This is a genomic window from Arenibacter troitsensis, from assembly GCF_900177645.1.
Classification (GTDB): Bacteria; Bacteroidota; Bacteroidia; order Flavobacteriales; family Flavobacteriaceae; genus Arenibacter; species Arenibacter troitsensis.
This window is the reverse complement of sequence record NZ_FXAO01000005.1, coordinates 375,889-433,559: the sequence shown is the minus strand read 5'-3', so window position 1 is coordinate 433,559 and position 57,671 is coordinate 375,889. Positions and strand designations below refer to the sequence as shown.

Below are 57,671 nucleotides of genomic sequence, written 5' to 3'. Positions count from 1 at the left end.
CTATATTGTCCAATTGTTTTGCGAAAATTTCCAATTCGGCAAATTCCCTTTCAGCGGCCGGTTTTGCTTTTTCCAGCAATTCTTGAAGAAATTGGTGGACTTTTTCAGGTGTTTCGGCCATGCGTTCCTCCAACACATAGTGCGCATGTGTTTTATAGCCTAACAGATTGGCCCTTTCGTGTCGTAGGTTGGCAATGTTTATTATATTTTTCTGATTGTCCAATTCGTCGTTATGAAAGCCTTTGCTGCCAAATGCAATGGAAAGCTCCTTGCGTAATTTTCTATTACTGGCATATTTCATAAAAGGAATATAGCTAGGGTAATCCAGGGTAATTAACCAACCGTCTTTGTCCTTTGATTTTGCCAATTGCGCAGCTGCCTCTTTTTCCCCTTCAGGAAGTCCGTCCAAATCTTCCTCATTGGTAAGGTGCATTTCATATTTGTTGGTCTCGGCCAAAACATTTTCCCCGAATTGAAGCTTAAGTTTGGACAGTTCGGCATCAATTTCACGTAGGCGCTTCTTTTTATCCAGGGGCAAATTGGCGCCGTTCCTACTAAAACTTTTGTATTTTTTGTCGAGAAGTGTCTGTTCCTCGGTGGTCAGTTCCAGATCATTCCTTTGGTCGTATACCGTTTTAACCCGCTTAAACAATTCCTCGTTCAAGGTAATGTCATTACTGAATTCCGACAGAAGGGGAGATACTTCCTGAGCTATTTTCTGAATTTCCGGATTGGTCTCTGCAGAATTCAAATTAAAAAACACACTGGATACCCTATCCAATTGTTGCCCGGCAAAATCCAATGCGGCTACGGTATTTTCAAAAGTAGGAGCCTCTTTGGAGTTTGCAATGGCATCGATTTCTAACCTGGCATCCTCAATGGCCTGCAAAAATGCAGGTTTAAAATGTTCATTTTTTATTTTGGAGAATGGTGCTGTATCAAATGGAGTCAATAATGGATTCATATTGGGGTATTGCGTTTTTTAATGGGTATTCGGTTTCAAAATGGATGGTAAAAAATGAAATCTATTTAAGATTTTCCTTTTTTCATTTCCTCGGCTCCTTCAATGACCTTTTGCTTTAAGCCTTCTTTGTATAGGATAATTTTGTCCAAGACACATTTGTCCGAGCTTCCTATAATCTGGGCTGCCAGTATTCCGGCATTTTTTGCACCATTAAGTGCTACTGTTGCCACGGGAACCCCGCCGGGCATTTGGAGAATGGATAGCACGGAATCCCAGCCGTCTATGGAATTGCTGCTTTTTACGGGAACCCCAATAACAGGTAAAGGGGACATGGACGCCACCATTCCCGGCAAATGTGCTGCCCCACCTGCACCGGCAATGATTACGGAGTAGCCATTTTTATGGGCATTCTTGCTAAAATCGAACAATTTTTCAGGGGTACGGTGTGCAGAGACAATATCTACATCTACCTCAATGTCAAAACCTTTTAAGATATCAATGGCTTCTTGCATAACAGGGAGGTCGCTGGTGCTTCCCATAACTACGGCTACTTTACTCATATCATTGAAAATTTTTATTCGCTAATTACTTTTATGGTATTCTTAACTTGTTCGGCTATTCTCCTGGCCTCTTTAATGTCGTTGTTCACAATGGTGACATGCCCCATTTTTCTGAAAGGCCTGGTCTGTTTTTTACCGTATATATGTGGTGTAACGCCATCCATGCTCAATATGTCTTCAATATTTTTATAGACCACGTTGCCGGTATGGCCTTCTGCACCTACCAAATTCACCATAATGCCAGCTACTTTACTGGCGGTGTTTCCCAACGGAAGGTCTAGAATGGCACGTATGTGTTGTTCAAATTGGTTGGTATAACTTGCTTCAATACTGTAATGTCCACTGTTATGTGGTCTTGGGGCCACCTCGTTTACCAGAATTCTATCGTCCTGGGTCTGGAACATTTCCACGGCCAAAAGTCCAACATGCTTAATTTTATTGGAGAGTTGTAATGCTATTTCCTGGGCTTTTTCCGCTATTTTGGCGTCTATGCGTGCAGGACAAATAACATATTCCACCTGATTGGCCTCAGGGTGGAACTCCATTTCCACTACGGGATAGGTTTTTACTTCCCCACTGGCACTCCGTGCTACGATCACCGCCAGTTCATTTTTGAAATTTATCATTTCTTCGGTAATACATTCGCCAGCGGGCAGACCGTTCAGATCTTCCAGTTTGCGGACTACCTTGACCCCTTGGCCGTCATATCCGAATTGTGTGGCTTTCCAAATAAAAGGGAATTTTAATCCGCCATTGGCAACACTGTCTTCAATCTCACTTTTATAAGCGAAACGCTGAAAATCTGCAGTGGGTATATTATTGTCCACATAAAACAATTTTTGTTTTGCCTTGTTCTGAATAATGCGCAATGCTCTAGTGGGTGGAAATACCTTCAATCCTTCGTCCTCTAATTTTTCCAAGGCATCAAGGTTTACGTTCTCGATTTCTATGGTAAGCACGTCTACTTTTTTACCGAACGCATAGACCGCATCAAAATTCATTAAATCGCCCTTAAAAAATTCATTGCAGGCTATTCTGGAAGGAGCTTCGTCCGCAGGGTCCAATACCTTGGTATGGATATCGAATTTTCTTGTTTCGTACAAAAGCATTTTACCTAATTGACCGCCGCCTAGTATTCCTAATTTAAATTCAGAAGAAAAATAGTTCATTGGAAATGATTCGCTTGTATTAAAGTAGATTGTATATTAGGAACAAAAATACAGCTAAATCTTAGAAACTAGGCCTGGACCTTTAAAAAAGAGAAATCAAAGTGCTATATTTGGCATCTTGAATTTATTATAAAAACATTAGTCTTGATTAAGCTACACGACAAATATTTTAAGCCTTTTATAAGTGAAGGCGAGATTATGGCCGCGATAAAAAAGATTGCGGACCAGGTCGCTGTGGATTACAAGAAGGAAACCCCCATTTTTGTGGGTGTCCTTAACGGCGCATTTATGTTCGTTTCCGATTTTCTAAAAGCCTATCCACACCCCTGTGAGGTTTCCTTTGTTCGATTAAGCTCCTATCAAGGGCTTACTTCTACGGGAATTGTGGAATCGTTATTGGATGTTCCGGAAAATATTGAGGGCAGAAGTGTGATTATCCTAGAAGATATTATTGATACAGGTAGGACCGTTAAAAAACTAATAGACCTATTTTCCAATACCAAGGTAAAGGAATTTAAAATCGCCACCTTGTTCTACAAATCCGAAGTGTATAATGGAGAGTATGATATAGACTATTTCGGCATGAAAATCGAGGATAAGTTTATAGTGGGTTATGGATTGGATTATAATGAATTGGGACGAAATTTAAGAGCAGTATATCAACTAAACCAAAAGCACATGATAAACCTAGTTTTGTTTGGAAAACCTGGTGCAGGAAAGGGCACGCAGGCTTCATTTTTAAAGGAAAGATATAATTTAAAACATATTTCCACGGGGGATGTCTTTCGTTATAATATTAAGAATGGTACCGAACTGGGAACACTGGCTAAGTCGTATATAGACAAAGGTGAATTGGTGCCGGATGAGGTTACCATTAAAATGTTACAGGATGAGGTAGAGAAAAACCCCGATGCCAGTGGATTTATCTTTGATGGTTTCCCCAGAACAACGGCACAGGCCAAAGCATTGGATGATTTTCTGGTAAGTAAGGAAATGAGAATCGATGCTACCATTGCCTTGGAAGCCAATGATGAAGTATTGATACAAAGATTATTGGAACGAGGTAAGGTTAGTGGCAGAAGTGACGACCAGGACGAAAAAATGATCCGTAACCGTTTTGATGAATACAATGAAAAAACAGCTCCCTTAAAGGATTACTATGATGATCAGGGGAAATTTCACAGTGTCAATGGAATTGGTTCCATAGAAGATATTACAAGCCGCTTGGCAAAGGTAATAGAGGAGTTGCAGGCAGTCTAAGATCTGGGTGCATTGTAGATGCTCATGGTTAAGAGGAACTGGCTTTAAATGCTCCTCAGTGGTCCTTAGGATTGGCCACTCATAATTTCTAGGTTTAAAGTGGGACTATAAAAATTTGTGGTCCTGCTTATTGGGATCTGGAACAATAAACTAAAACAATGACGGAAGGAAATTTTGTGGATTATGTAAAAGTGCACTTGGAATCCGGTAACGGAGGAAAAGGTTCCGTGCATTTGCATAGGGAAAAGTTTATTACCAAAGGTGGACCAGATGGTGGTGATGGAGGTCGTGGCGGACACGTAATTGTCCGTGGCAATAAGAATTTATGGACCCTTTTGGGCTTTAAGTTTACCAGAACCTTTAGGGCCGGTCACGGAGAGCATGGCAGTAAGAACCGCAGTAGTGGGGCAGACGGACAGGATGTTTATCTGGAGGTGCCCTTAGGGACCGTTATCAAAGACGCTGAGACCCTAGAAGTTCTAATGGAGATTACCGAGGATCAGGAAGAAAAAATACTTTTGGAAGGAGGCATGGGAGGTCGCGGTAACTGGCATTTTAGAACGGCTACCAACCAAACGCCAAGATACGCCCAGCCCGGTAAAAGTGGTCAGGAATTAGACCTTATTTTGGAGTTGAAAGTATTGGCGGATGTAGGCCTGGTTGGTTTCCCAAACGCTGGTAAATCTACCCTTTTATCCGTTCTAACCTCTGCACAACCCAAGATTGCGGATTACGAATTTACGACCCTAAAACCTAATTTGGGGATTGTGGAGTACAGGGATTTTAAAAGTTTTGTTATTGCGGATATTCCCGGTATCATAGAAGGGGCGGCCGAAGGAAAGGGTCTTGGACATTATTTTTTAAGGCATATTGAGCGTAATTCCACCTTGTTGTTCTTGATTCCCGCAGACAGCAAGGACATTTCCAAGGAATATGAAATTCTGTTGGACGAGCTTCGCAGATATAATCCGGAGCTTTTGGACAAGGACCGCTTGATCGCTATCTCCAAAGCAGATATGTTGGACGAGGAGCTGATGGCAGAAATGCGAATTGAATTGGATAAAGACTTTAAGGATGTGCCTTATATGTTTATCTCCTCCGTAGCACAGATTGGGCTTGTTGAACTTAAGGACAGACTGTGGGTCATGTTGAATAAATAAGTCCATTTTTTAACGAATATGAACATCCAAATTTTTAATACTCCTAATGCCCTGCGTTTTAACGAATACTTGCCCTCATAAAAAACGACAATAATAATTTTCACTATTTTAGAGTCTATTTAGGAAGTTATGATCACTATTTCTTAAGCAGGCTCTTCTAAAAATTGGAATAATGAAAAGTATAATCCCGTTATTGCTCTTGCTCTTTTTAGCTTCGTGTAGTGCCATTCGCGTAAATTATGACTATGATAGGGACACTGATTATTCCAAATATACCACCTATAACTACTATTCGGGCATGGATACCGGTTTAAGTGAATTGGATACCAAACGATTACTTAGGGCCATAGATTCCACTATGTGGGCTAAGGGTTTTTTGTTGTCCGAAGAGCCTGAGTTTTTAATTAATATTTTGAGCAGCTCCTTTCAAGCGCCTAGAAACAATACCGTAGGGGTAGGGATAGGAGGTACGGGGAGAAATGTTGGTGGTGGAATGTCCATTGGCATTCCTGTGGGGGCAGCCAATGTGGAACGGGAGATTCAATTCGATTTTATAGACAGTCAAAAGGACGAACTTTTTTGGCAGGCAATAGCAGTAAGTAGTATAAGGGAAAACAGTTCTCCAAGTGAAAGGGAGGATAAAATACAGGCATTGGTAATTAAAACTCTTGAAAAATACCCACCAAAAAGTAGAAAGTAAGCCAAATATTTTAGTTGGCATATAACTAAAATGTTATAATAAGAATCGGGACCCATTTTGGGTCCCGATTCTTATTTATAGGATATATTTACTATGGTTTATGGTCTAAGTATATCCTTATATCTTTCTTTGTAAGCGTACAGCATTACTATATTGAGAATAAGCAATACCAAAGTCAGGCCAATGGATCCTGGTTCCAAAAATGCATTGAACAATAACGCATTCACAGAGACGGTCATCAGTATAATCATCATTAACGCACCAAATTTATTGATCAATAAGGAAAGTCCGGAAAGAATTTCCACTATGGCCACTACATATAGGGTATTGGTACTCATTAAGGCTGAAAAATAGTTCATTGCGGCTTCGGACATTTGCCCTGCCGGCATAAAATGCAAAAATTTATTCGCCCCGAAGACGATCAGAAAAATTCCAAAAACAAAGCGCAAGGCGATAAAAAAGGTAGAGTTCATAATTCTTTGATTTTATGTTAGTTATTTATGAATTTATGAAAAAAAGCAATACCTTTTTAACAATATTATATTTTTTTGTTATTCAATAATAATTCTCACTCCTTCGCTATGACTACTGAATTCGGGGGCGTACATACTCTGAATGGTGGTAATTCCGTTGCTGAAATCCCCAGCATTGTTGACCCTTAAGTCATATTCAAACACATATACACCTTTGGATAAGTAGTCGAAAAAGAAATTGGTACTGGCATCTTTGGTGCTTTCATAATACCCCAGGCCATCTTGCCATTTATAGGTAGACAGGACATTGATGGGTTCCATCCCGGCGGCCCGCATATCTTTCATATGAACAAATTCCATGGGTCTATCTACCCTTAATTCAATTCTTATACGAACTAGATCGCCCACATGTAAAGGTGTGTTGTCATTTATTTCTGACAATACCTCTCCGGTATTCGTGTTCTTTTTTAAGAAGACTTTCTTTTTTAATTTTAAAGGCGTATTGGCAGGGGTTATTTTGTCCAAATCTTCAAAGTATTGCCAGTACATAGCTCCCCAGGCAATACCATCCCCTTTATTGCTAAGCTGTACCTCTGCCATTTTTGGGCTTATTTCGTTTTTGTTCCAAGAGGTTTTGTAATATCCGGTTCCCGCTTCCACTTGTACATTTTCGAGTTTGGCGGGTTCAATTTTGTCACCTCCAATCAATACTTCTACGGCTTGGGTTACAGACAACCATTCACTTCCCCTTAAAAGAAGGGCGTAAACTGCATCTGTAGTGGCTTTGGTAGTTTTCCATTGGTTGGTCTGTTTGTTCTTCAGCAACCAAATTTTGAGATTGTCTACTGTTCTGATATCATCCTTAATTTCGGAAAAGGCTTCTATTAGTAGGGATTGTGTCTCAATTGGAGCTTGGTACCAATGCCAGGAACTATTATTTTCCTTCCAGTACATTCCCAATTCATCACTCAAAATACTATTTTCCTCCAAGGACTTTATTATCTTATTGGCGGTAGCCGTGCTTCCATTTCTATAAAGAATTAAGGAAAGCAGACCTTTTGAATAGAGATCTTTTTTTACCCAATATTTTTGTGCTTGGCGGGTGTAGTAATCCATGATTTCGGTAACTTTTTTGGAGACCTTTATTTCTGGATAATAACTGCGCATGTATAGATAATGTATTTGGGTATGGCTCAAATGGTCATCGTTAAGGTCGGTGGCGTATTTTTTCATTTGCTCGTATTCTTTCACAAATTCATCGTCCAAATAGTCAACCGCATTTTTTATTACTTGTTGTTCTTGGAGCTTGTTGTTCCTTCCAGCCCTGTAGTCTTCCTCACTTCTTGTTGTAGCGGTTAATTTATTAAGGTGCCCTAGGCCAGTTACAATATGTTGGGTAATAAATCGGTTTTCGGGGCCTCCCTTAAACCAGGCCCAAGCCCCGGACGACATTTGGTTTAGTGCAAGTTTATTAAAAGCATTCTCTTGATCATTTTTTAATTTGTTAAGATCGAAGAGCAGTGCTATGCGTTTCTTTTGTTCGGTTTCGGATTGGGCATCCCGCAACCAAGGCGTTTCCTGAATTAAAATCGATTTTAATTCTTCATTTTTCTCAAGATTGCTCAATAAGGCATCAGAATTTGCCCATTGGTCAAATACCTGTTGTATTCTTGGGTTGGAATTGGCAATATACCCTCCCAAAGTATTGGCGTAATATCTAGAAAATATTTGCTCGTTACAGTCATAAGGATATTCCATAAGGTAAGGCAGGGCCTGAACGGCATACCATGCCGGGTTGGAAGTTATCTCCAGGCTAAGTTGATGATGTTTTAGGGTAGGGGAAGTGGTATTCTTCAACTTGTCCAAGCCAAAGGTCTTGGTTTCATTGCTCCGTACCCACATTGGTAGGGTTTCGGTAACCAGCATTCGGTTAGAGAGTACGGGAAGTACATTTTGTTCGCCATCGCTAAAATTACCCGCCTTGGCCATTACCTTGTACTGTACAGCTCCTAATCCTTCAGGAATTTTCAGGTTCCATGATACTTGGGTATTTCCCTTGGCATCTACCGTAAAAGCATTTTCGCCCAAAACAGATTTGGAATCCAGGCCGGTGATCAATAATTCTTGGGTTATATCCCTTCCACTAAAGGCGTCTAGCAATTCCAACTTGGCATTCCCACTGAGCAATTTATTGGTTAGATTCGCTATTTTGGTGCTAATCGTAATTTTATCTCCCTCCCGCAAGAAACGGGGTGCATTTGGGGTAACCATCAATTCCTTTTGAGTAACGGTTTCCAAAGTGGAGGTGGCGCTTTCCATAGTTTTGGTATGAGCCAGTAACTGTAGCTTCCATTTGGTCAAGGCCTCTGGGGTAGTGAAAGTAAAGGAAACATTTCCGTCCTTATCGGTTAGGAGCTGCGGGAAGAAAAAGGCAGTTTCTTGAAGGTTTTTCCTGATTTGGATGTCGTCAAAGCCACTTTTACCATCATTCCCTTTAGGGGCAACTGTGTTGTTATTCCCATTGTTTTCTGGGGCCGGTACAGCACTGCCAGTAATAACTGTTTCCGCCAAGGATTCATTATCGGCAAATTCTGCCCTATCTTCACCAAGTGCGCTGCTCTTCATCAACATTCTGTTGCGTAGGGCATAGCCATACCCAAAATGGAAACCGAACCAATCAAAGGAATCATAATATTGGGCGTCATAGGTAACCCTGTCACCAAAGTTTAAATAGGTATTAAAGGAGGTGATACCATAACTTTTGTATGCATTGAGTTGTCTGTTGGAGTAGTAATGACCTTTGAAGTTAGAGGAGAAATTCCAGTGATGTCCCTTAAAGGCATCCAACGAGGCATCGTACATACTTGCCAGCAGTTCGGCAGTAATCTTATCACCTGTGGGACCTTTAATATTAAAGGACCAGGTTTCTTCTTTTCCGGGCTGTAACTTATCCCGAAAGGTAATAGTTTCAATTTTTAACTTGGAACTCGGGTAGGGGACAGCTATGGAAAGGCTGCCCGATTGAAAGGCATTATATGCAGAGAAGCTGTAATTTATGGCAAATCCTCCCAAATCATCAGCGGTAACCGGAATTTCAATGGTCTTTGAGTCATGGTGCAATGCAATTAGGTGGGTTGCTATAATTGTATGATCCTTTTCAACGAATAGTGAAACGGTAATATCTTCCATGGCGGAGCTCAAAATAAGTTTCACTTTGTCCCCAATGTCATAGGAGTTTTTATCGGTCTTTATTTGAAAAAGCTGATTATCCGCCGGTTTCTTGTCCTTGTCACTGTAAAGAGTAGTTTGCGTAATGTCCTTTACTAGTTGACCAAATTTGTCCTTTGTTTCCAATTCAATGACATATTTGCCGGACAACCATTTTTTTACGTTGCCCAAGTCGACTTCTTTGGATTTTCCAGTGTCAAAGCTGGATTCCCATACCAGCTCCCCTTTATCCCAAAAGGCCGGGTTGTCTTCCTTGCCAAAGGCATCATGGGGGAAAAGTTCCTTAAACTTGGTTTTTCCAAAGCCATCATAATCCGGAGCTGCCCAGGGTCTTGGTCTAAGGACATTGTTTGGTGCCTTTAGTTTATACATTTTTAGACTTCCTTGCGCTGCAACAAACTCACCGTTCAGGTTGTAGGTGGAGATGGTTATCCTAGGGTTTTTGTCTTCCTTGTTCAAAGGATCATCAATTTGAATATCGGCCGTTAATGCATGATAACCTACGTTGACCATGGTTGTTGCACTATGGGTTTCGCCATTGAGGTCCGTAACATCTGCCGTAACCTCATAATTGAAAGTGGGCATATTCTCCTCGGCAATACTTAGATCTGGTATGGCTTTGAAGTTAATCTCGTAGTTGCCATTGGCATCGGTAATCGTTTCGCCATGGGCAATTTCCTGTGGGACCCCATTAAAATAGGGCAGGTGCCAATAATACCATTTAGGGTAGTACACCACTCGCCTCACCGTATAGCTTACCTTGGCGTCTGTAATAAGGCTTCCGGCATAGGCTATGGCCTTTCCCTTAACGGAAATGGTATCGTTGACCCTATACGTCTCGGTAATGGATTCCAATGAGGTTTCAAATTTGGGACGCTTGTATTCTTCTACGGAAAAATAACTGTTGCCGCTAATTTCAACTTCTTCAGAATCCAATTTCAAATAATAATTACCTGTAAGCCCATTATTGGGTAAAATGAAGGTGCCAGAAATGGAGCCATAATCGTTAGTTTTAAATTCCTGTTGGGAAACTTCTTGATGATTGACATCCATTAGACTTACTGTTATTTTAGTTTTGGAAAGTACGGTGGATTTATCGTCTTTTTGTACCATCGCCAACCCTTTAAAATATAGGGGTTGCCCCGGCCTGTAGATGCTGCGATCCGTAAATAAAAAACAGGAATAGAGGTTGTCCTCCTCCCCTTGGTCATATTTGGCATTAACATAAAAATCTTCAAAATGGGCAACTTCATCTTTAGTGTTGACCTCGATATCTACATTGCTCCATCTTTCGCTGCTTAAGGGAAGTGTTGCAATCCCATTCCTGTCGGAAATCAAGGTCTTGGTCAGGATGGGTCTTTCGTAGTTCTGTTGATAGGAGAATTTTAGGGTAGCTCCGGTCATGGGTTTTCCATTGTTGCGATCAATTACCTGAAAGTTATGTTCCTTGCTGGAATCCCCCTCTACCAATGCCAAATTGGTGACTTGGATGGGGCTATAGGCGAAGGTGTTGTCGGAATCGGTGCTTGGGGAGGCCAAAATAATGTAGGACCCGTTACTTAATTCTGGCAATAGAATTTCAATTTTGTGGGATTGGTAATCATTCTCATTGATAAGTTTAGCGTCCCAATTCTTTACTACTGTGAGTTTTTTAATAAAAGCCAATATTTTTTCCTCGGGATAAATGCCGTTCAGCTGCTTTATCTCTTTTTGGGAAATCTTACGGGCCGATAATTGAAGTGAATGTAGATTTCTATATTTTACGAGTAATCGGGTGGGAAGGTTAATTGGAATATGCCTTTCCCCCGTTAATTGTAGTTCTTTGGATAAAATCTCGGATTTTAGTACCTTACATTTTTCGGCGCCCCTACTATTGGGAAACTTATCTATTACAGATTCACATACGGCCATGGCCTCTTTCTGTTGCCATCTGTGTTCCTCCTTGATGTTTGGTTGGTAGCTGTTGCCCCATTCCCGATACAACATGGCAATTTCGTACTGGTACAAAGCCCAACTTTTATTATGTTTGATAGATTCGGCGGTATTTTGCAAAACCTCCAGGTATTGTTGGTCCTTGTTGGCAAATACTGCATTTTCCTTAATATATTTTAGACGTTCAATATCAACTTCCACATAGGCTTCATCCGTAGGGTCCTGAAAATGAAAATCCAAGAGTTGCTGATAAAGTATTATTGCCTTAAAATGTAAGGAAGTATTGTCTTTGGTGCTGATTTGCTGTTCCACAAATTGTTTTCCCTCACATAATATTTCCGGGTTGTCCAGTTCAAATTTATCTGCCGGACGTGTAATGCTATTCTCACTGGTTTTATAAAAATCCAATGCGGAATGGGCTAAAAGATCAAATAGGGAGGGGCGGTATAATTCGGAACCTTTTTGTTCATTGAGGATTCCTTTGTAGGCATCTACCTTTAACTGTTGTAGCTCCAAAGGCTTTTGTAATGAAGCATCAAAATGAACGCTTATTTCATGAAAAATAGTGCTAAGGTCCCAGGTTCTAAAATCAATGCTATCCACTTTTTCCGCAGTTGTAGTCCGGTCGTAGAATCGATATCTATTTTGTTGAAAATATTGCCAGTACATATTTGCCAAATAGCCCTGCAAGATATTTTTGGTAGGGAACTTACTTTGGTCTATTTCTTGTTTAAAATCGCGGACAATTTTTAATTGGGCATCCTCCTCCAATTTAAGTGCGTATTTGGAGGTGTATATAAGTGATTTTATTATCTGAACTGAATTCTGCTCTTTTTTGGCTTTTTTTGATATCAAGGCTACTATATCCAATGCAGATTTGGTCATGGCCTCGTTCTCCAATTTTTCTACCCTTTGCCATAAAATGGAATAGGAATCGTTGGTAGACTGGGATTGTGCCATTTGGGAGAATAGGATTAAGGTAAATATTGTTGCTATCTTTTTCATTTGTATTGATATATTTAACAAAGTTGGCGTTTATTTCATGAGATTACAATCCATAATGAGTGAAACGCACTTCTAAGTGAGTGACCATACCATAATGTGACTAGATGCAAAAAGAGTACCAACGTTGCTTTATTAGTGCAGGCTTTTTTTGTACCCTAGGGAGCCTTGGCCTCTTTTGGCCGCTCTTTGCCCTGTTTGTCAGTTGCTTAAAGCGACTTTAGTAAACCACCATCAATAGGAATATTGGTGCCTGTTATAAAAGAGGCGTACTCAGAGGCCAAAAAAGTAACCAAATGCCCATATTCCGTTGGGTCTCCAAATCGTCCCACAGGTACATTGGAGAGCATTTGATTTTCAACTTCTGTAAGGGGGATACCCAAGGATTTGGCCTTGGCACCATTAAGTTGCTTTAGTCTTTCCGTGTTAAAATAACCCGTTAGGGTGCAGTTTGCAGTGATATTGTATTTGCCTACATCGGAAGCCAGTGTTTTTGACCAGGTAACAACAGCGGCGCGTATGCTATTGGATAGGGCCAAATAGGACAGTGGCTCCTTTACGGAAACCGAGGCAACATTGATAATACGACCGTATTTCTTGGATATCATACTTGTAAGCGCCTGTTCTGTGGTGAATACCACAGTCTTAAAAAGAAGGTCAAAAGCTTCCTGATAATCATCTATCTTTTTGTCCAAGGCACCTCCTGCCGAAGGTCCTTGGGTATTGTTTACCAAAATATCTACCGTGTTGGTTTTAAAGAAGGTGGCTATACTGTTCTTATAAGCATCAAAATTGGAATAATCTACCACCAAATACTGGTGTTGCTGTCCGCTGTCCGTGGGCAAATTGGCTATCAGGGATTTTAATTGTTCCTCGCTACGGGCCATAACGGTCACGCTAGCACCATTGGCAGCTAATTGTTGGGCAATGGCCCTGCCAATTCCACGGCTACTACCGCCGACCAAAGCTTTTTTGTTTTTGAGTGATATCTTCATCCTACCAATATGTTTTAACACTATCCCATTGGGATAATAATAGGTTTATTTATATTCTTCCCTTGTGGGACTAAAAACATCCATTAATTTACAGGGGGTTAGTGCTAAGCCACTATGCGAAACATGGGGTGGAATTATTACCAGATCCCCTGGTTCAAAGGTTTTGGTATCGCCGCCTAGGGTAAATTCAAATTTTCCTTCCAATACCTGCGTTACCTGCTCATTCATATGTGCGTGTTCGGGGACTTTGGCACCAGCTTCCACCTCCCAAAAAGCTAGGCTCATATTTTGGGTGTGTATAAGTTTGCCTTGGTAGCCAGGCATAATTTCCTTGGGAACAATTTCGGCAAGTTTTATTTTCATGGATAGGTTCTTTGGTACTAAATTAAAAAATATTGAGGGTTCGGATATAGTTTTTTATAGTAATCCAATCTTTATTCTTGATATCCTAATTTTATTAGCTGCAGGTTTATTCAAAAGTGAAAGTAGAACCAATCAATGTTTTTGGCAGGGAATCCGGTTAATTGTTCTGGCCCCGGTATCTGTTCCTTATTGGGGGTGTACTTGTGCTGGGATTTGGTCAATTATTTTCCTTAAAGCATAAAACCCCAGCTTAACTTTTTTTGATAGCCTTGAACAATGATTATCTTTACTCCCTTAAACCGATCTTTTCATGCACATTCATTTTATTGCCATCGGGGGCAGTGCCATGCACAATTTGGCTTTGGCATTACATCATAAGGGTTATATTGTTTCTGGGAGTGATGACGTAATTTTTGAACCTTCCAGAACCAGGTTGGCAACCAAAGGGCTTTTGCCGGAACAATTCGGCTGGTTTCCAGAGAAATTGAACTCCAATTTGGATGCAGTTATTTTGGGGATGCACGCCAAGGCAGACAATCCTGAGCTACTTAAGGCCCAGGAATTGGGATTGAAAATTTTTTCCTATCCGGAGTTTCTGTACGAACAGTCCAAAAATAAGACCCGAGTGGTCATAGGAGGGAGCCATGGTAAGACTACCATTACTTCTATGGTATTACATGTGTTAAGTTATCATGACATAGCCGTAGATTTTATGGTAGGGGCCCAATTGGAAGGGTTTGACCGTATGGTACATCTTACCGAGGAGAACGATTTTATAGTGCTGGAGGGTGATGAATATTTGTCTTCCCCCATAGATAGGCGGCCTAAATTTCATCTATACAAACCCAATATTGCTCTTTTGAGCGGAATAGCCTGGGATCACATTAATGTATTTCCTACTTATGACAATTATGTAGAGCAATTCCGGATTTTTGTGGATAGTATTGTAAAGGGAGGTAGTATAACTTATAATGAGGAAGACCCTGAGGTGGATAGGGTGGTAAAAGCCTCGGAGAATGCTATACGCAAACTCCCTTATAACACTCCGGACTATGCTGTTGAAAATGGACAAACCATTTTGGAAACCCCGGAAGGCCCTATGCCCATCGAAGTTTTTGGAAAGCATAACCTGAGCAATTTGGCCGGGGCAAAATGGATATGTCAAAATATGGGCGTGGACGAGGACGATTTCTATGAGGCCATAGCATCCTTTAAAGGGGCTTCCAAAAGATTGGAAAAAATTGCTGAGGGAAGGACCTGCGTTGCTTATAAGGATTTTGCACATTCACCCAGCAAAGTAATGGCCACAACCAAAGCAGTTAAAGAGCAGTTTCCGGACAGAAAATTAATTGCATGTCTGGAATTGCACACCTATAGTAGTTTTAATCCGGAATTTTTAAGGGAATATAAAGGTGCCTTGGAGGCTGCGGATGTAGCGGCGGTTTTTTATTTGCCGGAATCGGTTAGGATAAAGAAACTTAAGGAGGTTACTCCTTCACAAATATCGGAGGCCTTTGTTCGCGATGACTTACAGATTTTTACCGATGCCGACGATTTCAAAAACTTTGTTTTTGGCCAGGAATATGATAATTCCGTGCTACTTTTAATGAGCTCTGGAAATTATGGCGGGTTGAATTTGGAGGAGGTAAAGGTGTTGGTTGAAAAGTATTAGGCAGTAGGCCTTTCTGTGGTGTTGGACGAAGTGAAAAAAATAAAATGAGGAGATGCTGGCGTTTTATTTCCATAAAGGAACTACTCCAAGAAGCAATATTAATGTAACTTTATGGCTGTTTAATCTTTTTGTTTTAGATGAATAAAGGACCCATAGGTATTTTTGATTCCGGCATTGGCGGCACCTCTATATGGCGGGAAATCAACAAGGTTCTTCCCTGTGAATCCACTATTTATCTGGCAGATAGTAGGAATGCGCCCTATGGAGAAAAATCAAAGGAAGAAATACTTCAACTTAGTATTAAAAACGTTGAACTTCTGATTAAAAAGGGATGTAAACTTATTGTAGTTGCCTGTAACACCGCTACCACTAACGCCATAAAGGAACTTAGGGCCAGTTATAGTATCCCCTTTATCGGTATTGAGCCGGCAATTAAGCCTGCTGCCCTTAATTCCAAAACCAAAACAGTAGGTGTTTTGGCAACCAAGGGAACTTTATCCAGTGCTTTATTCAATAATACTTCGGAAATGCATGCCAGTGGTATAAAGGTACTCGACCAGGTTGGTACTGGGCTGGTAGAGCAGATCGAAAAAGGTGAGGTCAATACCTCCAAAACTAGGCAGTTATTGCGGAATTACCTGGATCCCATGTTGAGTCAAGGTATGGATCAATTGGTATTGGGTTGTACACATTATCCCTATTTGCTTCCAATGATAAAGGAAATTTTACCTGAAAATATTAAGATTATCGATTCGGGAGAAGGAGTGGCCAGGCATACCAAAAATGTCTTGCAACTAAATGATTTATTGTCGGGATCGGATGGTGAAAGTAGTTCGCACCAGTTTTTTACCAATGGGGATGTTGAGGTATTAAAGTTCTTTTTAAGGGATGTGAGTGTGACTTATAGTGCACAATTTCTAAATTTTTAGCTTTTATACAAGTACGGTTGCTCTTGGAAATACAATCCATATTTTCCTTCCGATGCCTTTTTGGCCTGACTTTGGTGATAGACAGATTTGCCCTATGGTAACCACTTTATTCCTTTTGTTTTTTGGTATAGGTTAAATAGGTAAAATCGTATTCATGTCGGTCATCCTTGGGGTGGTATTCTTCTTTTGTCAGCTGCCATTTGTCCTTGTCGAATTCTGGAAAAAAGGTATCCGCATCAAAGGTTCCGTGTACCCTTGTCAGTTCCATTTGATTGGCGTATTCCAGACCCAGTTGGTATATTTCACCACCGCCTATTATAAAGGATAAGGGATCGTCTTTTACAAGATTCAAGGCTTCTTGCAAGGCATGTACCACTATACAATCTTCGTTCTCTACTTTATAGTTTTTATCTCTAGTTATAATGATATGGGTTCTGTTGGGCAAGGGTTTTGGGAAGCTCTCGAAAGTTTTGCGTCCCATGATTATTTTATGCCCTGAAGTAAGGCTTTTAAACCGTTTAAAATCATCGGGTAAATGCCACAACAGGTCGTTGTCTTTTCCCAAAGCGTTGTTCTCCGCAGCAGCGGCTATAATGCATAGAATGTTCACTCTTCTTTTTTTTTATTGATGTTGGATGATGGAAATTCCGTTTCAATCTCTTTCTGTAATTCGGCTATTTTTTGTTTCTGCTTCAAGACCAGTTTTTCCCTTTGAGACCTTTCCCATTCCAAGCCCATAAATTTGGTGGTTACAAATACGTTAAAAATATGGATTGCAAACAAAAATGCCCAGAAGGTAATGGCCCAAATAAACCAGTTGTACTCCACGCCATACTTCAATATTTTATTGATGATGATCATGAATACACTGCCGATCAAAAACACAACAAAATGATTATAAAGTCGCTTTTTTTGCTTTATTCTCATTTGGGCATGTTCCAATAGTTCATGCTGTTCCAATTCTATAAGTGATTTTTTTTTATTCTTGGAGAACATCCTAATTCCTATCTTTAGGCAAAGATACCATAAATACAAAATTTACCTGTTTGGATATGCAAAAGATTATCAAGCAATTCCCCGTTTTAAGTCAATACACCTATGTCAATACTGCCTCATCCGGCCTTCTTTATGACGGTCTTCTAGATTGGCGGCAGGAACATGACCTTGATTTTTTAATAGGAGGAAGCAAAATGAAGATGAAAGGTCATCTGCTCATTTCGGAAACTAGAAATTCTATTGGGAAATTCTTTGGATGCAGTGCCCATAATGTGGCATTGGTCCCTAATTTTTCCATCGGACTTAATTTATTGTTGGAAGGAATGGAAGCAAACAGGAACGTATTGCTGTTGGATGGGGATTTTCCTTCCGTTAGCTGGCCATTTGAAACTAGGGAGTGCGCTACCTATTATTTAAAGGTGACGGATTCTTTGGAGGAGAATATCTATGATAGGATAAAAAAGGACCACATAAATGTTTTGGCATTAAGTTTGGTTCAGTGGCTAAATGGGATCAAGGTAGATCTTGAGTTCCTGAGAAATTTAAAAAAAGATTTTCCAGAGCTATTGATCATTGCTGATGGTACGCAATTTTTGGGCACTGAGATTTTTAACTTTGAGGCTTCCGGAATAGATGTGCTGGGTGCCAGTTCCTACAAATGGTTGCTTGGGGGCTATGGCAACGGGTTTATGTTATTTGCAGATGACGCTCATTCCAAATTCAAGTGCAGGTCTACAGGTTTTAATGCTGCGGACGGGGATATGGAAGCTATGGGGAAGGTATCCTTCGCCAAACAGTTTGAGCCTGGACATTTGGACACCTTCAATTTTGGCAGTCTAAACTTTTCCCTGGGGTTTCTATCGGATATTGGGATGGATACTATATCCGAACAGATTAAAAAGCTCTCTTTAAAGGCAAAGGGCGAATTGGAAAATTTAGGTATGTTGGAAGCGTCCGTGGTCAAAAGAAAAGAACATAGTTCAATATTTAATATCCCCGGGGATAAGGAATTATATGCCAAGTTATTGGAGCGCGATGTGGTTTGTGCTCAACGTGGAGATGGCATTCGTTTAAGTTTTCATTTCTACAATACAGAAAATGAGATAGATAAGATTATGGGAATCTTAAAAGGAACTTAAACATTGTTGTTTACTTGGGAATTTTATCTGTTAAAATTATCAAAGAAGGCCAATTGTTAAACTTATTTTAAGAAAATGATAAAAATGATATTGGTCATTGGTAATGAGGCATTTAATGATGTAATTTTGCGCTTTAATCTAAAATATAGAGGTTATGGGAATTACAAAACAATATTTAAAGAGTAAGCCAATATGCAAGGTAACTTTTTCTGTGCCTGCTGAGGATGCAAAGAAGGTGGCTGTAGTTGGGGATTTTAATAATTGGAGCCCAAAAGGAAGTGCATTGAAGAAACTAAAAAACGGAACCTTCAAAGGAACTTTCGATTTGCCTAAGGAAGGTACTTATGAATTCAAATATATAGTGGACGGTAATTATGTGAACGAAGCTGAGGCTGATCGTTACCAGTGGAACGAATTTGCCGGAGCTGAGAATTCCGTATTGGAACTTTAACGAAATTGCATCCGATACCATTGGGATCATTGTTTCAATGGTGTCGGTTTTATTAAATTGTGTCTCCTGCTTAATACGGATTTTAAAAGTTAAGGTAGGTGTACAACCATGTTTCAGGCCTATTTTTGTGGTCGCCTTTTCGATGTGCAACCATAAATTATGAATTGTTTTCTTCCCCCTAAAGGGCCTGCCATAATTTGCTAAACTGCTACGATTCCTTTTATGTGTGGGTGTGGATCATAATCCAACAAACTAAAATCTTCAAAAGTAAAGTCGAATATATCCTTTACTTCGGGATTCAGGACCATTTTTGGCAAGGGTCTGGGTTGTCTGCTTAACTGGAGTTCCACTTGTTCAAAATGGTTGTTATAGATATGTGCGTCACCAAAGGTGTGGATAAATTCGCCGGGTTGAAGTCCGCAAACTTGTGCCATCATAAGGGTGAATAAGGCATAGGACGCTATATTGAAAGGGACTCCCAAAAATATATCGGCGCTTCTTTGGTATAATTGACAGGACAATTTTCCATCGGCAACATAAAATTGAAAAAAGGCATGGCAAGGAGGCAATGCCGCTTTTCCGTTGGCTACATTTTCCGAAAAAGATACTGAGGTATCTGGAAGTACACTGGGGTTCCATGCGGAAACCAACATGCGGCGACTGTTGGGGTTCGTTTTGAGTGCGTTTACTACTTCTTTTATTTGATCTATCTCGTCACCGTTCCAATTACGCCATTGATATCCATATACAGGGCCCAAATCCCCATTCTCATCGGCCCATTCGTTCCAAATACGAACACCGTTTTCTTGCAAATAGCCAATATTGGTATCGCCTTTTAGAAACCAAAGCAATTCATGGACAATGGATTTTAAATGTAATTTTTTTGTAGTTACCATGGGGAATCCCTCGGCAAGGTCAAAACGCATTTGATATCCAAATACACTTTTGGTGCCCGTACCGGTCCTATCGCCCTTTTGGGTTCCATTTTCCAATACATGTTTTAGTAAATCGTGGTACTGTTTCATAATCTTTAGCCTTTACGCACTTCAAAATGTAGCGAACTCGATTTGGATTTAAATCCAAAACATATGTGTAGCGAAATTATGCAAAACTATAGTGAGTAGGATGGGTAACCGTTTTAAGTTATTAAAATTTATTAACTGGGATTTGGGTGAATGCTTCTTTAGGGTGCCCTTATTTCGAGATTTATGGGAGGCGGTTACCCAAGAATCATACCGGCAATAGTCGCTGAAAGTAAGGAAGCGATAGATCCGCCCAAAACAGCTTTCATTCCAAATTCCGACAATGTCTTTCTTTGGCCGGGCGCCAAGGAGCCTATACCCCCGATCTGAATGCCAATAGAGGCAAAATTAGCGAATCCACATAACATATAGGTAGCCATTATCACTGATTTGTTATAGGTGAAATGGGTGCTGCTGGCAATATTTTTTAATTCGGCCAATTGTATGTAACCTATAAACTCACTAGCAGCCAATTTGATGCCCAATAGCTGGCCCATAAGCATAATATCTACAGAATCCACACCAATTAACCACATAAGGGGGGCGAAAATGGTTCCGAGAATTGCTTCCAAAGAAAAGTTCTCGTAAGGTGAATTGAGTGCAATCCATGAGTTTAGATTGGTAATATCGCCTGTCCAATTTAAAATGCCGTTAATCATGGCAATAAAGGCCACAAATACCAATAACATTGCACCGACGTTTACGGCCAATTTTAAGCCTTCGGTTGTTCCGTTGGAAATGGAATCCAGAATATTGGAACCAATTTTTTCATTGGAAACAGTTACATCTGTATTGATTGCTTCCGTTTGTGGATATAGTATTTTGGAGATAACGATGGCTCCCGGAGCTGCCATTACCGATGCTGCCAAGAGGTGTTTTGCAAACTGTAGCCTCAGGATTGGGTCGTCTCCACCTAGAAAGCCTATATAGGCCGCTAAAACGGCCCCGGCAACGGTTGCCATGCCGCCGATCATCACCAATAGCATTTCCGATCGGGTCATTTTTTCCAAATAGGCCTTTATGAGTAAAGGGGCTTCTGTCTGGCCTAAAAATATATTCCCTGTTACGCTTAAACTTTCAGCACCGGATATCCCTAATGATTTGGTAAGCAGCCAAGCCAAAGCCTGGACTACTTTTTGGATAATGCCCAAATAGAACAAGACCGATGTCAATGCCGAGAAAAAGATGATGGTGGGTAGGACCTGAAAGGCAAAAATAAACCCGAAGGTATCCATGTCTACCACCAACCCTTCAAAGAGGAATTTACTTCCGGCCCTTGTAAAATCTAAAATACTCACGAAAATCTTTCCTCCAAATTCAAAAACTTTAGAGACAAAACTGAGGTCGAATCTATAGCCGAAGGCGTTAAAACCTATTTTTTCGCCAATTAGGATGCAAATAGCCAAGAGCAATTGGATAAAGAGTCCGATACCCGCGGTTTTCCAATTTATGGCTTTTTTGTTATTGCTAAATAAGTATGCAATAAAAATCAACGATATCATTCCAAGAATACCTCTCCATAGACTATGAAAAGATGTGCCTTGGTTGGCAATGATCTCTGGAGAATTTTGCGGTAAGTTTGGGTCGCTTATTTCTTGGGCAAGGGACGGAAATGCTATAAAGCAGAAAATATATAAAACCCAAAGCTTTTTTCTCATCCAATAATCTTAAATATTCCTAAACTATTTGCGTTTTGATATTTCGTCCCTGAGCTTTGCGGCTTTTTCATAGTCTTCACTGGCAACGGCCTTGTCCAGCTCGGCGTACAATTCCTCTGTACTGAGTTCCTTGTAACCTTCGGTAGCGCCCGGATTTATTTCCACGGTTTCCCCTTCCTGAAGAATTTCATCTACCATTATACTGTCGTCAGATTCTTCCTTGTCCTTCTCTTTTGATGAAAATTTAAGGAATATACCTGCTTTGTCCAAGATGGTCTTGTAGGTAAAAATAGGTGCGTTGAACCTAAGGGCCAGGGCAATGGCATCACTGGTTCTGGCATCTATAATCTCTTCAATTTTATCGCGTTCGCAAATAATACTTGAATAGAAAACGCCATCGACCAATTTGTGGATGATGACCTGTTTGATGACGATATCGAAGCGATCGGCAAAATTTTTAAACAGATCATGCGTCAATGGTCTAGGAGGTTTAATTTCCTTCTCTAGGGCAATGGCTATGGATTGGGCTTCAAATGCTCCAATAACTATAGGTAGTTTACGATCACCATCAACTTCATTCAATATAAGGGCATATGCACCATTTTGCGTTTGGCTATAAGAAATCCCCTTTATTTTTAATCTAACTAAACTCATAGAAATTTTTAACTAAAAAAGGCTGTTCAAATTACTGGACGGGCCAAGTATATTTGAGCAGCCCTTTAAGGGGCACAATTTAACAAAAATTAAGCGTTTTGTGCCTTAAATTCCTTTAATTTTTCGATTAGCTTGGGAACAACTTCAAAAGCATCGCCAACTACACCATAGTCGGCTGCTTTGAAAAAGGGAGCTTCCGGGTCCGTATTTATGACTACTTTTACTTTAGAGGAGCTTACTCCTGCCAAATGTTGAATAGCGCCGGAAATGCCTATGGCAATGTATAGGTTGCTGGCTACTGGTTTTCCGGTTTGCCCAACATGCTCTCCATGAGGCCTCCATCCCAAATCGGATACAGGTTTGGAACAAGCTGTAGCCGCTCCCAATACCTCTGCCAATTCTTCTATCATTCCCCAGTTTTCGGGCCCTTTTAGCCCACGGCCACCAGATACCACAATATCGGCATCGGCAATAGTGGCTTTTCCAACAACCTTGTCTATTTCTATAGATTTGGTGGTAAAGGTATTGTCGCCAAGGCTGGGGTCAAAATTTTCCACTGCGGCGGTAGTTTTGTTTTCGGCAATCCCATAGGCGTTATTGGAAACGCCAATAATTTTAACATCGGAACTAATTTCGGTTATGGCAAACCCCTTGTTGCTAAAAACAGTTCTTTTTACCTTGAACGGGCTGGTACTTTCTGGGGCCGATACTACGTTGGGCACGTAACCGGCCTTTAATTGCGCCGTTAAAATGGGGGCCAAGAATTTAGTGTCCGCACTGGAGCTAAGCACAATGACTTTGGCAGATTCTTTTTCTGCCGCTTGCCCAATTACTTGAGCATATGCCTTGGCGTTAAAGGTGTTTAGTTGGTCATTGGAAACATTCAAAACCTTGGAAATTCCATAGTCGCCCAAGTCTCCAGCGCTATCTGCATTGATGGAAATTGCCGTAGCTGTGGTTCCCAGTTGCTTTGCTACCTCGTAAGCGTAGGAGGCAACTTCATGGGCATTCTTTTTAAATTTACCGTTTTCGGATTCTGTATATACTAAAACTGACATAGTGTTATATGTTTTTTAATAAGTGCCCTCGTCCAAAGCTCTTTGGTTATGGGCGCTGAAAATTATTTTCTTTTGGATTGATAATAAAAATGCAACCTAAGGCAAGAGGCTTCGTTAGATCACCTTCGCCTCATTGTGCAATAAATTGATCAATTCGTCAATATTATCCGCATCCACCAATGTTACCTGGCCTTTGGGTGCAGGTTTTTCAAACTTAACGTCGGATGTAACATTTTTGGATGTGGTGGGTTCCACTACATTTAATTTCTTTTGGCGTGCCATCATAATTCCTCTCATGTTCGGAATTCTTAGGTCGCTTTCTGCAACAAGGCCTTTTTGTCCCCCGATTACCAATGGTAATGTGGTTGCTAATTTTTCCTTTCCACCATCGATCTCTCTTGTAGCCGTGGCGTTATTGCCTTCAATTTCCAAACTTATACAGGTGTTGACAAAGTTCATGCCCAATAAGGTGGCCAAAATGCCAGGGACCATTCCACCATTATAATCAATGGATTCCCTTCCGGCAATAACAAGGTCGTATCCTCCGTTTTTAACAATCTCTGCCAACTGTTCGGCTACAAAAAAACCGTCTACAGGAAAGGCATTTACACGAATTGCTTCATCCGCACCAATAGCCAGCGCTTTTCTAATGGTTGGTTCCGTACTGGCCTCGCCAACAGTGGCAACGTGTACAGTGGCTCCTTGTTTTTCCTTGAACCACATGGCCCGTGTAAGGCCAAATTCATCATTTGGATTAATTACAAATTGCACCCCGTTGGTATCAAACTTGGTGTCACCGTCCGTAAAGTTTATTTTTGAAGTAGTGTCCGGGACATTACTTAGACATACTAAAATTTTCATATGTTAATATTTTGTTGACCATTGATTAAGAAATGGTGGCTAATATACTCAATAATTTTTTAAAATACTATGCATGCATAGTATTTTTTTGAGTTATTTTTAATTGTTTACTTCTTAGTTTTGATATATTATTTCCTACTTTTGCTAGCGCTTTAAGCATTTTAACATAAAGATTCCATTTTAAAGATGAAAACACTACAGTTTAGGGAGGCTATACAGGAGGCAATGTCCGAGGAGATGAGGAGGGACGAGTCCGTTTATTTAATGGGTGAAGAAGTTGCTGAATATAACGGGGCCTATAAGGCTTCCAAAGGAATGTTGGATGAATTTGGCCCGGAAAGGGTAATAGATACTCCTATATCCGAGCTAGGTTTTGCCGGTATTGGCGTGGGTTCTGCTATGATTGGTAATAGGCCCATAATTGAGTTTATGACGTTTAATTTTGCTTTGGTTGGGATAGATCAAATTATCAATAACGCGGCCAAGATCAGGCAAATGTCTGGAGGTCAGTTTAATTGTCCTATTGTTTTTCGTGGTCCTACAGCTTCTGCCGGTCAGTTGGCAGCGACCCATTCCCAAGCTTTTGAAAGTTGGTATGCCAACTGTCCTGGGCTAAAAGTAGTGGTTCCTTCAAATCCAAAAGATGCCAAGGGACTCTTGAAATCCGCTATACGCGATAATGACCCGGTTATCTTTATGGAGTCCGAACAAATGTATGGCGATAAAGGAGAGGTGCCGGAAGGAGATTTTACGATACCTTTGGGTGTTGCCGATATAAGGAGGGAAGGTACGGATGTCACCATTGTTTCCTTTGGTAAGATAATAAAGGAAGCGGACAAGGCGGCGGAAGAATTGGCCAAAGAAAATATTAGTGTAGAAATTATTGATTTACGAACGGTTAAGCCGTTGGATTATGAGGCGGTTTTAAAATCGGTCAAGAAAACCAACAGGTTGGTTATTTTGGAAGAAGCCTGGCCATTCGGCAATGTGGCCACTGAGGTTACCTATCACGTTCAGTCCAATGCATTCGATTATTTGGATGCTCCAATTGTAAAGATCAATACGGCTGATACCCCAGCACCATATTCCCCAGTGCTTTTGGAAGAATGGTTGCCTAACCATGAAGATGTGGTAAAGGCGGTTAAGAAAGTATTGTATAAATTATAATACCTAATTTAAAATGATGTTATGGCTTCGTTGGCTTATGGTCAACGGAGCTTTTATATTATAAATCTAATTAAAAGGGTAAGTATGGACTATTGGTTGCGTCTATACGTTCGGTTCCTTGCTATAATGGAGAGGTGCTTTTTTATTAGAAGTCTTTTTAAACAAGAAAATGACAAGAATCCTTTTAATCTTATTCTTATTTATTGCTCAATGCTCTGTTTCCCAGACCAAGGTTGGGGGTATTGTATTGGATGAGGCCGGTGAACCCGTTTCGTTTGCCAATGTCCTTTTCAAGGATTCCTCGGAAGGAACCATAACCAATGACAATGGTAGGTTTTATATGGAATCGGATAATACGTATTCAACCTTATTGGTGTCCTTTATTGGTTATGAAACTAAGGAAATAAACCTTACGGCTAAGGTTACCTATGATATGAATATTGTGCTTTCGGAGTCTAGCGAACAGTTGGATGAGGTAGTGGTTTATTTTGGTAAAACCGATAAAAAAAATAATCCGGCGATAGATATCCTCAAAAAAATATGGGCCAAAAAGCGTAAGAACGGGGTTCATATGTTTAAACAATATCAGTATGACAAGTATGAGAAAGTAGAGTTCGATCTCAATACCATAGATAGTGCCCTCATGAAGAGTAGGGTTTTTAAGGGGTTGGAATTTGTTTTTAACGATTTGGATACCTCAAGAATAACTGGCAAGACCTATCTGCCCATTTTTTTGAACGAAACGTTTTCCAAGGTCTATGGGAATAATGAGACTGCCGTAGTAAAGGAAGATGTTCTGGGGAGCAAGAATTCTGGCTTTAGTAATAATCAGGCTATAATTGCCTTTATAGCCGATCTGTATTCGGATTATGATATTTACGATAATTATTTGAAATTTTTCGATAAGAGTTTTACCAGTCCATTGTCCAGGACAGGGGTGGATACCTACAATTATGTTTTGGCGGATAGTGCCTTTATAGATAATAAATGGTGTTACAATATTATTTTTTATCCGAGACGAAAGAATGAACTTACGTTTAAAGGGGATTTTTGGGTGAACGATTCCACCTTTGCTGTGAAGAATATAAATTTGGCCGTTACCAAGAGTGCCAATATCAATTGGGTTAAGGAGATATATATAGAACAGGAGTTCGATGTGGTCAACGATTCGGTTTTTCTTTTGACCAGGGATTATATGTTATCCGATTTTAGCTTCAACAAAAAAGAAAATTCAAGAGGTGTGTATGGTAAAAGGACCACGGTCTACGGGGATTATAAATTTGATCAGCCAAAACCCAATGAATTTTATAGAGCCAAGACCGATCCATTTGATCCATTGGTCTTGAATAAGGAAGACGAGTTTTGGGAAGCCAATAGGTTGGAGTCTTTAAATGACGATGAAAAAGGGATTTATAAATTGTTGGATACCTTAAAGACAGTACCCAAATTTAAAAGTTATTATAACCTAGTAAGTATACTGGGATCCGGGTATGTGGAAATAGACAAGTGGAATTTGGATCTAGGGGATGTCTATAGTATTTTTGGTTATAATGAAGCTGAGGGAGTGCGGCTAAGGGCCGGGGCCAGGACTTATTTTGGGCAAAACGACCCTTGGCGTTTACAGGCTTATCTGGCATATGGGTTTGGAGATGATAAATTTAAATATGGAATTTCCGGAAAATGGTTGGTGGACAAGAAATCCAGGTTTATAGTCTCGGGTGGAAAAAGAAGGGATATAGAACAACTGGGGATTAGTTTAACGGCCACTACCGATGTCTTGGGAAGAAGTATCGCCTCCTCTTCCGTATTTACTGTGGGTTCCAATGACCGACTTACCAATATAGATCTTAGTACATTTAATCTGGAGTTGGAACCGGTTACCAACTTTAGGATAGGTGTAGGCGGGTCCTACAGGTCACTTAGTTCCGCCTTGCCCAATGCTTTTAGCCTGGATTATATAGACCCCACGTCGCCCACGGGGATATCATCGGAAATTGATCAATTTGATCTTACGACTATACTTATCTATACTCCAGGAAAGAAAACCATTGGAAACGGAGTGGAAAGACGTGATGTAAACGATAACTATAGTACCTTATTTTTGTCCTATACCAATGGGGTCAAGAATTTCTTGGATAGTGATTTCGATTATAAAAAGATTCAGTTCAGTTATACGCAACCTTGGCAGGTAGGTGGACTTGGGAGGTTACTGAGTACTGTGGAAATAGGGAAGACCTACGGAGAGGTTCCGTTGGGGTTGCTTAATGCCATTCCTGGAAATCAAACTTTTTTCTCTGTGTACAATACGTTCTCCAATCTGGATTTTTATGAATTTGTGACCGATACCTATGTCTCGGCACATTTGGAGCACAATTTTAATGGAAGATTTTTTTCTAGGATTCCCTTTATGAGGAAATGGAACCTGAGGGAGATAGTTGGACTTCGGGGAGTTTGGGGAGAACTTTCGGATGAAAACCGAGCCTTGAGCGCCCCGGCAAATATCCCCTTAATGGCCCCGAATAATAAGATATATTGGGAGTATTCAGTAGGAGTTGGAAATATTTTAAAGATATTGAGGATAGATTTTAACTTTAGGGGGAATTATTTGGAAAACCCAGGAGCTAGGTCTTTTGGTGTAACCGGTTCATTCGGATTTCACTTCTGATATACTTTTTTGACCGTTACCTGGTATTAAATTGTTATTTTAGAAAATTATAAGATTAAACATAACCATATGAGCAGTGAAGATATTACATCGTTCGATGTATTGATTGAAATACCCAAGGGTAGTAGAAACAAATATGAATACGATTTTGCCTTAAAGAAGATAAGGTATGATAGGATGATTTTTTCATCCATGATGTACCCGGCCGATTATGGCTTTGTCCCAGAAACCTTGGCATTGGATGGAGATCCATTGGATGTTCTTGTTTTGGTGACCGAAGCGACATTTCCTGGTTGTGTTATGGAGGTAAAACCCATAGGCGTATTTCATATGACCGACGAAAAAGGACCGGATGAAAAGGTAATCTGCGTACCTGTATCAGATCCAGTCTGGAATAAAATCAATGATCTTAGTGAATTAAATCCTCATTTAATTAAGGAAATAGAACATTTCTTTAAAGTCTACAAGGATCTTGAAAAGAAAAAAGTTGATGTTGGCGGCTGGGGGGAGCAAAAGGAAGCTAAGGAAATTGTTGCAAAATGTATACAGCGGTTTAAGGATAGCGACGTTCCAAAACAGGATGTAAGTATAAAGTATTAAGCCTTAATTTTTTAAAAAGTTAAAAAGCAATATTTCTGAAGTAATATTGCTTTTTTTATTCTACCATATTTTACTACTTTTGCCCCTCAAAATATATAACAAATAATCAAACAAATGGAATCAATAATTATTTACTTGCCAGTAATTATGGCATTGGTAGGTCTTGCTTTTATGGCGGTAAAAAGGTCTTGGGTGTTAAAACAAAATGCCGGGGACGGGAAAATGAAAGAAATTTCAGATTATATTTACGAAGGGGCCTTGGCTTTTTTAAAAGCAGAGTATAAATTATTGACATTTTTCGTTATAGGGGCCAGTGTTGCATTGGCTGCAATTTCTTTTATAGTCCCAACTACCCACATTCTTATCGTGGTAGCTTTTATTTTTGGTGCGTTCTTTTCTGCATTGGCGGGTAATATGGGAATGAAGATTGCCACCAAAACAAATGTTAGGACCACTCAAGCTGCCCGTACCAGTCTACCTCAGGCCTTGAAAGTGTCTTTTGGTGGCGGTACCGTAATGGGGCTTGGTGTTGCAGGTTTGGCCGTATTGGGTCTAACCACGGCTTTTATATTGTTATTTCAGTTCTTTATGAATGGTGCTTGGACATCTACCGAAGACATGACCATTGTTCTTGAGACATTGGCAGGTTTTTCCCTAGGTGCAGAATCTATTGCCTTATTCGCAAGAGTTGGTGGGGGTATTTACACCAAGGCGGCAGATGTTGGAGCGGATTTGGTAGGAAAGGTAGAGGCCGGTATTCCTGAAGATGATCCCCGAAATCCGGCTACAATTGCTGATAACGTAGGGGATAATGTTGGCGATGTTGCAGGTATGGGGGCCGATTTATTTGGTTCTTATGTGGCTACCGTATTGGCGGCCATGGTCCTTGGGAATTATGTTATTAAGGATATGGGCGGTGCCATTCAGGATGGTTTTAGCGGTATAGGACCAATTTTATTGCCTATGGCAATTGCCGGCTTTGGAATTATATTTTCCATAGTAGGTACTATGTTGGTGAAAATTAAAAATAACGAGGCTAAGGAAAAGGAAGTACAAGGTGCTTTGAACGTAGGAAACTGGGTTTCTATTGTATTGACCCTGATTGCCTGTTTTGTTTTGGTAAAATATATGTTGCCAGAAACCATGCAAATGGAGTTTTTTGGTGAAGGTTTAAAGGATATTTCGTCTATAAGGGTGTTTTATGCTACTGTTATTGGTTTGGTTGTTGGCGGGGTTATCTCTTCCGTGACGGAATATTATACAGGTTTGGGAACAAAGCCGGTTATGGCCATTGTTCAAAAATCAAGTACTGGTGCCGGGACCAATGTAATTGCCGGTTTGGCAACGGGGATGATTTCTACATTTCCAACGGTACTCATATTTGCTGCGGCAATTTGGTCTTCTTACGCTTTTGCTGGTTTTTACGGGGTGGCATTGGCTGCTTCTGCAATGATGGCAACCACAGCCATGCAGTTGGCGATAGACGCGTTTGGACCTATTTCTGATAACGCAGGAGGTATCGCGGAGATGAGTGAGCAGGATCCTATTGTTAGGGAGAGAACGGATATTTTGGACTCTGTAGGGAATACCACGGCGGCTACTGGAAAAGGATTTGCCATTGCTTCCGCTGCGTTGACTTCCTTGGCATTATTTGCCGCATATGTAACTTTTACGGGAATCGACGGAATTAATATTTTTAAGGCCCCAGTATTGGCCATGCTATTTGTAGGTGGTATGATTCCGGTTGTATTTTCTGCCTTGGCCATGAATTCGGTGGGTAAAGCGGCTATGGATATGGTTTATGAGGTGAGAAGACAGTTTAAGGAAATTCCCGGAATAATGGAAGGTACAGGGAAACCTGATTATGCCAAGTGTGTGGATATATCTACCAAGGCCGCACTACGTGAAATGATGTTGCCGGGGATATTGACCATTGGTTTTCCTATTGCCATAGTGCTTTTGGGTAAATTGGTTTATGGAAGCGATAACCAAGTGATTGCTGAAATGTTGGGAGGTTATATGGCCGGAGTTACAGTTTCTGGAGTGCTTTGGGCCATATTTCAAAACAATGCCGGTGGTGCTTGGGATAATGCCAAGAAATCATTTGAGGCAGGTGTTGAAATTAATGGTGAAATGACCTACAAGGGGTCGGATGCCCATAAAGCGGCAGTAACTGGGGATACCGTAGGAGATCCATTTAAGGATACTTCAGGGCCTTCTATGAATATTCTTATAAAACTTACTTGTTTAATTGGATTGGTAATCGCCCCAATATTGGGGGGACATGTGGAATCCGGGGTTGCGGAGCAAGAGGTGCAGATTGAAATGAATGTGGAATCGGCCGATTTAGCTCAGGCTGTAATAACTTACACAACTACTGTGAACGGTGAAACCACCACGGAGGAGAAAACTTTCAATGGAACCCAGGCGGAAGTAAAAGCCCAATTGGAAGCATTTGAAAAGACTACCCAGGCATCGGATGAAAATGATAAAAAAGTAGTTATTGAGAAAATAGATGTTATAAAGTAAGTTGTAAAACTTATTTTTTGGAATTGTCTTGAAAACCCCGTTTAAACGGGGTTTTTTGCTTTTAAGGTGTTAATACCTAAGGGTTGTGGATTATCACGATTCAGCTATATCGGGCATTGCTTTTGGATTGGGCTTTTAGGTAGGTCTTCAAGGTGAAAAAAATAATAGTGAACTAGCGGGGATGAGGACCCTTACCCTAAAGGCAATATTAGGGGTTATGGCATGTATTTGGTAGCCAAACGGTTGGTAAAGTGGATTGCGCTTGCCTTTGGAATAGCAATAATTGTAGGCGTGTTTTAATACGGCTATGGCCTGCTTCCTGCTGTTTCTTGATCAAGTGTGTTTTGAAAACCTTTAATCAAAGCTTTTTAGTGGCATAAGATAAGCGCTATTGCAAGTATCTTCTACAAGTTTAATTAGCCTCGTGGTTCAAAAAAGGCCATTGATCTCGGCGTCAATTTTATTGATGACCAAGCCCAAATCTTCCGCTTCGTCCACGAAATTCAATTTGTCAACATCAATGACCAAAAGATTGCCTTTTTCATAGCTTTGCGCCCAGGCTTCATAGCGTTCGTTCAATCGGCTAAGGTAGTCGATGGAAATGCTGTTTTCGTATTCACGTCCCCGCTTGTGAATTTGATTTACCAAATTTGGGATGGAACTTCTTAAATAGATCAATAAATCTGGTGGTTGTACCAAAGACTCCATTAATTCGAACAAACTGGTGTAATTGCTAAAATCCCTGTTGGTCATTAAACCCATGGCATGAAGGTTTGGGGCAAAAATATGGGCATCTTCGTATATGGTCCTGTCCTGTATGGTGTCCTTGCCGCCCTTTCTTATCTGTAAAATTTGTCTGTACCTATTATTTAAAAAGTAAATCTGGAGATTAAAGCTCCATCTTTCCATCTGATTGTAAAAGTCATCCAGATAGGGATTGTCTACCACATCTTCAAATTGGGCCTCCCATTGGTAGTGTTTGGATAGTAATCTTGTCAAGGTTGTTTTGCCAGCCCCAATATTTCCTGCAACGGCGATATGCATAGGTTTGTAATTATGGTTAGTGTTTTTTGCGCAAATAATAAAGAGGTACAATATACAAGATATCGGGTGCATGGTAAAATCTTTGTAAGAATATCCGATAAAAAACTTATGGAACTGGATAATTGTATTTTTTATCGATTTCGGATTAAACTAAATCAAATTGTTGTAGTCTTAAGCTTAGTATAAAATGTATAATTATGAAAATTTTTTGTTTGTTCTCCTTGATGCTAATGGCATCCCATTTCGGAATTTATGCCCAGGATTTTCAGGGCGAGGCCACATATTTCAGTAAAACCACTGTTAATATGGATTTTGGGGGAAGGCAGATCCCAGAGGATAGAAAAAAGGAGATACTGCAAAGAATGAAGGAAGCCAATGAGCGGACTTATATTTTAACCTTTGACAAATCCACCTCTATATACAAGGAGGAGGAGAGATTGGAACAGCCTGGCAACGACAGGGGGGGCAGGCGATTTGGTATGATGGGCGGAGCCGGTGGGGATTATTATAAGGATATAAAGGAAGGTAGGTATTTGGTTAAAAATGAACTTTTCGGTAAGATTTTTCTGGTAGATGATTCATTGCCAAAATTGGAATGGAAACTGGGAGGGGAGTCAAAGCAGATAGGTAATTATACTGTCTTTAAGGCCACAGCAACAAAAACGATTAAAAGACCCAATATGCGGGCAATTTTTCGCAGGGGAGGGGAGAACGAAGAAAAAAGGGAAGAGGAATTTACTGAAAAGGATATTGAGATTACCGCTTGGTATGCTCCGGATGTTCCTGTAAATCAAGGTCCAGGGGAATATTGGGGGCTTCCTGGTCTCATTTTGGAAGTTGCAGACGATGTTACGGTTATTCTGTGTACCAAACTAGTGCTCAACCCAACAGAGAAGAAAGAGATAAAGGCACCAAATAAGGGCAAAACGGTTACTCAAGAGGAATATGATAAAATATCCAAAGAAAAGATGGCCGAGATGAGGGAGAATTTTCGTGGTGGCGGAGGTAATAGAGGTGGCGGAGGTGGCAGGCCATAGTTTTTACTTTTTTTAGTCATAAACCATAGTTTAGGTGTTTTAATTTTTTATAGATGTACAATAAGAATGTTTATTCCGTACTAGTAGCTATTTTTGCTTTTACTACAGCTTTTGGTCAGGAAATTACCCTAACGGGAACAGTAAAGGATTCTACAGGAGTAGGAGTTGATATGGCGAATGTCATTGCCATAAATACAGAAACCAAGGCGTTGGAATCATATGGTATAACAAACCATAGTGGACTCTATAAATTAAATTTAAAAGCGGGGGCAAATTTTAATGTTCGCGTTAGCTATTTGGGTTTTAAAACGGAAGAATTTTCTTTTACGGCACCTACCAATGATGTTAACAAAGACATTGTTCTTTATGAGCAAACCAATCAATTGGACGAGGTGGAGGTTACCTACGAGATGCCCATTTCGGTTAAGGGCGACACCATAGTGTATAATACGGATTCTTTTGTTACGGGTACGGAAAAGAAGCTTAAGGATGTGCTGGCCAACCTACCTGGGGTAGAAATAAATGATGATGGGCAGATAGAGGTAGAGGGGAAACAAGTGACCAAAGTAATGGTAGAGGGCAAGGATTTCTTTGACGGGGATTCCAAGCTGGCGGCAGAAAATATTCCGGCCAATGCCTTGGATAAAATAGAGGTGCTGAGGAATTTTAATGAGGTAACCCAAATGAAGGGGCTAACCAATGACACGGACAATGTGGCACTTAATATTAAGCTAAAGGAAGGGAAGAAGAGATTTTGGTTCGGAGAAGTAACGGCCGGCTTTGGTACCAATGATAGTTATTTAGCCCATCCAAAACTATTTTACTACAGTCCGGATTACAGTATAAATATTATTACCGATCTTAATAATATTGGTGAAGCCCCTTTTAACAGAAGGGATTACCAGAATTTTACCGGTGGGTTCAGAAATCTTGGCAGTTCAAGTGGAAGTTCCATAAATATTGGGGGTGATGGCCTGGGATTATCAAGTCTACAGAACAATAGGGCAAAAAACATTGATACTAAGTTTGCTGCTGTGAATTTTAGTTATTCCCCCAAGGAAAATTGGGATTTGAGCGGATTTGGTATTTATTCCTATACCGGCACCTTAATGGAAAACCAAACGAGAAGGGTTTACATCTCCTCCAACGAAACGGAGGATGCCACTACCTCTACAGATCAAACCGCTCATTTGGGATTGGCAAAATTTAGTTCCATGTACAAGCCTAATGACAGGTTTCAATTTGATTACGACATACTCTTGAAACAGTCTGATGATGATGAAATTGAGAATGTTATTTCAGTTTCCACGATTACCGATGAAATTACGGAAACCAAGAAGCAAAAGCCTATTTCCGTAAATCAAAATGCCAATATCTATTATACCACTCTAAATTCAAAGAATATTTTTGCATTTGAAGCCCAGCATATTTATCAGGATGAGGATCCATTTTACAATGCTATTAGGGATAATTTTGCCTTTATTGATATTTTTCCGGTAGATGAAGATCAGAGTATCTATAACCTTAATCAGGGAAAAAATACCATAACCAATAAAGTGGATGCAAAATTGGATTATTATTGGGTAACCGGCCAAAAGAGTAATTTAAATTTTACCCTGGGCACTACACAGAGTCATCAGAATTTTAATTCCGGCATTTTTCAAATATTGGACGGAGGGGCACCATTGGTATTTACAGACAGCGAGTTCAATAACGATGTAACTTATACTGTTTCAGATTTGTATTTGGGTTTTCATTATAAGGTAATAGCAGGGATATTTACCTTTAATCCAGGTGTTACCTTACATCAATATAGTACTAAAAATGAACAGCTGGGAACTACCGTTGAGGATAATTTAACCGCTTTGTTGCCGGATTTGTATATAAATGCACAACTTAAAAAATCAGAAAATATTCGATTTAATTATAGGGTATCAAGATCATTTACGGATGTAAATAGCTTCGCAGAGGCCTATGTGCTCAATAACTACAACTCCGTCTATTCTGGTAACAGGGATTTGGAGAGTGCTTTGAACCATAACCTGTCATTGAACTTCTTCAGTTTTAATATGTTTAATTTCACCAATATTTTTGGGAATGTTACCTATACCAAACGAATAGACGCGCTTAAAAGTTTTTCGGAAATCATTGGGATAAACAGGATTGGTACTACCATAAATTCAAATTTGGAAGACGAATCCTTAAGTGCCAATGGTAGGTATCAACGGACTTTTGGTAAAATAAAAGCTTCCGTAGGGGCAAATGTTTCCTGGTCTGCCACCAATAATATTATTGATTTGGAGCCCAGAAAATCAGAATCCTTTACCCAGAACTATACTTCTTCCCTGGCAACCAATTTTAGAAATGCCCCAAACCTAGAGCTAGGTTATAGGTATGCTATAAATAATTATGATAATGGAGGGAGGACTACTACCTTTTATACGAACCAGCCCTACGCCAAGTTGGATGCCAACTTTCTAAAAAGCTTCATTTTTACATTGGATTATGATTACTATAAGTATATGGATAAAGATAATACCATTGATAATACTTATAGTTTTTTGGAAGGAAACCTCAGTTACCAGAAAAAGGACAGTCCGTGGGAATTTGGGATTAAGGGTACCAACCTGCTTGATACGGATACCTTGAATAGAGATAGCACCAACGAATTATTTTTTACGACCTCTGCTTATTTCATTCAACCCAGGTATATCCTGTTTACGGTAAAATACGATTTGTAGATTTTTAGGGTCAATATTAAATTTGTTGTTAAACATTTTTAGTTACGTCAAGAATTCTTGTACTTTTGTACGCGAAAAAATATCGAGGAAGGATTTGACTGATTGCAACCTCATGTGCTGAATTAGTTTCGGCATAAATAAATGCTAAAGCAGTTTACGTTGTTCTGTTCCATGGGAACTGTAACATCCACTCTTCTCTAGTATGCTTGGTCAAATTCCTATTAATTTTTATTTAGAAAGGATTTATGGCATATTTATTTACTTCGGAATCGGTTAGTGAAGGACATCCAGATAAAATAGCAGATCAGATTAGTGATGCGTTATTGGATCATTTTTTGGCTTTTGACTCGGAAAGTAAGGTGGCTTGCGAAACCTTGGTGACCACTGGTCAGGTCGTGTTGGCAGGGGAAGTTAAAAGCCATACCTATCTTGATGTGCAACAAATAGCGAGGGATGTTATCAATAAAATTGGGTATACCAATGGTGATTATAAGTTTAGTGGAGATTCCTGTGGTGTTATTTCATTGATTCATGAGCAGTCCAAAGAGATTAACCAAGGGGTAGATCGTGGAGCAAAAGAAGATCAGGGGGCAGGCGATCAAGGTATGATGTTCGGTTATGCCACCAAGGAAACGGAAAACTACATGCCTTTGGCCTTGGATATTTCCCATAAAATATTGCAGGTTTTGGCAGATTTGAGGAGGGTAGGAGATGCAATTTCTTATCTAAGACCAGATGCCAAGGCGCAAGTAACTATAGAGTATTCCGACGATAATGTTCCCCAACGTATAGATACTATTGTTGTTTCTACGCAGCATGATGAATTTGATAAGGATGACGAGGTGATGTTGGCCAAAATTAAGAAGGATATTATTTCAATTCTTATACCAAGGGTTAAGGAACAATTGCCAGTGGCAATACAGAAGCTTTTTAATGATACTATTAAATACCATATTAACCCAACAGGGAAATTTGTAATTGGGGGACCCCACGGCGATACCGGTTTAACCGGAAGAAAGATTATCGTGGATACTTATGGTGGCAAGGGAGCCCATGGTGGTGGTGCTTTTAGTGGCAAAGACCCTAGTAAAGTAGACCGAAGTGCTGCCTATGCCGCACGGCATGCAGCCAAAAATCTTGTCGCTGCCGGGGTAGCCGATGAAATTTTGGTTCAGGTTAGTTACGCTATAGGTGTTGTGGAGCCTACTTCTATTTTTGTGGATACCTATGGTTCCGCTAAAGTAGCTTTGAGTGATGGCGAGATTGCCAAGAAAGTATCCGAATTGTTCGATATGCGTCCTTTTTCCATAGAAGACAGATTAAAACTTAGGAATCCCATTTATTTGGAAACTGCGGCTTATGGACATATGGGTAAAGAACCTAAAAAAATAACCAAGATTTTTGAATCGCCTTACAACGGACGGGTAGAAAAGGAAGTGGAATTATTTACTTGGGAGAAATTGGATGCCGTTGATATGGTAAAAGAAGCCTTCGGTTTATAATTTTATTGAAAAGATTAGGAAAATAGAATTTTCCATACCTATATTTGCAAACCTAAAGTTCAAACACTTATTGAATTGTTATCAAGAAAGGTGGAGGGAATAGACCCTTTGAAGCCTTAGCAACCCTTTGATCAATTATTAAAGAAGGTGCTAAATTCTACCTAAATACTGGGCCAAATTATTAAGGCTTGTTTTACAGTATCCATGGCAGATAACACTAACGGTTACTTCTGTAACGGATTTTCTTTTTAACTTTTTGATTTTATAATATTGCATTGTCCGCATTATTTGTTTTGGCTTTTTATTTTATCTATTTTAATAATATAAAAAAACAAGAAATCATGAGTACTCAAAAATTTTCAACAAACGCTTTGCATGCCGGACATGACACAAAATTAACAGCTGGCACCAGAGCGGTACCTATTTATCAGAATACCGCCTATGTATTTAATAATACGGACCATGCGGCCAATCTTTTTAATTTATCGGAACCTGGCTTTATTTACACTAGGCTGAACAATCCTACCAATGACATTTTGGAGCAGCGTTTGGCAGCCTTGGAAGGTGGTATTGCCAGTGTGGTTACCGCATCCGGGACCGCAGCCATTTCTACCGCCTTATTGGTTTTACTTAAAACGGGCGATCATATTGTGGCTTCCAGTAGCCTTTATGGCGGCACCTATAATTTGTTGGCGGTGACTTTGCCAAGATTAGGGATAACCACCACCTTTGTTGAACCAGGGGACGAGGAGAATTTTGCCAATGCCATACAGGACAATACAAGAGCCATTTTCGTGGAATCCCTTGGGAATCCGAAATTGGACGTACTGGATTTGAAGGCAATATCCGAGGTGGCCAAAAAAGCAAAAATACCCTTTATTGTAGATAATACGGTTGCTACAAGTGCTTTGATAAAACCTATTGAGCATGGGGCAAACATCGTAATACATTCACTTACAAAATATATCAATGGCAATGGTACGGCCATGGGGGGAGTCATAATTGATGCCGGAACTTTTGATTGGAGCAGTGGAAAATTCCCTGAATTTACCGAACCATCTCCAGGTTACCACGGTTTGGTATATCACGATGTTTTGGGAGCGGCAGCATTTATTGCAAAAGTAAGGATCGAAGGTTTAAGGGACCTAGGCGCTGCCTTGAGTCCGTTTAATGCCTTTCAAATTATTCAAGGTTTGGAAACCTTGGAACTTCGTATAAGGAAACATAGCGAAAATGCCTTGGAATTGGCCAAATGGTTGGAGGGTAGAAAGGAAGTGGCATGGGTAAATTATCCTGGTCTTTCATCCAGTCCCTATTATGCCTTGGCCAAGAAATACCTTCCAAAAGGACAAAGTGGAATAGTGACCTTTGGGGTTAAAGGCGGATACGAATCGGCGAAAAAGGTGGTTGATGAAACCAAGCTATTTTCCTTGTTGGCAAATATTGGGGATACCAAGTCCTTGATTATTCACCCGGCGAGCACAACGCACCAACAATTGGATGATGAAGCCCAGCAAACTACCGGCGTAACAAAAGATCTTATACGTCTATGTGTAGGGTTGGAGGATATTGAAGATATAAAAGCGGATTTGGTGCAGGCATTTTCAGTCATTGATAAATCTGTTTTGGCATAATAAATATTTAATATCCTTTTGTAGGCATTGGTAAAGTGATACGGGAGTGCAGCCATTAATATATTAAATATTTTCGCACTCCCTTGTCATTTTATAATTTATGACAATGTGCTTTAAAGTCAATTACTAGTACAAACAACTTATGTTACATCATCTTTCAATAAATAAATACATAACCTATAGCGGTAAGACCTTGGATATTAATCTGTCCTATGAGATCTTTGGCCAACCATTGCATTCCGCACCTATCATATTGGTAAACCATGCCCTAACGGGTAATTCCAATGTGGCGGGCGAAAATGGCTGGTGGACAACCTTGATCGGAGAGGGAAAATGTATTGACACCAAGAAGTACACCATTCTATGTTTCAATATACCCGGAAATGGGTATGATGGGTTTGTAATAGATAATTATAAGGATTTTGTTGCCAAGGACATTGCCAAGATTTTTCTTCTTGGGCTGGAGGCCTTAAAAATAAGTAAGTTATATGCGCTTATAGGTGGTTCTTTAGGAGGGGGTATCGCCTGGGAAATGGCTGCTATTGATCCTCATTTAACGGAACATCTTATTCCGGTAGCATCCGATTGGAAGTCTACGGACTGGCTTATTGCCAATTGCCAGATTCAGGAACAGTTTTTGGTGAACTCCAAGCAGCCCGTACACGATGCCCGTATGCATGCCATGCTCTGCTATAGGACACCGGAATCCTTTAAGGAGCGTTTTAAAAGAAGCACCAATGAGGAGCTGAAAGTCTTTAATGTAGAGAGTTGGTTAACACACCATGGTAAAAAATTACAGGAACGTTTTCAATTGTCTGCCTACAAACTAATGAATCAATTGCTGAAGACCATTGATATCAATAGAAATGGGGAAGAGGCATTTATTAATTTGCAGAATAGCGATACCAATATCCATATTATTGGGGTAGATTCCGACCTTTTTTTTACGGCCCAGGAAAACAAGGATACCTTTAAAAAATTGGCCCAGGCAAATAGCAATGTAACCTACGGGGAAATTCATTCCCTACACGGGCATGATGCCTTTTTAATAGAGTTCAATCAAATGGAGGAGCTTTTAAAGGGGGTTTTTGAGCGTAATGGAAGATCTAAAAAAGTGAAGGTCCTGAAATTCGGAGGCAAGTCATTGGCCAATGGAGAGGGATTGGATACCGTACTTCAGATAATAACGGATAAGGTTGCCGTTGGTGAAAATATTGCAGTAGTTGTTTCGGCTAGAAACAAGGCTACGGACGAATTGGAGGCTATCTTGGACAAAGCTGCCAAGGGGTTGGACTATGTAAAGGATTTTGAAGAGTTTGAAAAATATCAAAAGCACACCTATGGCAATGTAAATCTTTCCGAAGACTTCCGAGGATTGGTGAAATTGTTCGAAGGGGTAGCTTTATTGGGGGATTATAGCCCTAAAATAAAAGACCAGGTGTTGGCTTTTGGAGAGTTGCTTTCCGCCAAATTGGTGACCAAATTGCTTATTGGAAAAGGGGTCAATGCAAAATTCATCGATTCGAGACAACTTATTAAAACAGATTCCAACTTTGGCGATGCCAAGGTATTGGAGACCTTGTCCAAGGAAAATGTAAAAAGCGAGTTTGGGAAATTGGAAATGGATGCTGTAGTGGTCACTACTGGTTTTATTGCCTCCAATGAGCAGAATGAAACAACTACCTTGGGTAGAAATGGGAGTAATTATTCCGCTGCCTTGTTGGCCAATTACCTCAATGCGGAAGAATTGCAGAACTACACCCATGTGGATGGGATCTTTACGGCCAACCCGGATTTGGTTCCAGAGGCCAAAAGAATCTCGGAACTTTCCTATAGCGAAGCCAATGAGCTGGCAAATTTTGGAACCAATATCTTACATGCCAAGACTATTATTCCATTAATAGAAAAGAATATTCCGTTGCGGATCCTAAATACCTTTAACAATGACAATGAGGGTACCTTGATCAGTGCCAAGACCAGCAAGGAGGGTATAAAATCCTTGTCCGTTATTGAAAATATGGCGTTGATCAATTTGGAAGGTCGCGGTTTGTTGGGCAAGGTAGGGGTAGATGCCCGTATCTTTAGGACAATGGGTAATAACAATATAAGTGTTAGTATTATTTCCCAAGGGTCATCGGAAAGGGGGATTGGTTTGGTGGTCGACGCCAAAAATGCCAATTTGGCCAAAACTTCCTTGGAAGAGGAATTTCAAACCGATTTCAAACTACAGGATATAAACAATATTACGGTTATAGATCAAGTATCTGTTATTTCCATTGTGGGACAGGACTTGAGTACTTTTCACAAGCCATTCAATGCACTCATTAAAAACCAGGTGGTTCCTTTGTTGTTCAACAATACCGTTTCGGGAAAAAATGTGAGTTTGGTGGTAAAGAAATCAGATTTGCACAAGGCATTGAATGTAGTGCACGGGCAGATATTTGGGATAAGCAAAAAGGTAAATTTGGCCATTTTTGGACATGGAAACGTTGGTGGAACCCTGATTGATCAAATTCTTAAATCCAATAAGACCATCGAAAAAAGGAAAGGAATCCATATCAATGTATTTGCGGTTGCCAATTCTAAAAAGGTTCTTTTGAATAAAAATGGTATTTCCAAAAATTGGAAAAGCGCCATGGAAACCAAGGCTATACCCTACAAATTGGAAGATATATTTAAATATGCCAAGGACAATCATTTGGAGAACCTTATTGCGGTAGACAATACTGCCAATGAAGAATTTGTGGCCTCCTATTTTGATTTTGTAGATAATGGATTTGATTTGGTGTCCTCCAATAAGATTGCCAATACACTACGGTTCGATTATTACCAATTGCTTAGGGAGGAACTTGCCAAGCATCAAAAGCAATACTTATATGAAACCAATGTAGGTGCAGGATTACCTTTGATAGATACCATTAAATTGTTGCATCTTTCTGGAGAGAACATTACCAGAATAAAAGGGGTGTTTTCGGGTTCCTTAAGCTATATTTTCAATACCTTTTCGGAAAAGGATGCCTTGTTCTCGGAAATTTTACGGGAAGCGATGGACTTGGGGTATACCGAACCGGACCCACGCGAAGACCTTTCCGGTAACGATGTGGGCAGGAAGCTACTTATTTTGGCCAGGGAATTGGATCTGAGCAATGAGTTTTCGGATATTCAAATAGAAAATTTAATTCCCGAGTCGTTGCAGGATGGGGATGTAAAAGGCTTTTTGGAGCGATTGGCTATCTTGGATGAAAAGTTTAGCAAGATAAAGAATGCGCAAAAGCCTGGTCACGTTCTACGTTATGTGGGGGACCTGTCCGGAGACCTGCAAAAGGAAAAAGGGAAGTTGGAGGTAAAATTGATCTCTGTGCCCAAAGAAAGCGCATTAGGACAAATAAAAGGATCCGATTCCATCATTGAAATATATACAGAGTCCTATGGACAGCATCCGTTGGTTATTCAAGGCGCGGGCGCAGGAGCTGCGGTTACGGCCAGGGGTGTTTTTGGGGATATATTGCGAATTGCGGAAAAAGGATAAATTTCTATGGCTCCGGCTCCGCTCGGCACCGTTGATATTCGGAGATTGAGCGTAGTCGAAATCGGGCATAGTTGAGAAGAAGGATGTTTGGACATGGCATCGGTTGAATCCAGCCAACGTTGATATTCGGAGATTGAGCGTAGTTTAAATCGGTTAGGGTTGAAAGGGAAAGAATTTGAATGTGCCTTGGACTCCGCTCGGCCACCGGGGAATTGTAGTTAAATAGCCGAATTCTACATCGGAATCATGCAAATTAGTAGGAAAAAGAATAGAAGAATTAGACAGTACAGAAATAATGAAGAAGAATTTTAAATTTGAAACGGAAGCTATACGCACTCAAACGGAACGCACCCAATTTTTGGAGCACTCTACGCCAATGTATTTAACCTCTAGCTTTATCTTCGAGGATGCGGAGGACATGCGTGCCTCCTTCGCGGAGGAAAAGGAGCGTAATATATATTCAAGGTATAGCAACCCCAATTCTTCCGAGTTTATTGAAAAGGTTTGTAAAATGGAAGGGGCCGAGGATGGTTTTGCCTTTGCATCGGGTATGGCGGCCGTGTTCTCTACTTTTGCAGCTCTATTGGACAGTGGGGATCACATCATTTCTTCTAGAAGTATTTTTGGGTCTACCCATAGTTTGTTCACTCAGTTTTTTCCAAAATGGAATGTGTCAACCAGCTATTTTAAGATAGATGAGCTGGATAAATTGGAGCAATTGCTCACCCCAAAAACTAAAATTATCTATGCAGAGACGCCCACCAATCCGGGCGTGGACGTTTTGGACTTGGAGGTATTGGGCAATTTTGCCAAAAAGCACAATTTGATATATATCATAGATAATTGTTTTGCTTCGCCCTATTTACAGCAGCCTATAAAGTATGGGGCCGATTTGGTCATCCATTCAGGAACAAAGTTAATGGATGGTCAAGGAAGGGTCTTGGCCGGTATCACTGTGGGGAGCAAGGCATTGATAGACAAGGTGTATCGCTTTTCCAGGATAACTGGCCCTTCGTTATCACCTTTTAATGCTTGGGTGCTATCCAAAAGTTTGGAAACTTTGGCACTGCGGGTAGACAAGCATTGTGACAATGCACTGAAGCTGGCCGAATTCCTGGAAGGTAACCCCAAGGTTAATTGGGTAAAATATCCCTTTTTAAAATCGCATCCTAAATATGAAGTGGCCAAGAAACAGATGAAGGCAGGGGGTTGCGTTGTGGCATTTGAGGTAAAAGGAGGGGTTGAGGCCGGACAAAAATTCTTCAACGCTATAAAAATGTTGTCATTGTCGGCCAATTTAGGGGATTCGAGAAGTATAGTTACGCATCCGGCGTCTACAACCCACAGTAAATTGTCCGTCGAGGAAAGATTGGCCTCCGGAATTACCGATGGTATGGTACGTGTGTCGGTAGGCTTGGAGCATATAGATGATATCATCGCAGATATTGAACAAGCACTGGGATAGAAGGAAATTAAAAGAGCTTGCCTTGTTGCTAAACCTCTTTTTGTAAAATTGGGGCATGCCTAATAGCGAATGTTAATTTTCCTTATCTTCGCTGCATGCTTTCCAAAAAGACAAAATACGGATTAAAGGCACTTACCTTCTTGGCGTCCCAAAAAGGACGTGCCCCTGTTCAGATTTCTGAAATAGCCAAACATGAGAATATTTCCCAAAAGTTTTTGGAGAGTATTCTTCTTACCTTGAGGAAAACAGGTATCCTAGGTTCCAAAAAAGGAAAGGGAGGAGGTTATTACCTTATTAAGGATCCCAAAGATATTCCAATGACCACCGTTATGAGGGTGTTGGAAGGGCCAATAGCAATGGTGCCCTGTGTAAGTCTAAATTTCTACGAAAAATGTGAGGATTGTCCCGATGAGGCCAGCTGTTCCGTGCATAAATTAATGCTACAGGTAAGGGACAGCACCCTAGAGGTCTTTAAGAACAATACACTTGCCGACTTGGTGCCTTAAGGATGTGCCATATTTTGGTGTAGGGCGATAATTTGGTTATTGACATTCATTTTCTTCAAAATTCAAAGAAATTTTTAGTAATCTACTAAATTTATAGGGTAAATTGAATTTTAACTAAATTTTTTTATTGTGGTCCGGAAATTATTTTTATTTTTGCTTACTCTATTAAATCGATAGGGTAATAAATTTAAGTTTTTTGTCATATGATTGCTGAACAATTAATTGCAAATAATAATTCAAATACTGTAACTAAAAGTTACAAGGCGGATAAGTCTTCCGAAAATCCTAAAAGGAGTATTGCTAAATCTATCAGTTGGAGAATTATTGGGACCTTGGATACTATTCTTATTTCTTGGATCGTGACCGGGACATTGTCTGTTGCATTTTCAATTGGAGTGGTAGAGCTGTTTACCAAGATGTTGTTGTATTTCTTCCATGAAAGAATCTGGAACAAGATTAATTGGGGAAAGTAAGACGGTAAAATTCAATGTAATAAAAGAATTGAGGACAATGGCATATACAGAGGAACAAATACATAAGTTAAATCAACAATTTAAAGGGATACCGCCAGAGGAAATAATTTCCTGGGCCATACAGTCTGCCGAGAAGCCTGTGGTGACCACAAATTTCCGACCATATGAAGTTGCTATTTTGCATGCGGTAACGGAAGTTTCCCCTCTTATTCCGGTAATTTGGTGCGATACTGGTTATAATACGCCCAATACCTATAAGCATGCCGAGGAATTAATTACAAGATTGCATTTGAATGTAAAATTATATGTTCCCAAGCAAACTTCCTCGCACAGGGATGCTATCATGGGGATTCCTGGTATTGATGATCCCAGACATCAACTTTTTACGGAGCAGGTAAAATTGGAACCGTTTAGAAGGGCCATGGAGGAGCATAAGCCAGATGTTTGGTTTACGAATCTAAGACAGGGGCAAACTGCTTTAAGGGATTCTTTGGATATTTTAAGCTTAAGTAGGGATGGGGTGTTGAAGGTGAGTCCTTTTTATCACTTTAATGATAGTCAATTGGATGCTTATCTCAAGGACAGGAATTTACCCAATGAACATAAGTATTTCGATCCCACCAAGGTTTTGGAAAACCGGGAATGTGGTTTGCATACCTAAGAAAAGAATATTAACAATTGGTGAATCAGTCCTTTTTTGGGAGAGCCAATTAAATACAGAATTATTGTGAGCATTGTAGAATCTGAATTGGAAACATTAGTAGGCGTGAACGAATCGAATGAATTGGAGGTATTGAACAATAATGCTTTGGAGAACGAAGCTATTTATATTTTAAGGGAAGTAGCTGCCCAATTTGAAAAACCAGTATTGCTGTTTTCTGGTGGTAAAGATTCCATTACTTTGGTTAGATTGGCTCAGAAGGCCTTTTATCCAGCTAAAATACCTTTCCCTTTAATGCATATAGATACCGGGCATAATTTTCCGGAGACCATTGCCTTTAGGGATAAATTGGTCAAGGAATTGGGTGTGGAGCTTATTGTTCGTAATGTGCAGGATTCCATAGATCAAGGTAAAGTTGTAGAGGAAACAGGTAAATATTCCAGTAGGAACATGTTGCAGACTACTACTTTGTTGGATGCCATTGAGGAATTTAAGTTTGATGCCTGTATTGGAGGTGCAAGAAGGGATGAAGAAAAGGCGCGCGCCAAAGAACGTATCTTTTCTGTTCGTGACGATTTTGGTCAGTGGGATGAGAAAAACCAGCGTCCGGAATTGTTCGACATGTTGAATGGTCAGATAGAATTGGGGCAGAACGTAAGGGTTTTTCCAATTAGTAACTGGACAGAATTGGATGTTTGGAGCTATATCCAAAAAGAGCAAATTGAAATACCATCCATCTATTTTGCCCATAAGAGAAAGGTATTCCTTAGGGACGGATTCATATGGTCTGCCGAAGATGATGTGGTTTTCCGTGCAGAGGATGAAAAAGTAGAGGAGCGTATGGTTCGTTTTAGGACCGTTGGGGATATGAGTTGTACCTCCGCGGTACTGTCCCATGCAGACACCATTGAAAAGGTGGTAGGTGAAATTAGGGAATCCAAGATTTCCGAAAGGGGAGCTAGGATAGATGATAAACGTTCCGAAGCTGCCATGGAGAAAAGAAAACAACAAGGATACTTTTAAAGTCGGCAGTAGTAATTGGTTGATTAATTCAGGTTAGTCAACATAAACGAAGCCAAATACAAAACACAAAAGAAATGGAAGTACTAAAAATAGCGACAGCAGGAAGTGTGGATGACGGTAAAAGTACCTTGATCGGAAGATTGCTGTACGATACCAAATCGCTTACCGATGATAAGTTGGAAGCCATTGAAAAAACATCAAAGCAAAAAGGATATGATTATCTGGATTTCTCCTTGGCTACAGATGGTTTGGTGGCAGAAAGGGAACAAGGGATTACTATAGATGTAGCGCATATCTACTTCTCTACGCCCAACAAGAGTTACATTATAGCGGATACTCCCGGACACGTGGAATATACCCGTAACATGGTAACCGGTGCTTCTACCTCCCAAGCGGCCATTATTCTGATCGATGCAAGAAAAGGGGTGATAGAGCAGACCAATAGGCACTTTTTTATCAATAATTTATTGAGGATCAAAGATGTAATCGTAGCCATTAATAAAATGGACCTGGTTGATTATTCAGAAGAAAGGTATAATGAAATCAAGGCCGATTTTGAGAAATTGATGAGCAAACGAGATTACCAGGATCAGAAAATTACTTTTATCCCGGTTAGTGCGCTCAAAGGAGATAATGTGGTAAACAGGTCGGAAAAAATGGCTTGGTACAAAGGACAGACTTTGTTGGAGCATTTTGAGGAATTGGATAGAAAGGATATCTATAACGTTGGTACCCCAAGATTCCCGGTGCAGTATGTAATACGTCCCAAAACTGATGAATTCCACGATTTTAGAGGATTTGCCGGTAAAGTGTATGGAGGAGAGCTAAGTGTTGGGGATGAAATAGTGGTATTGCCATCCATGACCAGATCCAAGATCAAGGAAATATATTTTTACGATAAGAAGTATAAAACGGCAACCAGACGCTCTTCGGTAACTATTACCTTGGAGGATGAGATCAATGTGAGTAGGGGGGATATGTTGGTGAAGGCAGGTGATTTGCCTACTATCGACAAGCAATTTACGGCAACGGTTTCTTGGATGGATTCACAAAAATTAACCGTGGGTGGTAAATATGTAGTGCAACACGGTGTAAATAAGGTTTTGGCCAAGGTGGAGAACATTCACCATAAGATTCATCCGGATTACTCTGGCATAGATACCTCTATCACTGCTTTGGGAATGAACGATATAGCACAGGTTACTTTTAGATTGAATAAGCCTATTTTTTATGATTCCTTCAAGAATCACAGAACCAATGGCTCTTTTATCCTAATAGATAATCAGACCAATACAACCGCTGGGGTCGGGTTTATAAATTAACCCACCTTCCACCCCCTCAAGGGGATGGAGTTGTTGTCAATTTAACCTATTATTCCTATGGGATAAACTCTTAAAAGAATTTAATAATCATTTTGAATAAAAAATATAAGTAGCATGCGGACTTTCAGAACAGAAGTGGAAAACCCGGTTGTAGAACAGGACATCATAGCATTGGAAGCTAAGATCCGTGAATTTCAAGGCGGTAATTTGGACGAGGAGAAATTCCGTAGCCTTAGATTGGCAAGGGGAATTTATGGTCAAAGACAGCCTGGGGTACAAATGATTCGTATTAAGTTGCCCTATGGGAAGGTTAGTTCCCAACAACTTAGAAGGATTTGTGATGTTTCGGAAGAATACTCTACAGGTCGACTTCATATTACCACCCGTCAGGATATTCAGATCCATTATGTGGATATTAACCGCACACCGGAATTATGGGCACAGTTGGAGCAGGACGATATTACGATCAGGGAAGCTTGTGGAAATACGGTGCGTAACGTAACGGCCAGCGAGACTGCCGGCATAGATGTAAAGGAACCTTTTGATGTTTCCCCATATGCCCATGCACTATTTCAATATTTTTTAAGAAATCCTATTAGCCAGGAGATGGGGAGGAAGTTTAAAGTTTCCTTTTCTGCTTCGGATGAGGATACGGGCCTTTCATACATGCACGATCTTGGTTTTATTGCCAAGATTGAAAATGGGGTAAGAGGCTTTAAAGTGCTTTTGGGAGGTGGATTGGGATCGCAGCCAAGGCATGCGGACGTAATCTACCCTTTTCTTCCTACAGACAAGATTATTCCTTTGATGGAAGGGGTTGTACGTGTTTTTGACCGTTATGGGGAAAGAAAAAGTAGGGCAAAGGCAAGAATGAAATTCTTGATCAAGGATATTGGTTTGGACGGATTTAAGCAATTGTTGGAAGAAGAGCAATTGGCTATACCTGTTAAAACCTACGAAATAGATGCCGAAGCCTATCCAAAGGTTAAAATTGCAGAGAATAATGCTCCAGAAGTAACTATAAAGGATCAAAAGGCATTTGAAAAATGGAAATCCACCAACTTGGTCCCTCAAAAACAACAGGGTTATGTAGCCATTGGTGTAAAGGTGTTGTTAGGGGATTTTTATATAGAAAAAGCCAGACAATTGGCAGATTTGGTGGAAAAATATGCCGCGAGTGAAATTAGATTGAGCCTGCGTCAAAATATATTGATTCCTTACGTTAAGGAATCCTTGGTGCCCTTCTTTTATCAAGAATTGGAAAAATTAGGATTCGCCGAAGTTGGTTATAATACAGCACTGGACATTACTGCTTGTCCTGGAACGGATACCTGTAATTTGGGTATTGCGAGTAGTACAGGGATTGCCGATGAATTGGAGCGGGTTATCAAGGCAGAATACCCACATTATATAGATAACCCGGATGTGGTTATTAAAATAAGTGGCTGTATGAACGCCTGTGGCCAGCACAACATGGCCAATATCGGTTTTCAGGGAATGTCTGTTAGAACTAAGGATAAATTGGTGGCCCCTGCACTTCAAGTGCTTTTGGGAGGTGGCAATTTAGGAGATGGAAACGGGCGCTTTGCAGATAAAGTGATCAAGATACCTAGTAAGAGGGGCCCAGAATCTTTAAGACTTATTTTAAATGATTACGATGCCAACGGTAAGGGTAAGCCTTTTGTAGACTATTACGAGGAAAAGGGGCAAATGTATTTTTATGATTTCCTAAAGCCTTTGTCCGATGTGGATAACCTAACGGCATCCGATTTTATTGATTGGGGTACCTCGGAAAAATATGAACAAGCCATTGGTATTGGGGAGTGTGCCGGGGTTGTAATCGATTTAATTGCCACATTGTTGTTTGATAGTGAGGAAAAGATTGAAACGGCAAAATTGAATTTGGAAGAGGAAAAATGGGCAGCCAGCATCTATCATTCCTATTCGTCTATGGTAAACACGGCCAAAGCTTTATTGACGGCAGAGAATACCAAGGTGAATACCCATATCAGTATCATTAAGGATTTTGATGAGTTGTTTGTGGCTTCAGGTAAATTTAAATTGGAGCAGGGATTTGAAAAAATGGTGCTTCAATTAAATCAGAACGCACCAACAGAGGCCTTTGCCAAAGCCTATTTAAAAGATGCAGAGGAGTTCTTGGCCAGTGTGGAAGCTTACCGGAAATTGGAATTGACAAACGCATAACAATGATAAATAAGGTAAATAATATTCACGTTGACGCCACAGTGGTAATTCCTGCATCCAATCAGGAACCCATGGGCCTTGGACAGTTGACCGTAGTGGGAGCCGGACCGGGTGATGTGGAGCTGATTACGTTAAAGGCCATTAAGGCCTTGCAGTCGGCAGACGTGGTATTGTACGATGCCCTGGTGGACGTGGCCTTATTGGATTATGCGCCCAATGCCGAACATATTTTTGTTGGTAAAAGAAAAGGATGCTACGCCTACCAGCAGGAACAGATAAACGATCTTATAGTAAGTAGGGCCAAAACCCACGGGCACGTAGTAAGGTTAAAGGGCGGGGATCCCTTTGTTTTTGGCAGAGGGGCGGAAGAAATGGAACATGCGGCCAGTAAAGGTATAAAAGTGGCCATGGTGCCAGGAATATCTTCTTCGGTTGCTGTGCCTGCTTCCCAAAACATTCCCGTTACCAAAAGAGGTGCTGCGGAAAGTTTTTGGGTAATCACCGGGACTACCAAAGAGCATAAGTTGTCTTCGGATGTTGCTTTGGCGGCCAAATCCAATGCCACCATTGTCATACTGATGGGGATGGGGAAATTGGCAGAAATCGTTGAGCTGTTTAAGAAGGAGGGCAAAGTGGATATGCCCATTGCAATAATTCAAAACGGTACTCGGCAAGACGAGAAGTTGGGCATTGGTACCATTGGCACCATAGAACAAATAGTGCTTGGGCAAAAATTAAGCAATCCGGCTATTATTGTTGTCGGAGAAGTTGTAAAGCATAGATCAGCGGTATTGAATTATGCCCAAACATTGAAAATATCCCAGGGGGTATTATAAATAATTAAGAAAAGTGCCTTCCTATTAATAGTTGAGGATTTAAGGGTGCAAATATAAATTAGGAATTAATCAAAGTAGTATGATAAAGACAGATATACTTATAATTGGAGCGGGTCCAACAGGGTTGTTCACGGTTTTTGAAGCGGGATTGTTAAAATTGAAGACGCATCTAATAGATGCCTTGCCTCAACCTGGGGGCCAATGTTCGGAAATTTATCCTAAGAAGCCTATTTATGATATTCCAGCATTCCCTGAGATTCTCGCAGGAGATTTGGTTAAGAATCTAATGCAACAAATTCAGCCTTTCGAACCTGGGTTCACCTTGGGGGAGAGAGCGGAAACTTTGGATAAATTGGATGATGGATCTTTCTTGGTAACTACTAATAAAGGAACAAAACATCAAGCTCCGGTGGTCGTTATAGCGGGAGGACTAGGTTCATTTGAGCCTAGGAAACCTTTGATTCCCAATTTGGCAGATTTTGAAGACAAGGGAGTAGCTTACATTATAAAAGATCCTGAAGTATATAGGGGTAAGAAAGTGGTTATTTCCGGAGGTGGTGATTCTGCCTTGGATTGGGCCATATTCCTATCAGAGGTGGCTGCCGAAGTTTCTTTGGTGCATAGAAGAAATGAGTTTCGAGGGGCTTTGGATTCAGTGGAAAAAGCTGCAGATTTGGCCAAGTTGGGCAAGATCAAATTATTTACCGAAGCCGAGGTGGTTAAATTGTACGGAGACGATAATTTGGAAGCTGTTGTGGTAAAACATAATGATGAGGCCAAAGGCGAAACCTATGTGGAAGCGGATAATTTTATTCCATTATTCGGACTTTCCCCAAAATTGGGACCTATTGGCGATTGGGGGCTTGAGATAGAGAAAAATGCTATTAAAGTTAACAACGCCTATGACTATCAGACCAATATTCCTGGAGTATACGCTATTGGGGATGTAAATACCTATCCAGGAAAACTTAAATTAATATTGTCCGGCTTCCATGAAGCTGCCGTAATGTGTCAGAGTGCTTACCAGTTGATCAATCCTGGAAAGCGTTATGTAATGAAATACACTACTGTTGGTGGTGTAGAAGGGTTTGACGGTAGTAAGAAGGAGGCCAAGAAAGAAGTAGTTCAAAGTATTTTGGCTTAACAACCATTTCATCTAACTTTTTAGCCTGCCAGGTCCTAAAATCTGGCAGGTTTCATTTTTGCAAAATATTCCTGAATTTGAATTTTTCGGGGATTTAAAATAAAGTAGTGTTTTCTTGCTTTTAAGGGCCCTGATGCGTTACTTTGTACCTAGTTCATTATCAATTTGAAACGTTATCAAGAAAGGCGGAGGGACTAGACCCTGTGAAGCCTTAGCAACCCTTTTTTCCGGTCGGTAACTATCGGCAAGAATAAAGAAGGTGCTACGTTCTAATCCTATATTTTATTCTATGTATCTAGAATTGTTTTGGGAATAGATAACTTAAAGAAAGACGCAGGTCCAAAACTTTTCCTTACTTGATTTTATTTATTTTTTTGATACCGATAACTAGGTTGTTATACTTTGTTTTTCGGGTGTCAATTTTCTAATTTTGTGGTCCCAAATGGTTTGGGGCCTTATGTGATGGTATCTTGGTTTGATTTATAACGGGAATACCTTTTTTAATATTTATATGAAGAATATTCAGGACGTACTCAAGGAAAGGATTTTGGTGTTGGACGGTGCCATGGGGACCATGCTTCAACGGCATAAGTTTACGGAGGAAGATTTTAGGGGGGAACGATTTAAGGATTGGGAACATCCCTTGCAGGGTAACAATGACTTGTTGTCCCTTACCCAGCCAGAGGCTATAGCCGAGGTACATCGGCTGTATTTTGCGGCCGGGGCAGATATTGTTGAAACCAATACCTTTTCCAGCACTACCATTGCCATGGCGGACTATCATATGGAAGATTTGGTATACGAATTAAATTATGAATCGGCTAGAATAGCCAAGGCTGTTGCCGATGAATTTACTGCCAAAGAACCTAATAAGCCACGTTTTGTTGCGGGTAGTATAGGGCCTACCAATAAAACGGCCAGTATGTCTCCAGATGTAAATGATCCCGGCTTCAGAGGAGTTTCTTTTGATGAATTACGGGTGGCTTATAAACAGCAGGTGGAGGCCCTCCTGGACGGAGGTGTGGATATTTTATTGGTGGAGACTATATTTGATACCTTAAACGCCAAGGCCGCTTTATTTGCTATTGAAGAGGTAAAGGAGGAACGAAATATAGAGGTTCCCATTATGGTGAGTGGAACTATAACCGATGCTTCGGGCAGGACCTTGTCCGGCCAGACTGCTGAAGCTTTTTTAATATCCGTAAGCCATATCCCCATTTTATCCGTAGGATTCAATTGCGCTTTGGGGGCGAGTCAGTTGGTACCCCATTTGGAGGTACTTTCCAGTAAAACGGAGCATGCCGTTTCTGCCCACCCCAATGCGGGATTGCCAAATGCTTTTGGGGAATATGACGAAACACCGGAGGAAATGGCCGCACAAATTAAGGAATATGCAGAAAAAGGCTTGGTAAATATAGTTGGCGGATGTTGTGGCACTACCCCTGAACATATAAAGGCAATGGCCGATGTGGTTAAGGAGTATTCCCCTAGGATTCTAAATACCTTACAAGTATATAATCAATGATACCTAGCAGGCAGATTGTTCTTGAAGCCGGCAAAAGGGTGGCCCCCTTTGTTCATAGAACACCGGTGCTTACCTCGCGTTTGTTGAATGAATTGTCCGGGGCGGAGGTTTTCTTTAAATGTGAGAACTTTCAAAAAATGGGCGCTTTTAAAATGCGGGGAGCAATAAATGCCATACAACAATTAAACGAGGCTCAGAAAAAGGCAGGAGTGGTAACCCATTCCTCAGGAAATTTTGGTCAGGCCTTGGCCTTGGCAGCCAAGAATTTGGGGGTAAATGCTTATGTAGTAATGCCTTCCAGTGCCCCAACTGTTAAAATTGAGGCAGTAAAAGCATATGGAGGGTTGGTAACCATAACGGAGCCTACCTTGGAAGCCAGGGAAAAGTCGGCAGCAACCATTGTAGAGGAAGAAGGAGCTGTATTTTTACATCCATCCAATGACCTCAATGTAATAGTGGGGCAAGGTACGGCTGCTTTGGAACTTTTACAGGACCAACCTGCTTTGGAATATATTCTGAGCCCGGTAGGTGGCGGTGGACTTATAGCGGGTACGGCATTGGCCGCCCATTATTTAGGCGACAATTGCAGTGTTGTTGGTGCGGAGCCCATGCAAGTGGATGATGCCTATAGGGCCTTTAAGAGCGGGAAAATAGAGTATAACGCATCGGCGGAAACGATTGCCGACGGACTTAAAACTAACTTAGGGGATATAAATTTTCCCATTATCATGGAATTGGTCTCTGACATCATTAGAGTGGAGGAGGATGAAATTATCAGTGCCATGAAATTAATTTGGGAGCGGATGAAGTTGGTGATAGAACCCTCAAGTGCAGTGCCTTTTGCTGCTTTGTTAAAGGAAAGGGAAAAGTTTAAAAATAAAAAGGTGGGGATCATTCTCTCAGGAGGCAATGTGGAACTATCAAATTTGCCATTTTAAGGACACAGTTGGGTGTTCTTAATAAAGAGGTCAATATAAGAATAATGAGCAATACAACAGATAAGGAACAACACAGTACAAAACGGTTTTTAAAACTCTCTGGTTTGGAACCTTTGGTGATAACCCCAGAAAGCAATTTTGTAAATGTTGGGGAGCGTACCAATGTGGCCGGTTCCAAAAAATTCTTGAGACTGATCAAGGAGGAGAAGTTTGAAGAAGCTTTGGACATAGCTCGGGAACAGGTAGAAGGCGGGGCTCAGATTATTGATGTTAATATGGACGATGGTCTTATTGATGGCAAGGAAGTTATGGTAAAGTTCCTGAACCTAATTGTGTCCGAACCGGATATTGCCAGGGTCCCTATAATGATCGATAGTTCCAAATGGGATATTATTGAGGCCGGTCTGCAGGTAGTTCAAGGGAAATGTGTGGTGAATTCCATAAGTCTCAAGGAAGGGGAGGAAGAGTTTGTTAAACATGCTAAATTAATTAGGCGCTACGGTGCGGCGGTCATTGTTATGGCCTTTGATGAGGTTGGGCAGGCCGATAATTACGAAAGGCGCTTGGAGATTTCCAAACGTTCTTATGATATCTTGGTCAATGAGGTAGGGTTTCCACCAGAGGATATCATTTTTGATCTTAATATATTTCCCGTAGCCACGGGAATGGACGAGCACAAGTTAAACGCGCTCGATTTTATAAGGGCAACCGCATGGGTAAAGGAAAATCTACCCTTTTGTAGTGTTAGTGGTGGGGTAAGTAATGTCTCCTTTAGTTTTAGGGGAAATAATCCGGTACGGGAGGCAATGCACTCCGTATTTCTGTATCATGCCATAAAGGCGGGGATGAATATGGGAATTGTAAACCCAAGTATGTTGGAGGTCTATGATGATATCCCCAAAGATCTTTTAGAGCATGTAGAGGATGTAATCCTCAACCGAAGGGAGGATGCCACGGAGCGATTATTGGAATTTGCAGAGACCGTAATTGGTAAAGAGAAAGAAAATAAGATAGACCTTTCTTGGAGGGAAGAACCCTTGCAAAACAGGATTACCCGTGCCTTGGTTAAGGGAATAGATCAATATGTTGTAGAGGATGTTGAAGAGGCCCGTTTAAGTGTGAAGGCACCAATAGAAGTGATCGAGGGGCATTTGATGACCGGTATGAACGTGGTGGGTGATCTTTTTCAAAGTGGTAAGATGTTCCTGCCCCAGGTGGTGAAATCGGCCAGGGTCATGAAAAAAGCAGTGGCCTATCTCTTGCCTTTTATAGAGGAGGAAAAACTTAAAAATCCTCAGCCGGCAGGAGGCAGCTCATCTGCCGGTAAAATACTCATGGCTACGGTAAAAGGAGACGTGCACGATATAGGAAAAAATATTGTGAGTGTGGTTCTTGCCTGTAACAACTACGAGATCGTAGATTTGGGAGTAATGGTACCCCCAGAGAAAATTATTAACGCAGCCAAGGAGGAAAAAGTGGACATTATAGGTCTCAGCGGACTCATTACCCCTTCTTTGGATGAGATGGTCTTTTTGGCCAAGGAAATGGAACGACAAAATTTTACGGTTCCCTTGCTTATCGGAGGTGCAACCACCAGTAAGGCGCATACGGCCGTTAAAATAGATCCTCAGTACAAGAGTGCCGTGGTACACGTAAATGATGCTTCCAGGGCAGTTACAGTGGTGGGCGACCTGCTACAAAAGGAATCGTCCAATAAGTATAAGGAAAGTATTAAATTGGATTATGCCGATTTTAGACAAAAATTCCTGAACAGGGGCAAGCACAAGGAATATTTGACCATTGCCGAGGCTAGGAAAAATAAATATCGGTTGGATTGGTCAAAGGCTACGATTGTTGAGCCCAAGACCTTGGGTATTCAAATGATCGAAGATTTTGATTTAAGGGAATTGGTGCCTTATATAGATTGGTCCCCCTTCTTTAGAAGTTGGGAACTACATGGTAAATACCCGGATATTCTGGAAGATGAGGTGGTGGGCAAACAGGCAACCGAGCTTTTTGCGGATGCCAAGGCAATGATGCAGAAGATTTTGGATGGTAAACTTTTCCAAGCAAAGGCCATCTTTGGATTGTTTCCCGCCAATACCATTAATGATGATGATATAGTCCTTACCCATAAAGGGGAAGAGTTTATATTTAGGACTTTGCGTCAACAGGCCAAAAAATATGTAGGGAAATCTAATTTTGCGCTGTCTGATTTTATTGCCCCCAAAGAAAGTGGTCTGCAGGATTATATTGGTTGTTTTTGCGTTTCTACAGGTTTTGGAACGGATGAATTGGCAGACGGTTATCGTAAAAATTTGGATGATTATAACAGTATAATGGTCAAGGCACTCGCAGACCGATTTGCCGAGGCGTTTGCAGAGTATTTGCACAAGGAAGTAAGGATCGACCATTGGGGTTACGCAGCTGATGAAGGACTTAGCAATGAGGAGCTGATCAAGGAATCCTATATTGGGATAAGGCCCGCGCCAGGTTATCCGGCTTGTCCTGACCATTTGGAAAAATTGACCATTTGGGAATTATTGAAGGTAAAGGAAAAGATTGGAGTTGAATTAACGGATAGTTTGGCCATGTGGCCCGCTGCCAGTGTTAGTGGGTATTATTTTGGCAATCCGGAAGCTCGTTATTTTGGGGTGGGCAAAATAAAGGAAGACCAAGTGGCCGACTTCGCAGCGAGGAAAGGGATGCCTTTGGAGGAGGCCACCCGATGGTTGGCACCCAATATTGCCGATGATTAAGGAGAGGGACCTGCAAGGTTTTTTCAGTGACCTGCAAGGTTTTTCTTTAACCTTGTAGGTCTTGCTAAGGTTTGCTTGTGAACATTGAGGATGATTAGTATTGTCAATGTGACCTGCAAG

Annotated in this window: 43 protein-coding genes and 2 riboswitches (1 of these 45 running past the window's edge); of the genes, 28 read left to right on the top strand and 15 right to left on the bottom strand. The window is 40.6% G+C overall.

Annotated features, from left to right (window positions below; all coding sequences use genetic code 11):
* The 3 genes from B9Y87_RS13810 to B9Y87_RS13800 form a co-directional block, all read right to left on the bottom strand.
* A protein-coding gene (locus B9Y87_RS13810) for a M3 family metallopeptidase (RefSeq protein WP_085499545.1) crosses the window boundary here: on the bottom strand, window positions 1-964 show its 5' portion. It extends 1,067 nt beyond the left edge of the window; 964 of the gene's 2,031 nt are visible here — the first part of the coding sequence; the start codon lies at window positions 962-964; its stop codon lies off the left edge, out of view.
* A gap of 65 nt (window positions 965-1,029) precedes the next feature.
* Window positions 1,030-1,524 carry a 5-(carboxyamino)imidazole ribonucleotide mutase gene (gene purE, locus B9Y87_RS13805; protein ID WP_085499544.1) on the bottom strand — a complete coding sequence of 165 codons (495 nt, stop codon included), beginning with the start codon at window positions 1,522-1,524 and terminating at the stop codon, window positions 1,030-1,032.
* Between the two features lie 14 nt (window positions 1,525-1,538).
* Complete coding sequence (locus B9Y87_RS13800) at window positions 1,539-2,693, bottom strand: 5-(carboxyamino)imidazole ribonucleotide synthase (protein ID WP_085499543.1); 1,155 nt, start codon at window positions 2,691-2,693, stop codon at window positions 1,539-1,541.
* A gap of 144 nt (window positions 2,694-2,837) precedes the next feature.
* Between B9Y87_RS13800 and B9Y87_RS13795 the strand changes: the two genes are divergently transcribed.
* From B9Y87_RS13795 to B9Y87_RS13785, 3 genes are all read left to right on the top strand, one after another.
* A complete protein-coding gene (locus B9Y87_RS13795) occupies window positions 2,838-3,953 on the top strand; it encodes an adenylate kinase (protein WP_083260643.1) in 1,116 nt (371 codons plus the stop codon).
* A gap of 158 nt (window positions 3,954-4,111) precedes the next feature.
* A complete protein-coding gene (gene obgE / locus B9Y87_RS13790; protein ID WP_085499542.1) occupies window positions 4,112-5,113 on the top strand; it encodes a GTPase ObgE in 1,002 nt (333 codons plus the stop codon).
* 172 nt (window positions 5,114-5,285) lie between these two features.
* Window positions 5,286-5,813, top strand: a complete 528-nt coding sequence (locus B9Y87_RS13785; protein ID WP_085499541.1) for a DUF4136 domain-containing protein — start codon at window positions 5,286-5,288, stop codon at window positions 5,811-5,813.
* Between the two features lie 98 nt (window positions 5,814-5,911).
* Here the strand turns inward: B9Y87_RS13785 and B9Y87_RS13780 are convergent, their stop codons facing one another.
* The 4 genes from B9Y87_RS13780 to B9Y87_RS13765 all read right to left on the bottom strand — a co-directional run bounded on the left by B9Y87_RS13780 (window position 5,912) and on the right by B9Y87_RS13765 (window position 13,806).
* Complete coding sequence (locus B9Y87_RS13780; RefSeq protein WP_072865469.1) at window positions 5,912-6,286, bottom strand: DoxX family membrane protein; 375 nt, start codon at window positions 6,284-6,286, stop codon at window positions 5,912-5,914.
* Window positions 6,287-6,364: 78 nt separating this feature from the next.
* Window positions 6,365-12,451: an alpha-2-macroglobulin family protein gene (locus tag B9Y87_RS13775; protein WP_085499540.1), complete on the bottom strand. Its 6,087-nt coding sequence runs from the start codon at window positions 12,449-12,451 to the stop codon at window positions 6,365-6,367.
* Between the two features lie 206 nt (window positions 12,452-12,657).
* Entirely contained in the window at window positions 12,658-13,443 is a 786-nt protein-coding gene (locus B9Y87_RS13770; RefSeq protein WP_085499539.1) for an SDR family oxidoreductase, read from the bottom strand.
* A gap of 45 nt (window positions 13,444-13,488) precedes the next feature.
* Window positions 13,489-13,806: a cupin domain-containing protein gene (locus B9Y87_RS13765; RefSeq protein WP_085499538.1), complete on the bottom strand. Its 318-nt coding sequence runs from the start codon at window positions 13,804-13,806 to the stop codon at window positions 13,489-13,491.
* Window positions 13,807-14,116: 310 nt separating this feature from the next.
* Here B9Y87_RS13765 and B9Y87_RS13755 point away from each other — a divergent pair, with 310 nt between their 5' ends.
* The gene (locus tag B9Y87_RS13755; protein WP_085499536.1) at window positions 14,117-15,478 is read left to right on the top strand and encodes a UDP-N-acetylmuramate--L-alanine ligase; all 1,362 of its coding nucleotides are present in this window, start codon (window positions 14,117-14,119) and stop codon (window positions 15,476-15,478) included.
* Window positions 15,479-15,615: 137 nt separating this feature from the next.
* The gene (gene murI / locus B9Y87_RS13750; RefSeq protein ID WP_085499535.1) at window positions 15,616-16,407 is read left to right on the top strand and encodes a glutamate racemase; all 792 of its coding nucleotides are present in this window, start codon (window positions 15,616-15,618) and stop codon (window positions 16,405-16,407) included.
* Window positions 16,408-16,513: 106 nt separating this feature from the next.
* Here murI and B9Y87_RS13745 read toward each other — a convergent pair whose 3' ends face one another.
* Window positions 16,514-17,011 (bottom strand): dihydrofolate reductase, encoded by a 498-nt coding sequence (locus B9Y87_RS13745; protein WP_085499621.1) that lies wholly within the window; start codon window positions 17,009-17,011, stop codon window positions 16,514-16,516.
* A gap of 2 nt (window positions 17,012-17,013) precedes the next feature.
* The gene (locus B9Y87_RS13740) at window positions 17,014-17,403 is read right to left on the bottom strand and encodes a 2TM domain-containing protein (protein WP_085499534.1); all 390 of its coding nucleotides are present in this window, start codon (window positions 17,401-17,403) and stop codon (window positions 17,014-17,016) included.
* A 56-nt stretch (window positions 17,404-17,459) separates the two neighbouring features.
* Between B9Y87_RS13740 and B9Y87_RS13735 the strand changes: the two genes are divergently transcribed.
* Window positions 17,460-18,542 carry an aminotransferase class V-fold PLP-dependent enzyme gene (locus B9Y87_RS13735; protein WP_085499533.1) on the top strand — a complete coding sequence of 361 codons (1,083 nt, stop codon included), beginning with the start codon at window positions 17,460-17,462 and terminating at the stop codon, window positions 18,540-18,542.
* A gap of 154 nt (window positions 18,543-18,696) precedes the next feature.
* The gene (locus B9Y87_RS13730; RefSeq protein ID WP_085499532.1) at window positions 18,697-18,993 is read left to right on the top strand and encodes an isoamylase early set domain-containing protein; all 297 of its coding nucleotides are present in this window, start codon (window positions 18,697-18,699) and stop codon (window positions 18,991-18,993) included.
* Window positions 18,994-19,193: 200 nt separating this feature from the next.
* Here the strand turns inward: B9Y87_RS13730 and B9Y87_RS13725 are convergent, their stop codons facing one another.
* From B9Y87_RS13725 to B9Y87_RS13705, 5 genes are all read right to left on the bottom strand, one after another.
* Complete coding sequence (locus B9Y87_RS13725) at window positions 19,194-20,018, bottom strand: thymidylate synthase (protein WP_072865451.1); 825 nt, start codon at window positions 20,016-20,018, stop codon at window positions 19,194-19,196.
* Between the two features lie 194 nt (window positions 20,019-20,212).
* The gene (locus B9Y87_RS13720) at window positions 20,213-21,673 is read right to left on the bottom strand and encodes a NupC/NupG family nucleoside CNT transporter (RefSeq protein WP_085499531.1); all 1,461 of its coding nucleotides are present in this window, start codon (window positions 21,671-21,673) and stop codon (window positions 20,213-20,215) included.
* A gap of 24 nt (window positions 21,674-21,697) precedes the next feature.
* Window positions 21,698-22,327 (bottom strand): bifunctional nuclease family protein, encoded by a 630-nt coding sequence (locus B9Y87_RS13715; protein ID WP_085499530.1) that lies wholly within the window; start codon window positions 22,325-22,327, stop codon window positions 21,698-21,700.
* Window positions 22,328-22,416: 89 nt separating this feature from the next.
* On the bottom strand, window positions 22,417-23,385 hold the full coding sequence (locus tag B9Y87_RS13710; protein ID WP_085499529.1) for an electron transfer flavoprotein subunit alpha/FixB family protein: 969 nt from the start codon (window positions 23,383-23,385) through the stop codon (window positions 22,417-22,419).
* 114 nt (window positions 23,386-23,499) lie between these two features.
* Window positions 23,500-24,246 carry an electron transfer flavoprotein subunit beta/FixA family protein gene (locus tag B9Y87_RS13705; RefSeq protein ID WP_085499528.1) on the bottom strand — a complete coding sequence of 249 codons (747 nt, stop codon included), beginning with the start codon at window positions 24,244-24,246 and terminating at the stop codon, window positions 23,500-23,502.
* Window positions 24,247-24,432: 186 nt separating this feature from the next.
* On the opposite strand from B9Y87_RS13705, the gene B9Y87_RS13700 reads away from it, so the two are divergent.
* From B9Y87_RS13700 to B9Y87_RS13685, 4 genes are all read left to right on the top strand, one after another.
* Complete coding sequence (locus B9Y87_RS13700) at window positions 24,433-25,413, top strand: pyruvate dehydrogenase complex E1 component subunit beta (protein ID WP_085499527.1); 981 nt, start codon at window positions 24,433-24,435, stop codon at window positions 25,411-25,413.
* Window positions 25,414-25,582: 169 nt separating this feature from the next.
* Window positions 25,583-28,078, top strand: coding sequence for a DUF5686 family protein (locus B9Y87_RS13695; protein WP_085499526.1), 2,496 nt, complete (start codon window positions 25,583-25,585; stop codon window positions 28,076-28,078).
* 69 nt (window positions 28,079-28,147) lie between these two features.
* Window positions 28,148-28,678, top strand: coding sequence for an inorganic diphosphatase (locus tag B9Y87_RS13690; RefSeq protein ID WP_085499525.1), 531 nt, complete (start codon window positions 28,148-28,150; stop codon window positions 28,676-28,678).
* 114 nt (window positions 28,679-28,792) lie between these two features.
* Window positions 28,793-31,207 (top strand): sodium-translocating pyrophosphatase, encoded by a 2,415-nt coding sequence (locus tag B9Y87_RS13685; protein ID WP_085499524.1) that lies wholly within the window; start codon window positions 28,793-28,795, stop codon window positions 31,205-31,207.
* 429 nt (window positions 31,208-31,636) lie between these two features.
* Here B9Y87_RS13685 and B9Y87_RS13680 read toward each other — a convergent pair whose 3' ends face one another.
* A complete protein-coding gene (locus B9Y87_RS13680) occupies window positions 31,637-32,251 on the bottom strand; it encodes a deoxynucleoside kinase (RefSeq protein ID WP_085499523.1) in 615 nt (204 codons plus the stop codon).
* 197 nt (window positions 32,252-32,448) lie between these two features.
* Here B9Y87_RS13680 and B9Y87_RS13670 point away from each other — a divergent pair, with 197 nt between their 5' ends.
* From B9Y87_RS13670 to metH, 17 genes are all read left to right on the top strand, one after another.
* Window positions 32,449-33,288, top strand: a complete 840-nt coding sequence (locus tag B9Y87_RS13670; protein ID WP_085499521.1) for a GLPGLI family protein — start codon at window positions 32,449-32,451, stop codon at window positions 33,286-33,288.
* Window positions 33,289-33,341: 53 nt separating this feature from the next.
* Window positions 33,342-36,029: a carboxypeptidase regulatory-like domain-containing protein gene (locus B9Y87_RS13665; protein ID WP_085499520.1), complete on the top strand. Its 2,688-nt coding sequence runs from the start codon at window positions 33,342-33,344 to the stop codon at window positions 36,027-36,029.
* A 245-nt stretch (window positions 36,030-36,274) separates the two neighbouring features.
* A complete protein-coding gene (metK, locus tag B9Y87_RS13660) occupies window positions 36,275-37,531 on the top strand; it encodes a methionine adenosyltransferase (protein WP_085499519.1) in 1,257 nt (418 codons plus the stop codon).
* Between the two features lie 75 nt (window positions 37,532-37,606).
* Window positions 37,607-37,715, top strand: a riboswitch (SAM riboswitch).
* Between the two features lie 157 nt (window positions 37,716-37,872).
* On the top strand, window positions 37,873-39,165 hold the full coding sequence (locus B9Y87_RS13655; protein ID WP_085499620.1) for an O-acetylhomoserine aminocarboxypropyltransferase/cysteine synthase family protein: 1,293 nt from the start codon (window positions 37,873-37,875) through the stop codon (window positions 39,163-39,165).
* A gap of 142 nt (window positions 39,166-39,307) precedes the next feature.
* A complete protein-coding gene (thrA, locus tag B9Y87_RS13650) occupies window positions 39,308-42,694 on the top strand; it encodes a bifunctional aspartate kinase/homoserine dehydrogenase I (protein WP_085499518.1) in 3,387 nt (1,128 codons plus the stop codon).
* Between the two features lie 295 nt (window positions 42,695-42,989).
* A complete protein-coding gene (locus B9Y87_RS13645) occupies window positions 42,990-44,159 on the top strand; it encodes a trans-sulfuration enzyme family protein (RefSeq protein ID WP_085499517.1) in 1,170 nt (389 codons plus the stop codon).
* A gap of 95 nt (window positions 44,160-44,254) precedes the next feature.
* Window positions 44,255-44,665, top strand: coding sequence for an RrF2 family transcriptional regulator (locus B9Y87_RS13640; RefSeq protein WP_085499516.1), 411 nt, complete (start codon window positions 44,255-44,257; stop codon window positions 44,663-44,665).
* A 203-nt stretch (window positions 44,666-44,868) separates the two neighbouring features.
* Window positions 44,869-45,138 (top strand): DUF2061 domain-containing protein, encoded by a 270-nt coding sequence (locus tag B9Y87_RS13635; RefSeq protein ID WP_072865416.1) that lies wholly within the window; start codon window positions 44,869-44,871, stop codon window positions 45,136-45,138.
* 37 nt (window positions 45,139-45,175) lie between these two features.
* Window positions 45,176-45,799 carry a phosphoadenosine phosphosulfate reductase domain-containing protein gene (locus tag B9Y87_RS13630; RefSeq protein WP_085499619.1) on the top strand — a complete coding sequence of 208 codons (624 nt, stop codon included), beginning with the start codon at window positions 45,176-45,178 and terminating at the stop codon, window positions 45,797-45,799.
* 123 nt (window positions 45,800-45,922) lie between these two features.
* Entirely contained in the window at window positions 45,923-46,822 is a 900-nt protein-coding gene (gene cysD, locus B9Y87_RS13625; protein WP_139827240.1) for a sulfate adenylyltransferase subunit CysD, read from the top strand.
* A gap of 74 nt (window positions 46,823-46,896) precedes the next feature.
* Window positions 46,897-48,144, top strand: a complete 1,248-nt coding sequence (locus B9Y87_RS13620; protein ID WP_085499515.1) for a sulfate adenylyltransferase subunit 1 — start codon at window positions 46,897-46,899, stop codon at window positions 48,142-48,144.
* Window positions 48,145-48,258: 114 nt separating this feature from the next.
* The gene (locus tag B9Y87_RS13615; RefSeq protein ID WP_085499514.1) at window positions 48,259-50,349 is read left to right on the top strand and encodes a HEPN domain-containing protein; all 2,091 of its coding nucleotides are present in this window, start codon (window positions 48,259-48,261) and stop codon (window positions 50,347-50,349) included.
* Window positions 50,350-50,420: 71 nt separating this feature from the next.
* Window positions 50,421-51,185, top strand: a complete 765-nt coding sequence (cobA, locus tag B9Y87_RS13610) for a uroporphyrinogen-III C-methyltransferase (RefSeq protein ID WP_085499617.1) — start codon at window positions 50,421-50,423, stop codon at window positions 51,183-51,185.
* 79 nt (window positions 51,186-51,264) lie between these two features.
* Window positions 51,265-52,329, top strand: a complete 1,065-nt coding sequence (locus B9Y87_RS13605) for an NAD(P)/FAD-dependent oxidoreductase (protein ID WP_085499513.1) — start codon at window positions 51,265-51,267, stop codon at window positions 52,327-52,329.
* A 170-nt stretch (window positions 52,330-52,499) separates the two neighbouring features.
* A riboswitch (SAM riboswitch) is annotated at window positions 52,500-52,652 on the top strand.
* A 188-nt stretch (window positions 52,653-52,840) separates the two neighbouring features.
* Entirely contained in the window at window positions 52,841-53,854 is a 1,014-nt protein-coding gene (locus B9Y87_RS13600) for a homocysteine S-methyltransferase family protein (RefSeq protein ID WP_085499512.1), read from the top strand.
* The gene (locus B9Y87_RS13595) at window positions 53,851-54,792 is read left to right on the top strand and encodes a pyridoxal-phosphate dependent enzyme (protein ID WP_085499511.1); all 942 of its coding nucleotides are present in this window, start codon (window positions 53,851-53,853) and stop codon (window positions 54,790-54,792) included. The genes B9Y87_RS13600 and B9Y87_RS13595 overlap by 4 nt, the downstream gene beginning before the upstream one ends.
* Before the next feature lie 44 nt (window positions 54,793-54,836).
* Window positions 54,837-57,551, top strand: a complete 2,715-nt coding sequence (gene metH, locus B9Y87_RS13590; RefSeq protein ID WP_085499616.1) for a methionine synthase — start codon at window positions 54,837-54,839, stop codon at window positions 57,549-57,551.
* Window positions 57,552-57,671: the final 120 nt, after the last annotated feature.

Excerpts from the sequence above, each read along its gene's own strand:
- purE (WP_085499544.1), bottom strand. The coding sequence starts at position 1,524 with ATGAGTAAAGTAGCCGTAGTTATGGGAAGCACCAGCGACCTCCCTGTT.
- B9Y87_RS13800 (WP_085499543.1), bottom strand. The coding sequence starts at position 2,693 with ATGAACTATTTTTCTTCTGAATTTAAATTAGGAATACTAGGCGGCGGT.
- obgE (WP_085499542.1), top strand. The coding sequence starts at position 4,112 with ATGACGGAAGGAAATTTTGTGGATTATGTAAAAGTGCACTTGGAATCC.
- B9Y87_RS13785 (WP_085499541.1), top strand. The coding sequence starts at position 5,286 with ATGAAAAGTATAATCCCGTTATTGCTCTTGCTCTTTTTAGCTTCGTGT.
- B9Y87_RS13780 (WP_072865469.1), bottom strand. The coding sequence starts at position 6,286 with ATGAACTCTACCTTTTTTATCGCCTTGCGCTTTGTTTTTGGAATTTTT.
- B9Y87_RS13775 (WP_085499540.1), bottom strand. The coding sequence starts at position 12,451 with ATGAAAAAGATAGCAACAATATTTACCTTAATCCTATTCTCCCAAATG.
- B9Y87_RS13770 (WP_085499539.1), bottom strand. The coding sequence starts at position 13,443 with ATGAAGATATCACTCAAAAACAAAAAAGCTTTGGTCGGCGGTAGTAGC.
- B9Y87_RS13765 (WP_085499538.1), bottom strand. The coding sequence starts at position 13,806 with ATGAAAATAAAACTTGCCGAAATTGTTCCCAAGGAAATTATGCCTGGC.
- B9Y87_RS13755 (WP_085499536.1), top strand. The coding sequence starts at position 14,117 with ATGCACATTCATTTTATTGCCATCGGGGGCAGTGCCATGCACAATTTG.
- murI (WP_085499535.1), top strand. The coding sequence starts at position 15,616 with ATGAATAAAGGACCCATAGGTATTTTTGATTCCGGCATTGGCGGCACC.
- B9Y87_RS13740 (WP_085499534.1), bottom strand. The coding sequence starts at position 17,403 with ATGTTCTCCAAGAATAAAAAAAAATCACTTATAGAATTGGAACAGCAT.
- B9Y87_RS13735 (WP_085499533.1), top strand. The coding sequence starts at position 17,460 with ATGCAAAAGATTATCAAGCAATTCCCCGTTTTAAGTCAATACACCTAT.
- B9Y87_RS13730 (WP_085499532.1), top strand. The coding sequence starts at position 18,697 with ATGGGAATTACAAAACAATATTTAAAGAGTAAGCCAATATGCAAGGTA.
- B9Y87_RS13725 (WP_072865451.1), bottom strand. The coding sequence starts at position 20,018 with ATGAAACAGTACCACGATTTACTAAAACATGTATTGGAAAATGGAACC.
- B9Y87_RS13720 (WP_085499531.1), bottom strand. The coding sequence starts at position 21,673 with ATGAGAAAAAAGCTTTGGGTTTTATATATTTTCTGCTTTATAGCATTT.
- B9Y87_RS13715 (WP_085499530.1), bottom strand. The coding sequence starts at position 22,327 with ATGAGTTTAGTTAGATTAAAAATAAAGGGGATTTCTTATAGCCAAACG.
- B9Y87_RS13710 (WP_085499529.1), bottom strand. The coding sequence starts at position 23,385 with ATGTCAGTTTTAGTATATACAGAATCCGAAAACGGTAAATTTAAAAAG.
- B9Y87_RS13705 (WP_085499528.1), bottom strand. The coding sequence starts at position 24,246 with ATGAAAATTTTAGTATGTCTAAGTAATGTCCCGGACACTACTTCAAAA.
- B9Y87_RS13700 (WP_085499527.1), top strand. The coding sequence starts at position 24,433 with ATGAAAACACTACAGTTTAGGGAGGCTATACAGGAGGCAATGTCCGAG.
- B9Y87_RS13695 (WP_085499526.1), top strand. The coding sequence starts at position 25,583 with ATGACAAGAATCCTTTTAATCTTATTCTTATTTATTGCTCAATGCTCT.
- B9Y87_RS13690 (WP_085499525.1), top strand. The coding sequence starts at position 28,148 with ATGAGCAGTGAAGATATTACATCGTTCGATGTATTGATTGAAATACCC.
- B9Y87_RS13685 (WP_085499524.1), top strand. The coding sequence starts at position 28,793 with ATGGAATCAATAATTATTTACTTGCCAGTAATTATGGCATTGGTAGGT.
- B9Y87_RS13680 (WP_085499523.1), bottom strand. The coding sequence starts at position 32,251 with ATGCATATCGCCGTTGCAGGAAATATTGGGGCTGGCAAAACAACCTTG.
- B9Y87_RS13670 (WP_085499521.1), top strand. The coding sequence starts at position 32,449 with ATGAAAATTTTTTGTTTGTTCTCCTTGATGCTAATGGCATCCCATTTC.
- B9Y87_RS13665 (WP_085499520.1), top strand. The coding sequence starts at position 33,342 with ATGTACAATAAGAATGTTTATTCCGTACTAGTAGCTATTTTTGCTTTT.
- metK (WP_085499519.1), top strand. The coding sequence starts at position 36,275 with ATGGCATATTTATTTACTTCGGAATCGGTTAGTGAAGGACATCCAGAT.
- B9Y87_RS13655 (WP_085499620.1), top strand. The coding sequence starts at position 37,873 with ATGAGTACTCAAAAATTTTCAACAAACGCTTTGCATGCCGGACATGAC.
- thrA (WP_085499518.1), top strand. The coding sequence starts at position 39,308 with ATGTTACATCATCTTTCAATAAATAAATACATAACCTATAGCGGTAAG.
- B9Y87_RS13645 (WP_085499517.1), top strand. The coding sequence starts at position 42,990 with ATGAAGAAGAATTTTAAATTTGAAACGGAAGCTATACGCACTCAAACG.
- B9Y87_RS13640 (WP_085499516.1), top strand. The coding sequence starts at position 44,255 with ATGCTTTCCAAAAAGACAAAATACGGATTAAAGGCACTTACCTTCTTG.
- B9Y87_RS13635 (WP_072865416.1), top strand. The coding sequence starts at position 44,869 with ATGATTGCTGAACAATTAATTGCAAATAATAATTCAAATACTGTAACT.
- B9Y87_RS13630 (WP_085499619.1), top strand. The coding sequence starts at position 45,176 with ATGGCATATACAGAGGAACAAATACATAAGTTAAATCAACAATTTAAA.
- B9Y87_RS13620 (WP_085499515.1), top strand. The coding sequence starts at position 46,897 with ATGGAAGTACTAAAAATAGCGACAGCAGGAAGTGTGGATGACGGTAAA.
- B9Y87_RS13615 (WP_085499514.1), top strand. The coding sequence starts at position 48,259 with ATGCGGACTTTCAGAACAGAAGTGGAAAACCCGGTTGTAGAACAGGAC.
- cobA (WP_085499617.1), top strand. The coding sequence starts at position 50,421 with ATGGGCCTTGGACAGTTGACCGTAGTGGGAGCCGGACCGGGTGATGTG.
- B9Y87_RS13605 (WP_085499513.1), top strand. The coding sequence starts at position 51,265 with ATGATAAAGACAGATATACTTATAATTGGAGCGGGTCCAACAGGGTTG.
- B9Y87_RS13600 (WP_085499512.1), top strand. The coding sequence starts at position 52,841 with ATGAAGAATATTCAGGACGTACTCAAGGAAAGGATTTTGGTGTTGGAC.
- B9Y87_RS13595 (WP_085499511.1), top strand. The coding sequence starts at position 53,851 with ATGATACCTAGCAGGCAGATTGTTCTTGAAGCCGGCAAAAGGGTGGCC.
- metH (WP_085499616.1), top strand. The coding sequence starts at position 54,837 with ATGAGCAATACAACAGATAAGGAACAACACAGTACAAAACGGTTTTTA.